This window comes from Kribbella sp. DT2 (genome assembly GCF_049844575.1).
Classification (GTDB): domain Bacteria; phylum Actinomycetota; class Actinomycetes; order Propionibacteriales; family Kribbellaceae; genus Kribbella.
In genome coordinates this window covers 121230-178900 of the sequence record NZ_JBNCLH010000003.1, presented here as the reverse complement: position 1 = coordinate 178900, position 57671 = coordinate 121230, and the positions used below count along the sequence as shown (strand labels likewise).

Sequence of the window (57671 nt, the reverse complement as noted above, 5' to 3'; positions counted from 1 at the left end):
GTCTGGAACATCTTCGCGCCCGAGCACCTGCGCTGGGACCAGTACCCGTTCATCTTCCTCACCCTCGCGCTCAGTCTCCAGGCGTCGTACGCCGCGCCGCTGATCCTGCTCGCCCAGAACCGCCAGGAGGCCCGCGACCGCGTCCAGTACGAACGCGACCGCGACGTCGACGCCCGCACCCGCGCCGACATGGAGTTCCTGGCCCGCGAGATGGCGTCCCTGCGCATGTCCGTCGGCGAGGTCGCCACCCGGGACTTCCTCCGCTCCGAACTACGCTCCCTGCTCGCCGAACTCGACAAGGACCGCGAGGACGACCGGGTCTGAGCTATCGGCCTTGTGCACGGTGATAGTTCAAGCTGTGGTTAGGGTTGCCTTGCCGGACTTAGGTCACAATGGACCGTGGTGGGGCGGTTGTGGGTGAGCACGTAGCCTGTGTGCATGGCTCCCTCTGCTGACCAGGTGACCGTTGCGCTCGGGTCTGTCATCGATCCCGAGATCAAGAAACCGATCACCGAGCTGGGCATGGTCGAGTCCGTCGTGGTGAAGACCGACGGTGTGGTCGTGGTGAAGATCTTGCTGACCGTGTCCGGCTGCCCGATGAAGGACACGCTGCGGCGCGACACGATCGCCGCGGTGAGCGCGCTGGACGGCGTGACCGGGGTCGAGGTCGAGCTGGGTGTGATGTCGACCGAGCAGCGCGCGGCGCTGCAGACGCAACTGCGTGGCGGGGTGGCGGAGAAGGAGATCCCGTTCTCGCGCGCGGACTCGCTGACCAAGGTGTTCGCGATCGCGTCCGGCAAGGGTGGCGTCGGCAAGTCCTCGGTGACGGTGAACCTGGCGGTCGCGATGGCCGCCAAGGGGCTTTCGGTCGGCGTACTGGACGCTGACATCTACGGCCACTCGATCCCCGCGATGTTCGGTGTCGCCGACGAGCGGCCGACCGCGGTCGACGACATGATCATGCCGGTGCCCGCGCACGGCGTGAAGGTGATCTCGATCGGCATGCTGAAGCCCAAGCGCGACCAGGTGGTCGCGTGGCGCGGGCCGATCCTGGACCGCGCGCTGGTGCAGATGCTCGCGGACGTCTACTGGGGCGACCTCGACGTCCTGCTGCTCGACCTGCCGCCGGGGACCGGTGACATCGCGATCTCGGTCGGCCAGCGGCTGACCACCGCCGAGGTCATCGTCGTGACGACCCCGCAGGAGGCTGCCGCGGAGGTCGCCGAGCGGGCCGGGACGATGGCACAGATGGTGCACCAGCGGGTCGCGGGCGTGATCGAGAACATGTCGTTCCTGCCCTGCCCGCACTGCGGCCCCGAGCACCGGATCGAGATCTTCGGCACCGGCGGCGGCCTGCGCGTCTCCGAGACCCTGTCGGCGCGGCTGGGGTACCCGATCCCCCTGCTCGGCGAGATCCCGCTCGACGAGCGCCTCCGCAGCGGCGGCGACCTCGGCCAGCCGCTGGCGCTGTCCGACCCGGACACCCCGGCCTCCAAGGTGATCGTCGACATCGCCGAACGCCTCGGCGGAAAACCCCGAGGCCTCCTCGGCCGCCAGCTCGGCCTCTCCCCCGTCGGCCGCTGAGCCGTACTACGTGATGCCGCCCCGGCTAGGCCGGAGCGGTTGGGTGGGAAGGGCAAGCAGGCGCCCCGGCCCGCCACCGGCTTCGCCGGGGCGACGAGCCGGGTGGAGCGACTTCCGGCCACCGGCGTACCAGCGCGAAGGCCGCCCGAGCCTGCGGCCCACACGTCCACCGGCTCTCCCAGCGGGGATCCCCGTCCCAACACGGCACCGTCCGAGCCCGGTCCACCGTCCGTCGGCTCGCCCTGAGCGGGCTCTCTGGACTGGACCTGGCACAGTGTTGACTTGGGACTGTGCCGATTCCCGAGGTGACGCCGGTTCTGACCGACGGTGTTGTCGTACTCCGTGCGCCGCGCTCGTCCGACCTCCCGGGCGCGATCGAGCGGGCGACCGAGGAGCCCAGCAGCTACGGGCCTGAGGACATCACCCGGTGGATCACCTTCGGCATCGCCGATGCGTGGGCTGATCGGTCCCGTCTGGTCTTCGTCATCGAGTACGACGGCCGGTACGCCGGCTCGGTCGGCCTCAGTCCGGACCAGCGCGGCAGCGCGTCGATCCACTTCGGTCTGTCCCGCTGGGCCCGTGGTACCGGGCTGGCCTCGCGTGCGGCGCGGCTGGCCCTCGACTTTGCCTTCGACGCCTGCGGATTCCACGTCGTCCACTGGTGGGCGACGGTCGCCAACTGGCCGTCGCGGCGAATTGCCTGGGCGACCGGCTTCCGCGAAGGACCGACGATCCCCTCCGCCGACGGCGGCAACGAGTGGACAGCCTGGATCGCCCCCGGCGACGACCGGCACCCGCGGCATCCCTGGTTCGACAACCCGGTCCTCGAGACCGAGCGGCTTCGCCTCCGCACCTGGCGCGACGACGAGCTCGACCGCGTCGCCACCGCCCGGACGAACGCCGAGACCGCCCACTTCCTCCCGTTCCTCCCCCAGCCGTTCACGGCCGAGCACGCCCGCTTCTGGCTGCACGACATGTCCGAGCAGGCCGCCGCCGGGCGCCGCATCAACTGGTGCGTCGCCGACCGCGAGTCCGACCTGGCGCTCGGCAACCTGACGCTCTACGGCCTCGACAAGCTCGCCGGCCGGTACGGCGAACTCGGCTACTGGGCCCACCCTGACGCCCAAGGCCGTGGCGTGATGGCCGAAGCAATCCAGCGAGCGGCGACCTGGTTCCTCACCGAGCACCACGGCCACAAGCTGGTCATCCGCACCGCCGCCACCAACACCGCCGCCCGCCGGGTCGCCGAACGCAGCGGCTTCCAGCACGTGGGCACCGAACGCGAAGCCTTCGCCCTGGGCACCGGCGTCGCCGACGCCCAGGTCACTTACGACCTGCTCCGAACGGACCTGCCGGCCACCCCCTGACAGCCTCTCCCAGGCTGCTGGGAGGGGGAGAGGAGGGGCCCGCCGCCCCGCCACCGGCTTCGCCGGGGCGGCAGGGGTAGCCGAGGTGGCAGGAGGCGGTCGAGGCGGGCCAGAGAGCTGGTCTCCGTCCTCGCCAGTAGTTCGACGACTGCCGGACGGTCCCGGACCTCGCTCCCGCGCGGCACGAGGGGGCTTGTGAGTTGCGGAACGCGGTTGCCTGGTTGCGGAACGTGCGGAAAACCTTGACGGGACCTGTGACAGTCGGGTATCTCTTGCTGACAACGATGTCACACCGCCCGTGACAGTACCGCCCCCGAATGCCGCAGCGTCTCGCCTGGTGCACGTCGTCCGCCGCCCTGGACGGCGTTCCCAGGGCGGGCGGTGCGGACGTGCCGCGGTGCCGTCCCGACGTCGAAGGACTGCCCGTGATGAAGCACCGTCGTACTGCTGCCGTCTTGGCCGGCTCCCTGATCACCGCACTGGTCTCGACAGCGCTGGCCACCGCAGCGCCGAGCCCGTCTCCCCAGTACGACGGACAGCCGACCACTGCCCCACCCAGCACCACACCGCCGGGCCTCAGAGCGCAGGAAGCACACGGGCAGAGCCGGATCACCAGCAGCTCGCTGGACCCGACCGAGCACGTCGACCCGCTGATCGGCACGTCCAACCTCGGCGACGTCTTCCCCGGCGCGGTCATGCCGTACGGCATGTTCTCGTTCAGCCCGGAGACCAGCCGCGGCAACCAGTTCCGCACCGCCGCGCCCGGCGGCTACCTGTACGACGCCACCCGCATCCGCGGCTTCAGCCTGACCCACATGTCCGGCACAGGCTGTGCCGGCGGCTCCGGCGACATCCCCATCTTCCCGTACGCCGGTGCGGTGACCACCTCCCCGCAGACCGACGCCAAGGACGAGGTGTACGCCAGCACGTTCTCCCACGCCAACGAGGTCGCCAAGCCCGGCTACTACAAGGTCGGCCTCGACTCCGGCGCCACCGCCGAGCTCGCGGCGACCACCAGGACAGGCGCCGCGACCTTCACCTTCCCGGCCGACAAGGCCAAGTCCCTCCTCTTCCGTACGGCGAACTCAGAGGTCGGCTCCAGCGACGCCGGGGTCACCATCGACCCAGCCAAGCGCACTGTCACCGGCTCCGTGACCAGCGGCAACTTCTGCGGCTACCTGGCGTCCGTAGGCCAGCGCAGCTACTACACGCTGCACTTCGTCGCGCAGTTCGACCAGCCGTTCGCCAACCACGGCACCTGGAAGGACGCGGCCGTCAGCCCGGGCAGCACCTCGGCCACAGGCGGTACGACGTACGGGCCGGACGGCTGGATGCCGGCGGGCAAGGGCTCCGGCGCCTACCTCGGCTTCGACAGCAGCACGGTGACCATGCGGATCGGCATCTCCTACGTCAGCAAGGCCAACGCGGCCGAGAACCTGGCCAAGGAGAACCCACGCGGCCAGTCGCTCGCCAAGACGGCGGCGAAGGCCAAGCAGGCCTGGCGCGACCAGCTGAACCGGATCGAGATCACCGGCGGCGCCACGGCCGACCGGACCACCTTCTACACCGCGCTCTACCACGCCCTGCTGCACCCGAACGTGTTCAACGACGTCAACGGCCAGTACTGGGGCTTCGACCAGAAGGCGCACAAGCTCAGCCGCGGCCAGAAGAACCAGTACGCGACCTTCTCCGGCTGGGACGTCTACCGCTCTCAGGTGCAGCTCCTGACTCTCCTCGAACCGCAGCGTGCCGGAGACGTCGCGCAGTCCCTGCTCAACCAGGCCCAGCAGAACGACGGCATCTGGGACCGCTGGACGCACGCCTCCGGCAGTACGGCGGTGATGACCGGCGACCCGTCGGCGCCCGCGCTGGCCGGGATCCACGCGTTCGGCGGCACCAACTTCGACGTACGGACCGCGCTGAAGTCGCTGGTCAAGGCGGCGACCGTGCCGACCGCGAAGGACCTCAGCTCGGCCGGCAAGCCGGTGATGTCGATCGGGCAGCGGCCGTCGCTCGACAAGTACCTGGCGCTCGGCTACGTCCCGACCAAGTCGAACGCCTGGGGCGGCGCGGTCGAGACGCTCGAGGACACCACCGCGGACTTCGCGCTGGCCGAGCTGGCCACCGCGATCGGCGACCGCAAGACCGCCGACAAGTTCGTGAAGCGCTCGCAGTACTGGCAGAACGTCTTCAACCCCGAGAACGGCGGCTACATCCAAAACCGCGACGAGAATGGTGCGTGGCCCGCATTTGTGCCAAGCACGCAGGACGGGTTCGCCGAGGGCAGCAGCGCGCAGTACACGTGGATGATCCCGCACAACCGCGCCGGGCTGTTCGAGGCGATGGGCGGGAAGGACGTGGTGAACCAGCGGCTGGACGCGTTCTTCAAGGATGCCGACGGCAACTGGGCGCTGACCAGGTCCGGTGAGCTGCACGCGGAGATGGACAACGAGCCGTCGATCAACACGCCCTGGATCTACAACTACACCGGCCAGCCGTACAAGGCGCAGGAAACGTTGCGGCAGGCAATGAGTCAGCTGTGGAACACGACCACCGGCGGGATCCCCGGCAACGACGACCTGGGCGCGATGTCGTCCTGGTACGTGTGGACCGCGCTCGGGCTCTACCCGGACGTGCCGAGCCGGGCCGAGCTGCAGGTCGCGGCGCCGCTGTTCCCGCGCGCGGTGATCCACCGCGACAAGGGCCGGACGATCAAGATCAACGCACCGGGCGCGACGACTGCGACGAAGTACGTGCAGAGCCTGAAGGTCAACGGCCGTACGTCGTCCAAGCCGTGGCTCGGCGCAAGTTTCGTCCAGCGCGGCGGCACCCTGGACTTCAAGCTCGGTACGACGCCCAACACCGCGTGGGGATCCGCGGCGAAGGACGCACCGCCGTCGTGGCGGACCGGTGAGATCCCGTTCCAGACGTCGACCGACATCAGCCGGGTAGTGGTCGCTCCGGGGACCACCAGCGACCCGGTGACGGTCAAGGCGCACCGACTGAGCGGTACGGCGACCAGCGTCTCGTACACGGTGACCACCCCCACCGGCCTCACGGCATCACCTGCGAGCGGCTCCTTCACGGTCGACCAGTCCGGCGGTGCTCCTGTGCGGGTGACAGCAGCAGCCGGTACGCCGGACGGGCGCTACCCGGTCACCGTGGCGTTGAAGGCGGCCGACGGGACGGTGCTGCCGCGGCTCGGGTTCACCGTGGTCGTCGGGCAGCCCAACTCGTTCTCCGTGCTCCGCGAGGGTGTGGCCGCGTCGGACGACGCCAGTGACCACACCGAGGCGGACTTCGACGGTGGTGGCGTCAGCTACTCGCGGCAGGCGCTGGCCGCGGCCGGGCTCGCGCCCGGCGGGACGGTGACGAAGGAGGGGCTGACGTTCGTCTGGCCCGGCGTACCGGTTGGTGAGCCGGACAACGTGCCGGCTGACGGACAGGTGCTCAACCTGGACCTGCCGGCGGGGACGACGAAGCTGTCGTTCGTCGGGAGCGCGGTGAACGGAAACCAGGAGGGCAAGGCGACGCTGAAGTACGCGGACGGTACGACGAGCGAGGCCGACCTGTCGTTCAGCGACTGGACGCTCGGCGGTGGCGGCGACACCGTGCACTTCGGGAACCTGGTCGTCGGCTCCACGCCGTACCGGAACGAGTCCGGAGGTGGACGCGACAACGTGGCCACACATATTTTCGCCACCGCGCCGGAAGCTGTTGCCGCGGGCCGGATTCCGGTTAGCGTGACGCTGCCGAAGAACCGCGACCTGCGGATCTTCACGCTGGCCACCGGTTGATCCCGAACCGCCCTGAAGGAGAACCACGATGAGAGCCACCAGCCTTGTCGCCTGCGCCGCCCTGAGCGCCGCGGGCCTGCTTGCCACCACCAGTACGGCGCTCGCCGCACCGGCCCCCGCCGCTGCGCCGGGTGACGCCACCGCGTCCCAGCTGGTCCCCGCGGTCGGCCCGCTCACCCAGTCCGGACCGCTCGCGACGGCCGAGGCCGCATCGTCGCAGGCAGCCGCGGGCAAGCCCAGCACCCCGACCGGGACCACCACCGGCCCCTGCAAGTACACCGCCACGCCCGACGACCCGTCGCCGCGCCCGGTCTCCCTGCCGCCGGACCCGACGCCCACTCCGTCGAAGGGCGTCGTCCGGCTCCTCCTGGCGACCAACCAGGGCCCGGTGCTGCTCACGCTCGACCGCGCCAAGGCGCCGTGCACGGTGCAGAGCTTCCTGCACCTGGCGAAGAGCAAGTTCTACAACTTCACCACCTGTCACCGCCTCACGCTGTACCCGACCCTCAAGGTCCTCCAGTGCGGCGACCCGACCGGCTCCGGTGAGCGCGGCCCCGGCTACAGCTACAAGGACGAGCTCCCGACCGACCTGCCCCTGTGGCCGAACGACCCGCCGACCAGCCCCGCCCGCCTGTACGCGCGCGGCACCCTGGCGATGGCCAACGCCGGCCCGAACACCAACGGCAGCCAGTTCTTCCTCACCTTCGGCGACTCCCGCCTGCGCCCCGACTACACCGTCTTCGGCACCATCGACCGCCTCGGCCTCAAGGTCCTCGACCGCGTAGCCGCCGCCGGCATCGTCCCCACCGCCGACGACCCGGCCCCCGTCGACGGCACCCCCGTCCGCAAGACCGACATCCTGCTCGCCCAGAAGCTCTTCTGACCACTCAGCCCCCAGCCCCACAGCCCGCGGACTGTGGGGCTGTTCTCTGCCCTACGCAACCTTCACCATTGCCTCGGTTAACCCTGCAAGTTGTGGGTCCTCCCCCTGCATGAGGGGGTAGAACCCACAACCGCCGGGGTTAACCGGAGAACGCGCGAGGCGCCCGTGGGGCACGGTCGGGCGTGGGCGGGACACCGACGTGGGTCGAGCACGGGCCGGGCGGGCTGGACGGGCGCGGGCCGAGCACTGGCCGGGCGGGCGTGAGCCGAGCACGAGCCGGGCGAGCATGAACCGAGCACGAGCCGGGCGGGCATGGGTGGGACACCGGCGTGGGCCGAGCACCGGCCAGGCGGGCGGCGGCCGAGCACGGGCCGGGCGAGCGTGGGCCGACGTCGAGCACGGGCTGGGCGGGCATGGGCCGAGCACGGGCCGAGCACGGGCCGGCGGGCATGGGCCGAGCCCGGGCCGGGCGGGCATGGGTGGGACACCGGCGTGGGCCGAGCACCGGCCAGGCGGGCGTCGGCCGAGGACGGGACCAGGGACGGGCGTGGGCTGGGGTACGGAGTGACGGCGCCGCGGCGGGACGCGCTGCCGGGCGTGGTGAGTGCACGGGCGAGCGAGCCCGTGGGTGGCTAGCGGCGCTTGGGGACGTGCGGCCGGTACGGCGAGACCGTCGGATCGTCCGGGATCCAGAAGCGCCATGGGTTGTCGGCTGCTTCTCGGAGGCCTACTCGGGGGCCGGTGGACGGGGTGCCTGTGTAAGGGGTGCCGGGGAGGAGCTCGACCGGGGAGGAGTTGGAGAGGAGGTCCGTGCCGTTGGTGGTTCGGTCGGTGATGCCCAGGGCCTTGCAGAGGCGGGCCGGGCCGCGGGCCAGATCCCAGTCGGGGTTCCGAACTCGCCGTTTGGTGGGCAGCGCGGAGTTGAACTTCTCGACCACCGGCACAACAGCACCCCGCCGGGTGCGCGCCAGCTCGACGCCCTCGATCACCTCACCGGCGCGGAACAGCACAGCCGACGGCTGCCCGTCCGGGCCGACGCTCACGTTCATGCAGTAGTGCATGCCGTACGTGAAGTAGACGTACAAGAAGCCGGCGGGCCCGAACATCACAGCGTTGCGCGCTGTTTCGCCCCGAAACGCGTGCGACCCAGGATCGTTCGGGCCGTCGTACGCCTCGACCTCGGTGATGCGGACGGCGACCGTGCCATCGTCGGTGGTCCGGCGGAGGACCATGCCGAGGAGCTGCGGGGCGACTTCCAGCACCGGGCCGGCCAGTTGAGTACGACGAACGGGCATGTCTGGACCCTACTGGCCGGGCGGTGAGAGCTCAGGCGAGGCGTTCGGCGAAACGCAGCGCCTGGGCGCGGAGCTCCACCAGCTGCTCGGCCACGCGGTCCTTGGCCGTGCCGCCGCGGGCGTTGCGGGAAGAGATCGAGCCTTCCACGGTGAGGACCGTGCGAACCTCCGGCGTCAGGTGCGGCGAGATCGCCGCGAGCTCGGCGTCCGTGAGGTCCCACAGCTCGATCCCGCGCTTCTCGCACGCCTGCACGCACGCACCGGCCAGCTCGTGCGCGACCCGGAACGGCACCTTCTCCCGCACCAGCCACTCAGCAATATCCGTGGCGAGCGAGAACCCCTGCGGCGCCAGGTCCTCCAGCCGCGCGGTGTCGAACACCAGCGTCCGGATCATCCCGCTGAACGCCGGCAGCAGCACCTCGAGGGTGTCGACGGAGTCGAAGACCGGCTCCTTGTCCTCCTGCAGGTCCCGGTTGTACGCCAACGGCTGCGCCTTGAGCGTGGCGAGCAGGCCGGTCAGGTTGCCGATCAACCGGCCCGACTTGCCCCGGGCCAGCTCCGCGATGTCGGGATTCTTCTTCTGCGGCATGATCGAGGACCCGGTCGAGAACGCGTCGTCCAGCCGGACGAACCCGAACTCCTTGGTCGCCCACAGGATGATCTCCTCGGCCTGCCGGGACAGGTCGACGCCGATCTGCGCGGTGACGAACGCGAACTCGGCGACGAAGTCCCGCGCCGAGGTCCCGTCGATCGAGTTCGGCGAGGAGTTGGTGAAGCCGAGCTCGGTCGCCACGAACAGCGGGTCCAGCCCGAGCGAGGATCCGGCCAGCGCGCCCGCGCCGTACGGCGAGTCGGCCGCGACGCGCGTGTCCCACTCGGCCAGCCGCTCGAGGTCGCGGATCAGCGGCCAGGCGTGCGCCAGCAGGTGGTGCGAGAGCAGCACCGGCTGCGCGTGCTGCAGATGGGTCCGCCCCGGCATCGCCACGCCGAGGTGCTGCTCCGCCTGGTCGGCGAGCGTGGTGATCTGGTCGAGCACGAGCTTCGCGATGATCCGGCCGTGCTCACGCAGGTAGCTGCGGAACAGCGTCGCGACCTGGTCGTTCCGCGACCGCCCCGCACGGAGCCGGCCGCCGAGCTCGGCCCCCACCCGCTCCAGCAGTCCCCGCTCGAGCGCCGTGTGCACGTCCTCGTCGCCCTCAGCAGGCAGGAAAGCACCGGACAGTACGTCGGCCAGCAGCTCGTCCAGCCCGCGCAGCATGCCCTCGAGGTCGTCGTCGGTCAGCAGCCCGGCGCGGTGCAGCACCTTCGCGTGCGCCTTCGAGCCGGCGATGTCGTACGGCGCCAGCCGCCAGTCGAAGTCGGTCGACTTGCTCAGCGCCGCCAACGCGTCCGCCGGTCCACCGGTGAACCGGCTGCCCCACAGGGTCTCTCCCGTACTCATCCAGCAATCCTCTCAAGACACCACGAAACACAGCAGATGGGGGTCCGGCTCAATCAGTTGCTAACAGCAACTAGTCGGCGTCCTTGTCGCTCCGCGCGGCCAGGCTCAGGAAACGAGCCGCCAGCGCTTCGCCGCCGACAGGGTTGCGCGACACGACCATCACGGTGTCGTCACCGGCGATCGTGCCCAGCACGTCGTCGAGCCCGACATGGTCGATCGCGGACGCGAAGTACTGCGCGGCTCCCGGCGGCGTGCGCAGGATGACCAGGTTCGCACTACCCTCCGCCGAGACCAGCAGCTCCGACGCAACCCGCGCCAACCGGGCCTCGAAAGCGGCCGCCTCACCGGCGCGCGGGCTGCGATCCCCGCCCTCCCCCGGTACGGCGTACACGAGCTGCCCGATCGCGTCGCGGACCTTGACCGCGCCGATCTCCACCAGATCCCGCGACAACGTCGCCTGGCCGACGCCGAGTCCCGCACCGGCGAGCAACTCGGCCAGCTCGGTCTGCGACCGCACAGGCTGCCGCCCGAGCAGCTCCACGATCCGTTGCTGGCGCGCGGTCTTCGTGGTCGGTGCGATGCGCTGCTCGGCGCCGGTGGCGTCGATCGCCCGGTCGGTTGCGTCGGTCGCGGACATCGCCTGGCGGTCCGTGTCGTTCGGAGTCATGAGGAGAAGCTTCGGGCCAGGAGCCAGGAAAGCAAGGCCTTCTGGGCGTGCAGGCGGTTTTCTGCCTCGTCCCAGACGACGGACTGTGGCCCGTCGAGCACCGAGGCGTCGATCTCCTTGCCCCGGTACGCCGGCAGGCAGTGCAGCACGATCGCGTCGGCATCAGCCTTCGCCATCAGCTGCTCGGTGACCGAGTACGGCACGAACGGTGCCTCACGCAGCGCGGCCTCGGCCTCCTGCCCCATCGAGACCCAGGTGTCGGTGGCAACAACATCCGCACCGGCGATGGCCTCGGACGCGTCGTCGGTCCAGCTGACCGAGCCGCCGGTCACAGCGGCGATCTCCACCGCCTTGGCGAGGATCGCCGGGTCCGGCTGGTACTCGGCGGGCGAACCGATCGCCACGTGCATGCCGGCGGTCGCGCCACCGAGCAGGTACGAGTGGGACATGTTGTTCGCGCCGTCGCCGAGGTAGGTCAGCTTCAGCCCGGCGGTCTTGCCCTTGTGCTGCCGGACCGTCATCAGGTCGGCGAGGATCTGGCACGGGTGGAACTCGTCGGTCAGGGCGTTCACCACCGGCACCTGCGACGCACCGGCCATCTCGTCGATCCGGGTCTGCGCGCCCGTCCGCCAGACGATCGCGGCGACCTGCCGGGCGAGCACCCGCGCGGTGTCGGCGATCGGCTCACCCCGCCCGAGCTGCGAGGTCTGCGCGTCGATGATCAGCGGCACCCCGCCGAGATCGGCGATCCCGACCGCGAACGAGATCCGCGTCCGGGTCGACGTCTTGTCGAAGATCACCGCGACCGTCTGCGGCCCGGCCAACGGCTGGTGCCCGAACCGGTCCCCCGCCAGCTGCGCGGCCAGCGTCAGCACCTCGTCCTGCTCGACAGGACTCAAATCGTCGTCCCGCAGAAAATGCCTGATCACGACTCCTCCCACTGCGCGTCCAGGAGTCCCGCAAGGTTTTGGGGCCGCCCGTTCTGGACTGAGGAGGGAGGGAGCCTGGTCGTGGGGCCTCCCGTCCTGGACTGAGGAGTGGAGGGAGCGAAGCGACCGGAGCGACGAGGGAAGGACGGGAGTTTCAGCCCCGCGGCCCGTCGTGCCGGAGGCACGACCAAATGCACAGCGACCGACCGACGAGGGAAGAACGGGCGACAAAGCCCCAAAACCCGCGGCGACGAAGTCGACGCCAAAAATACAGTCATGAACGCACCTCCACTCGGTCCAACAAACCCGGAAGAGCCGCAACAAAAGCGTCCGCGTCGGCCTTGGTCAGAATGTACGGCGGCAGCAACCGCAGCGCGTCGGGAGTCGGATTGTTGATGATGAATCCCGCCTCCAGCGCAAGCGCCGCGATCTGGTCGGAGACCGGCTGGGTCAGTTCGATCGCCAGCAGCAGCCCGCGGCCGCGGACACCGCCGATCAACGGGTGGTCCAAAGCTTCGATCGCCGTCGCCAAGTGGTTGCCGACGGCACTGACATTCGCCAGCAGCCCGTCCCGCTCGATCACCGTCAGCACCGCCAGACCGGCGATCGACGCCACCGGGTTCCCGCCGAACGTCGTCCCGTGGTTCCCAGGCTGCAGCAGCTCGGACGCCGCGCCGAAGCCCAGGCACGCGCCGATCGGAATCCCCGCGCCGAGGCCCTTCGCGACCGTCACCAGGTCGGGCACGATTCCCTCGGCCTGGAAGGCGAACCAGTCGCCCGTCCGGCCGACGCCGGTCTGGATCTCGTCGATCCACAGCAGCGCGCCGTGCTCCGAGGTGATCCGCCGCGCCGCCTGGAGATAGCCGTCCGGCGGTACGACGATGCCGTTCTCGCCCTGGATCGGTTCGAGCACGACCGCGGCCGTCTCGTCGTCGACGGCGGCCTCGAGCGCGGCGGCGTCGCCGTACGGGACGAAGGTGACGTCACCGGGCAGCGGCGCGAACTGCTCGCGGTACGCCGGCTTCCAGGTGATCGCGAGCGCGCCCATCGTCCGGCCGTGGAAGGCGCCGACGGTGGAGACGATCTTGGTCCGGCCGGTCTTGCGGGTGATCTTGAACGCCGCTTCGTTCGCCTCGGTGCCGGAGTTGGTGAAGAACACCTTGCCGTCGGGGGCGTCGATCAGCGAGAGCAGCTTCTCGGCCAGCGCGATCTGCGGCGCGGAGGCGAAGAAGTTCGACACGTGGCCGAGCGTGGTGAGCTGGCTGGTCACCGCGGAGACGATGAACGGGTGCGCGTGGCCGAGCGAGTTCACCGCGAGGCCGCCGAGCAGGTCCAGGTACTTCTTGCCGTCGGCGTCCCACAGGTAGGCGCCCTCACCGCGGACCAGGACCTTCTTCGGCGGGCCGAAGGTGTTCATCAGCGAGTGCGTGTAGCGCTCGGTCAGCGCAGCGCCCGTGCCCGTGGAGGTCGACAGTTCGCTCAGTTCAGGCGGCATCAGTTCGGTCATGAGGGGATCACCTGGGTTCCACTTCCGGCGTCGGTGAAGATCTCCAGCAGCAACGAGTGCGGCACCCGGCCGTCGATGACAGTCGCCCGGGAGACACCGGACTGGACCGCCCGCAGGCAGGCCTCCATCTTCGGCACCATGCCCGAGGCCAGCGACGGCAGCAGCTCGGCCAGCTCGGCGGCGTCGATCTGGGTGATGATGTCGTCGCTCTCCGGCCAGTTGCGGTAGAGCCCGGCGACATCGGTCAGTACGACGAGCTTCGACGCGCCCAGCGCGACCGCCAGTGCGGACGCGGCGGTGTCGGCATTCACGTTGTGCGCCTGGCCGTCCTCGTCCGGCGCGATCGTCGACACGACCGGGATCCGGCCGGCGTCGATCAGGTCGATCACGGCCTCGGGCCGGACGTCGACCACGTCACCGACCAGGCCGATGTCGACCGCCTCGCCGTCGATCATCAGCCCGCGCCGCTCGGCGGTGAACAGCCCGGCGTCCTCACCGGACATCCCGACCGCGAACGGACCGTGCGCGTTCAGCAGGCCGACCAGCTCGCGACCGACCTTGCCGACCAGGACCATGCCGACGACGTCCATCGCCTCGGGCGTGGTCACCCGCAGCCCGCCGCGGAACTCGCTGTCGATGCCGAGCCGGCCGAGCATCTCGCTGATCTGCGGACCACCGCCGTGCACGACGACAACCCGTACGCCGCAGTGCCGCAGGAACACGATGTCGGAGGCGAACGCCTGCTTCAGCTCGTCGTCGACCATCGCGTTGCCGCCGTACTTCACGACGATCGTCTTGCCGTGGAACTCCTTCAGCCACGGCAGCGCCTCGGTCAGCACCGCGGCCTTCTCGACCGCATTTGCCTGAGCGGCCGCCGCGCTGATCGTCACCGTCTTGGAGCCCTTCGCCGTGGCCGCCACCAGGTCGGCCGATTCTGTTGTGCTCATGAGGAGTAGGCCGAATTCTCTTCTACATATGCGTGGGACAGATCCGTCGTGAGCACCGTCGCCGACGCGTCGCCCGCGTGCAGGTCGATCACCACGTCGATCTCCAGCCCGGACAGATCAGCCTCGGAGCGGTCGACACCCTTGCCTCCGGCAACGCAGATCGCGGCGCCGTTCAGCGTGATGTCGAGCAGCTGCGGGTCGAACGCGGTCGGCGCGTTGCCGACCGCCATCGCGATCCGGCCCCAGTTCGGGTCGGCGGCGAAGAACGCTGTCTTGCAGAGGTTGTCCTCGGCCACGACCTTCGCGGCGGCGACCGCTTCTGCCTCGGTGGCCGCGTTGCGAACGGTGATGCTGACGTGCTTGGTGACGCCCTCGGCGTCGGCCTGCAGCTGCTTGACCAGGTCGCCGGCCAGCGCGGTCAGCGCGAGCTCGAACTCCTCCGGCGTGACCGTGACGCCGGACGCGCCCGAGCTGAGCAGCAGCACGGTGTCGTTGGTCGACGTACCGCCGTCGACGTCGAGCCGGTTGAAGGTCTTGCCGACCGCGTTGCGCAGGACGTGGTCGAGGTGCGGCTGGTCCAGTACGGCGTCGGTGGTGATCACGCTGAGCATGGTCGCCATGTTCGGCGCGCACATCCCGGCGCCCTTGGCGAAGCCGCCGATGCTCCAGCCGCCCTCGTGCTTCAGCACCGCCTGTTTCGGCACGTTGTCCGTCGTCATCACCGCGGTCGCCGCGGCCAGGCCGTGCTCCGGGCCGTTGCCCAGGGCATCGACCACGGCCTTCAGCCCGGGCACCAGCTTGTCCATCGGCAGCCGTTCGCCGATCAGGCCGGTCGAGCAGACGCCGATCTCGACCGCGCCGACGCCGAGGATCGAGGCCAGCTCCTCGGCCGTCTTGTGGGTGTCCTGGAAACCTTCGGGACCGGTGCACGCGTTCGCGCCGCCGGAGTTCAGGACGGCGGCCTTCAGCTTCCCGGCGGTCAGCACCTGCTGGGACCACAGCACGGGCGCGGCCTTGACCTTGTTGGTGGTGAAGACGCCGGCCGCGGCGTACTCCGGGCCGTCGTTGACCACCAGGGTCAGGTCCGGCTTGCCCGCGGGCTTGATCCCGGCGATCACCCCGGCCGCGCGGAAGCCGGCCGGCGCGGTGACTCCGGCGCTCCGATCGACCGAGGCGGACGGGGTGACGGTTGCGGTCACGGTGCGACTCCTACCAGGGGAAGGGCCAGGGTCTCGTCGAGACCGGCGGCCAGGTTCATGCACTGCACAGCGGCACCGGCGGTGCCTTTGGTGAGGTTGTCGAGAGCGGCCACGACGACGACGCGGCCGGTGCGCTGGTCCAGAGCGAGCTGCAGGTGCACGGTGTTGGCGCCCAGGGTGGCCTGGGTCTGCGGCCACTGGCCCTCGGGCAGCACGTAGATGAACGGCTCGTCGGCGTACGCCTGCTCGTAGACGGCGCGGAGCTGCTCGATCGTGGTGCCCTCGGTGACCGGCGCACTGGCGGTCGCGAGAATGCCGCGGGCCATCGGCGCGAGCACCGGGGTGAACGAGACGCTGACCGGGCCGTCGGTGTGCGGCGCCAGGTTCTGCTCGATCTCCGGGGTGTGCCGGTGCACGCCGCCGACGCCGTACGCGGTGGCCGAGCCCATCACCTCGGCGCCGTGCAGGTTCGGCTTGGGACCCTTGCCCGCTCCCGACGTACCGCTGACAGCGACCACCACCAGTTGGGCGCTGTCGACGAGACCTGCCTGTACGGCGGGGAGCAGGGCAAGGGTGGACACGGTGGGATAGCACCCCGGTACGGCGACCCGGTTGGCGCCGCGGAGCTTCTCGCGCTGACCGGGGAGCTCGGGCAGGCCGTAGGGCCAGTGCCCGGCGTGCTTGCCGCCGTAGAACTCGATCCAGGCCTCGGAGTCGACCAGCCGGAAGTCCGCGCCGCAGTCGATCACGGTGACGTCGTCGCCGAGCTGCTCGGCGATTTCGGCGGACTGTCCGTGCGGCAGGGCCAGGAACACGACGTCGTGCCCGGCCAGCGTCGCCGCAGAGGTCTCCTCGAGCACCCGGCCGGCCAGCGGCGTCAGGTGCGGATGGTGCTGCCCCAGGGTGGACCCGGCGTTACCGCCCGCGGTCAGCGCCCCGATCTCCACCTCCGGGTGCGTCGAGAGCAGCCGGAGCAGCTCTCCCCCGGCGTACCCACTGGCCCCTGCAACCGCGACCCTCAGCGTCATGTGAATGAGTATGTCAGACAACGCATGAATATCCAACCCTGTTTTCGTGGGTCCGCCCTTCGAGACTAGGTGACGCAGGTCATGTCACAACGGCCTGGGCGTGGCGTGTCCGGGAGGTGGACTGAAGGAGGCTGATCATGGCGCGGATCGACTTGGAGCACCGGCGGACGGTGTTCGTGCGGGCGATGGAGTGGTACAGCAAGCGCAAGTACGGCGAGGTGCTGGACCCGGGGAAGGTGGCGTTGCACCACAAGGGGGTGCTGACGACCATGCTGGCGATGGAGGGGTCGGCCGCGCGGTGGAAGGGGCTGGACCCGACACTGAAGGCGCTGGCCACGATGGTGGCGAGTGCGGAGATCGGGTGCAGCTGGTGCATGGATTTCGGGTACTGGGAGTACCACCACCAGAACATCGACCGGGCCAAGCTGCGGGATGTGCCAAAGTGGCGGGACAGTGACGTCTACTCGGACCTGGAGCGCGCGGTGATGAGCTACGCGGTGGCGGCGACGGCGACCCCGCCGGCGGTGACCGACGAGCAGGTCGAGCGGTTGCGGCAGGACCTGTCCGAGGCTGACCTGGTCGAGCTGACGGCGCAGATCTCCCTGGAGAACTACCGGTCGCGGATCAACGCGGCGCTGGGGCTGACCAGCCAGGGGTTCAAGGAGACCTGCGAGCTGAGGCCGGCGTGAACGACGAGCCGACGCGGGCTGTGGGCGACGTGGACGACTCGGACGAGCTCGCCGCGGAGTTCGCCGAGCACCGGGCGGTGCTGGTCGGGGCGGCGTACCGGGTGGTCGGGAGCGTGACCGACGCGGAGGACGTCGTCCAGGAGACCTGGTTGCGCTGGTCGGACGCGGACCGGTCCGAGGTGCGCGAGGTGCGCGCGTACCTGATCCGCATCACCACGCGGCTCGCGCTGAACCGGCTCCGGCAGCAGAAGTCCCGGCGGGAGAACTACGTCGGGCCGTGGCTGCCCGAGCCGATCGTGGCGACTCCCGACGAGCAGGACCCGGCCGCGATCGCCGAGGTGGCCGACTCGGTGTCGATGGCGATGCTCGTCGTACTGGAGACGCTGTCGCCGCTGGAGCGTGCGGCGTTCGTGCTGCGCGAGGTGTTCGACCTGCCGTTCTCGGAGATCGGGGACACGCTCGGGCGGTCGGAGTCCGCCGTACGGCAGCTCGCGCACCGGGCGCGGGAGCACGTGCACGCCCGGCAGCCGCGGCACCGCGTCGACAAGGCGCGGCACCAGGAGCTCACCAACCGGTTCATGGCGGCGTCCTCGGACGGCGACTACGAGCAGGTGGTCGCCATGCTCGCGCCCGACGTCGAGCTGGTCAGCGACGGCGGCGGCAAGCGCCGGGCCGCGCTCCGGCCGATGTACGGCGCCGACAAGGTCGCGCGCTGGCTGATCGCGGTGATCAGCTCGCCGGAGACACTCGGGATGGAGTTCGCGACCGCCGAGCTCAACGGCGAGGTCGCCTACCTGGCCTACGACGGCGAGACGGTCGACACCGCCGGCTTCCTCCAGCTCGACGAGCACGGCCTGATCGACCACATCTACGTCGTCCGCAACCCCGACAAGCTCACCGGCGTACCGACGAAGAACCGGCTCTGCTGAGCTCGCCTAGACTCTTCGTGCAACTCAGTCGCATCTAGGAGGTTCTGATGGAGTACGTCGTGATCGAGGCGGACGCGGTGTCGGATCCTGGGCTGCGGGCGGATCTGCTCGACACCTGGATCGCGGCGACGGACGCCGGCGGGAGCGTCGGGTTCACCGCGCCGGCGCCGGTGCACCTGGTCGCCGAGACGCTCGACCTCGCGCTGGAGCGGGTGGCGGCCGGGCGTGATCTGCTCGGCGTGCTGCACAACGGGGAGCGGTACGTCGGGATGGGGCTGCTGGTCTCCACCGGCGGCCAGCTGACCAGGCACTGGCGGACCGTACTGCGGGTGATGGTCCACCCGAAGTACCAGGGCAGTGGCGCCGGCCGCTTGCTGATGAACGGGCTGCGCTCGTCGGCCGAGGGGCTCGGGCTGGAGCAGCTGATGCTGACCGTCCGCGACGGCGGCGGCCTCGACGGCTTCTACGGCAAGCTCGGCTACCGCGTCGTCGGCACCCACCCCCGCGCGGTGCGCGTCGCGCCGGACGACTACCGCGACGAGATCATGCTCGTCACCGAGCTGGGTACCTCCTAGCCCAGATGTCGAGCGACGCCGGCCCGCGCCGACGTCCCCGGTGTCCGACCACTCAGGAGGAACAGCGATGCGCGATCTGATCGTCACCGAGAACATCACACTCGACGGCGTCGCCGAGGCAACCGAGGACTGGTTCCAGGTGCACGACGCCGGGGCCGGCACCAGCGACCTGCTCGCGGTCACCCAGCAGCACAGCGCGGCGGCCGACGCGTTTCTCGTCGGCCGCGACACCTTCGAGGCGATGCGCGGTTTCTGGCCGCAGCAGGCCGATGACGAGACCGGCATCACGAAGTACCTGAACGAGGTGCAGAAGTACGTCGTGTCCAGCACGCTCCAGGACCCCGGGTGGGAGCCGACGACGGTTCTGCGTGGGTGCGACGAGATCGCCGCTGTCAAGGAGCAGCCGGGCAAGGACATCGTCAGCACCGGAAGCATCCGGCTCGTGCAGGAACTGGCCGAGCGGAAGCTGGTCGACGAGTACCGGCTGTTCGTCTACCCGGTGACCGCCGGGCACGGGCGGCGGCTGTTCACGGAGGCGTCGGAGCTACGGCGGTTCACGCTGGCGGAGACGCGGCAGTTCACGTCGGGCGTGGTTCTGCTGCGCTACAGGGCGAAGTGAAGCGAGGCCGGGTCCTGCTCCTCAGCAGGACCCGGCCTTGCTGCTCTGGGGTCAGCGGCGCCGGCGCAGCAGGGTGACGCCGAGGGCGGCGAGCAGCCCGCCCATGGTCAGCAGGAACGCTGACGCGCCACCGGTGTCCGGCAGAGCCGCGACCGGCGCAGCACCACCCGGCAGCACAGGAGCCGGGGCGGAGCCACCGGCCTGAGCAGCGCCCGGCGCCGAGCCGCTCGGCAGAGACCCAGCCGGAGCCGATCCACCCGGCAGCCCAGCACCCGGCCCGGAGCCACCCGGCAGCTCAGGTGGCGGCTGACCGCCGACGGCGATCTTCAACTGGGACTCGACCCGGCGGCCGTCGGTGTCCATGACGCGGTAGGCGGTCTTGGCCATCCCGTTGAACGTGCGCTCCGGCACGAGCCGGATCGTTCCGTCCGGCAGCACCGTCCACACCCCGACCCCCGGTACGACGAGCCGCGCCCCACACGTCGCCGTCCCGGTCGCCAGGCAGACGCTCGAAGGGATCCACGTCGCCGCCTCGGTCGCGGTGTCGTTCAGCAGCGGGTTGACGACCACCGGGTTCCCGGGCGTCGACGTCCCTCCGTCCGGCAGCGCCGTCGCACCGAGCGGCGCCGCCACCGTGACCTCGAGCCGCGCGGTGTCCGACGTCCCGTTCTTGTCCGTCACGCGATAACCCACCGCGCGCGTCGTACCGCTGAACCCACCAGCAGGGTTGAACGTGACAGTCCCGGCCGCGGCGACGGTGAACGTTCCCTCCCCCGGAATCGTCACGGTCTTCTTGTCCTTGCCGTCCGCCGGATCCCGTACGACGACCGACGCCGGATCCAGCGCCGCCGCCGGGTCTCCGGCGCGATCGTTGTCCAGCACCGGCACCACCACAGCCTGCCCGTACGCCGTCCGCGCGCTGTCGTCCGCCGCCACCGGCCGGACCGGCAGCACCGTCACCGCGACCGTCGAGCGCGCCGCGTTCCGGTTGCTGTCCTTCACCTCGTACTGCGTCGGCCGGCTCGTCCCGGTGAACACCGCCACCGGCGTGAACGTGACCTTGCCCTCGGCAACCACCAGCGTGCCCTGACCGGCGATCGTCACCCGGTTGACCAGGTCCCCGTCGAGCCCCACCAGCAGCAGCGACGCCGGATCGAGCTTCGCGCCCGGCCCCGGCTTGTCGTTGGCCAACGGATCGACGACGATCGCCTGCCCCTGCTTCGTCTTGACCCGATCAGGCACCGCAACCGGCCGCGCCTCGACGGTCACCGTCAGCGTCGCCGTACCGGTGCTGCCGTTCTTGTCGCTCACCTCGTACGTCACCGGTGTCGCCGGGCCGGTCCACCCGCCCTCCGGCACCAGCCGCACTCCCCCGTCAGGCTGCGCTGTCCAAACCCCCTGCCCCGCGACCCGCACCGAAGGCATCGCGTCACCGGTCGCCGGATCGATCACCCGAACCGACCCCGGCACCAGCGGCGCGCTCTCGTCCTCCGGCTTGTCGTTCCCGAGCACCGGCACCGTGACCGGGGTGTCGAACGCCGTCGTCGCCGTGTCGTCGGCCGCCACCGGCTGGATGCGGTCCACCGTCACGGTCGCCGTCGAGGCCGACTTGTTCCCGCTCGTGTCGGTCACCTGGTACCCGACCGCGCTCTGCCCGCTGAACGTCGGCACCGGTTCGAAGGTGATCGAGCCGGTGACGGCGTCGACCTCGAACGTGCCCTGTCCCGCGATCGTCACCTTCCGGTCCCAGGCCCGGATCGCCGAGGTCCCGTAGATCTGGACCGACGTCTTCTCCAGCTCTGCCGCCGTACCCGGCACGTCGTTGGCCAGCGGGTCGAAGGTCACCGCGCCGTTCTGCTTGGTCGTGACGCTGTCCGGCTTCGCCTCCGGGCCCTTCCCGACGGTGAGGAACAGCAGCCCTTCGGCCGTCGTCCCGTTGTCGTCGGTGATCCGGTACGTCGCCGGCGTCGTCACGCCCTGGTAGTCCTTGACCGGCGTGAACGTGACCCGCCCGGTCTTGTCCGCGACGTACGTCCCTTCGCGCGGCTGCGTCACCTTCGTCCGGTAGACGCCGTCCGCGGGATCCTTCAGCAGCAGGCTCCCGGCAACCAGCGGCGCGCTTGGGTCACCCGGCTTGTCGTTGACCAGGACGTCGACGGTGATCGCCTTGTTGTACGGCGTGATCCCGGAGTCGTCGACCGTGAACGGGTCGATCGGTGTCGTACTCAGCAGCAGCGTCGCGGTCGCCGTCGTCTTGTTGCTGTCGGCAACGCGATAGGTGATCGGCTTGCCCTTGCCGCGGAACGCCGGCAGCGGATCGAAGAGCACCGTCCCGCCGTCCTGCACGGTGTAGGTCCCCTGCCCGGCGATCGTGACGGACCGCGCGAAGTCCGACCGCGCCGAGGCCTCCCGCAGGACGACGGACGCCGGGTCCAGCTTCGCGTCCGTCCCCGGGCTGTCGTTGCTCAGCACGTTCACCGTGACGGTCACGTCCTGCAGCGTCGACGCCGTGTCCGTCCGCGCGATCGGCGGCGCCCCGACGGTGATTCGCAGCACCGCGGTCGCGAACGTCCCGTTGTCGTCGGCCACCTGGTAGGTGAGCTCCGTCGCCGAGCCGCTGAACCCCGCGGCCGGGTCGAAGACCACCACCCCGCTGCGCGCGGTGAAGACCCCTTGCCCCTTCACGGTCACCGACGGCTTGAACACTCCGTCGGCCGGGTCCTCGAGCCGGATGCTGCCCGGCACCAGCGGCGCCGTCGCGTCCCCGGCCTTGTCGTTGCCCAGCACACGCACCGTCACAGCAGCGTCGTACGGCGTGGTCGCGCTGTCGTCGGCCGCGGTCGGCGTCACCGGCGTGACCGTGGCGACGATCGTCGACCGGGTCGCCTGGTCGAACCAGTCCGAGATCCGGTACGTCAGCGTCGTCGCCGTCCCCGTGTACGACGGGATCGGGTCGAACACCACGGTCCCGTCCGCGTCGACGTTCCACCGGCCCTGCCCCGGCACCGTCACCACCTTGCGCAGCGACCCGTCGGCGGGGTCGATCAGGGCCAGGCTGAGCGGGTCGAGCCCGGTCCCCTGCCCGGCGAGGTCGTTGGCCAGGGCATCGATCCGCAGCGTCACGTCCTGCGCGGTCTGCGCCTTGTCCGGCTTCGCCTCCGGCGGCGACGGCTTGGCGATCGTGACGGTCAGCGCCGCGCCCGCCGGCGTACCGTTCACGTCGGCGACCGTGTAGGCGAGCGAGGTCGCGACACCCGTGAACGACGGCAGCGGATCGACGTCGACCGTTCCGTCCGGCTTGGCCGTGAAGGTCGCCTCGCCGTCGACCACGACCACCTGTCGCGGTACCTCGCCGATCGGGTCGATCAGTCGCAGGCTGGTCGGCACCAGCGGCAGCGCCGGATCCCCCGCGGTGTCGTTGGTCAGCACCTTGACCGTCACGTTCGTGTCGTACGCCGTGCTCGCGGTGTCGTCGGTCGCGTCGGGCTGGACGCGCATGACCTCGACGCTCAGCGTGGCCGAGCCGACCGCCTTGTTGCCGTCGGCCACCTGGTACTTGATCGGGGTCGCCTTGCCGTGGAACGTCGGCAGCGGCTGGAACAGGATCCGACCGTCCGGGCGGGTCGAGTACTTGCCCTGGCCCGGGATCTCCAGCGAGGTCCCCGACTCGCTCCGCCCGGCGGTCGGGAACAGCCGCAGACTCTCGGAGTCCAGCTCGGACCCGGTCGGGCCGGGCTTGTCGTTGGCCAGCACCGACGCGTACGCCGGGGTGCCCTGCAGCGTCGTCAGCGTGTCCGGGTTCGCGACCGGCGGGCCCGGGGCATCGACGCTGACCACGAGCTGGGCGCGGGCCGCGGTCCCGTTCTTGTCGAGCACCTGGTAGCCCAGCGCGGTCGTGCTGCCCTGGAACCCGGTGGCCGGCGCGAACACGATCTTGCCCTCGGCCACCTGGAACTCGCCCTGCCGCGCGACGACGACCTTGCTCACCAGCTTGCCCGACCCCGGCTCGACGAGCGTCAGGGACGCCGGGTCGAGCGGCGCGTCCGGCGATCCGGACAGGTCGTTGTCGAGCACCGGTACGACGGCGTTGGTGTCGAACGGCGTGCTCACCGAATCGCCCAGCGCCTTGGGCGTCACCGGCGTGACGGTGACGACCAGCGTCGACTCGGTCAGCTGGCCGGTGCTGTCGGCAACCCGGTACCCGATCGTGGTCGTGACGCCGGTGAACTGCGGCAGCGGGACGAAGTCGACGCCGCCGTCCGGCTTGACCGTGTAGCTGCCTTCGCCCGGGACGACGACCTTCTTCTTGAACGCCGGGTCCTCCTTGGCCATGCTGGCGGCCGGGTCACGCAGCTCGACCGTCCTCGGGTCGAGCGTGACGCCCGGCGCGGTCTTGTCGTTGGCCAGCGGGGTGATCCCGAGGCTGACGTTCTGCGCGGTGGTCGCGGTGTCGGGGGCGGCGACCGGCTTGGCCGGCAGCTCGACCGTCACGGTCAGCGTCGCCTCGGCCTTCGCGCCGTTGCTGTCGGCAACCCGGTACGTGACCGGCTCGGCGACACCGACGAAGCCCGGCACCGGGTCGAAGTCGATCCGGCCGTCCGGCTTGGCGACGTACTTGCCGCGGCCGACGACGTTGACCATCTGGCGACAGGCGGCGCCGTCGACCAGGCACAGCGAGCTCGGCTGCAGCGGCGTGCTCGGGTCGCCGGCCTTGTCGTTGCCGAGGACATCGGTCGTGACGCCGGTGTCGTACGGCGTACTGGCGGTGTCGTTGACGGCGACCGGCGGAGGCGGCGGCGCGATCGTCAAGGTGTAGTCCTCGACCTCGCCGGAGTCGGTGGCGCCGGTCGGCTTCTCGACCTGGGCCGCCGTGTACCCGGCGCGGATCCGCGCGGTGGTCAGCCCCGCCTCGCCGGGCTTGACGAACTTGGCCCAGCTCAGCGTCGTCTCCCCCTGACCGGCCGCGAAGTTCGAGCAGGCGCGCTCGACCGCCTCGAAGGTGCCGTTGCGGTCCAGGTCGATCCAGCCGCAGACCTGGCCCGGCTTCGACGCGCCGGTCAGCACCACCGGTACGGCGTACGACGTGGCGCTGGTCAGCAGCGGCCCGAAGGTGACTCCGTCGTCGGCCCGGTCGGTGGCCGTCGGGCCGGTCTTCGCGTTGGCGACGGCCGCGTTGTCCTCGGTCGCGTCGGCGCCGATCCGCAGGTCGCTGAGCACCGACCAGGCGGCGCCGTACGACGGGACGGCGTCGCCGAAGTCCTCGCCGACCGAGGCCACGAGCGAGAACGCGTCGGCCGAGGTCTTGGTGTTGAACGCGGCCAGGTTCGGGTGCTTGGTGAAGAGCGCGGTCAGGTCGAAGCTGATCGCCTTGGCGACGCCGTACACCTGGACCGAGCCGCAGGCGGCCGTCGCGGTGGAGTCCAGGCCGTCGCCGGTGTCGGTGTTCCCGCAGCTCGGGCCGGCGTCGTGGTTGGCGGCGGTGATCGTGTCGCTGGTGACGGCGAGGTTGTTGCCCAGGCCGACCTTCCGGAGGCTGAGGCCGGCCGTGCCGAGCTTGAGGACGGTGTGCAGCTCAGACTGGCCGCGCGGCTGCCCGTTGACGCTCTGGGTGGACGCGCCGCCGAGGCCGGCGAGGTGCAGGACCGGGTTGCGGACCGGCTGGGAGAAGGTGATCGTCAAGGTGCCGCGGTTGCCGCAACTGCCGGTGGCCGCGCAGTCGCCGGTGTTGACCAGGAGGTCCTGCGCCGGAGTGGTCCGCGCGACGGCCGGCTGGTAGGTCTCCGCGGTGGGGCCGTGGTCGCCCGCGGTCGTTGCGTCGAGCAACTCGGTCTTCCCGGTGACCGCGATCGTCTGGGTCAGGCCGGAGCCGGGCATCGTGGCGGTCGCCGTACCGGCTTGGGCGAAGGGGGCCGAGGGCACCTGGTACCCCGACGCCGGCGTCACGGCCAGCAGCACGGTGAACGTCAGCAGGATCGCCACTACCGGCCGGGAACGTCCCGAGATCCTGCCCACAGCTTCGCCCTCCCCAAACGCACGTCCTGCATCGCGTCGGCACCGGGGCGAAACGGGCCAGCGCAGAGACAACGCTCCACGCGGAGTAGATGTTACGCGGGAATCACCGGGTCAGTTCGTAAATGTGGACGTGCTGCTCGCGGTGTCTCAGGTGGGCGAGCCGGGCCAGCCGCGGCGAGACCGGGCCGTCGTACAGATCGGCGTACAGCCAGCGCACGGAGTACTGCTCGCGCAGGCGGCGCAGGACGGCGGGCGTCGGTGCGTCGAGTGCCTGATTCGTCAGCGCGACACGGTCCGGCCAGGGCGACGGCTGGTTGGTGTAGCGCTTGCCGTTGGCGCCCTGCCTGCTCATCGCCTGCTGGGTGTAGGCCCAGCCCTCGATCAGCGTACGGCGGCCGGCGATCCCGCTGACGAGGTACCCGCGGGCGTCGCAGCCCGGGCGTTGCGGTCCGGCCGGGCGGCACCAGGTGTTGCTCGCGACGACATCACGCGGTCGGGAGTTGCGCGCCAGCCAGAGCGCCGCTGCGGCTTCGTCGGGATGCACTCGCCACTGCGGCGACGTGAACGACTTGGCCTGGTGGCTGGCAGTCGCGCGCACGCCGAGCGCGAACGTGCTCGCGGCCGGCACCGCGAGGATCGTTGCCAGAGCAACGGCTCCCCCGAGCCCGGCCAGCTTCAGTCGCTTGGCCGCCAGCGGCCACAGCAGCACCAGCACGACGGTCACGGCCAGTACGGCGACCAGCGGACGCGCTACCAGGACGACGCGGTCGAGCTGGTCGCCCCTCACCTTCATCCGCGACGCCAGCATCGCCGCCGTGTAGACGAGGCCGAGCCCAGCGGCCAGCACTCCGACGACAACAGCCGCCCGCCGCCGGTCCGCGACCTGCTTGAACCAGAGCGCGGCCAGCCAGCCGGTCGCGGCCAGGCTGATCGGTACGACGCTGCGCACGAAGTACGACTCGCTGGCGGACGGGTGGTCGACCAGGAGGTAGCCAGCCCAACCGGCAATGAGTCCACCGAGCAGGAACCAGCCGAGCGGGTCCCGTCTGAGCTCCCGCCGTCCGAGCAGGCTGTACCCGGCCAGGGCGACCGACTGGGCGACCAGCATCAGCGCAAGCACGACCAGGGCGCCGACGACCGACAGGAAGCGACCGGAGGTCAGCGCCGGGAGGATCAGCCCACCACCAGCGGCTGGGGTCGCGTCTCCGGTCGCAGCCCGGTACCCGCCTTGGAGCTTGACGATGGCCAGCAGTTGCAGACCGGAGCCGCTGGTGCTCCCGGCAACGGTCACCAGCGTGCCGACCGCCGCAGCGGCCAGCAGCGCACCGGCCGCGATGAAGCGGGCAGGCAGCTTGCGGTCCCGGATCAGCACGAACAGCGCGGACAGGCCGACCGCACCGACCAGGATCGGCAGGATCGTCGGCTTGGACCCGCCACCGACGACGGCGACGCTCAGGGCGAGCACCCACAGCCCCTTCGGCTGCCGGCCGCGGAACAGCAGCTCCACCACGAACGCGGCGGCCGCCGTACCGGCCAGCATGCCGAACGTCTGCGACGGGCTGATCAGGCTGAACGGCGGCGCCAGGTCGACGCCGTTGTCGACGAGCAGCGCGAGCTGCGGCGCGGCAATGACGACCGCGACCAGGACGCCGGTCCACCACGCGCGGCTGACCGTCCGGGCGAAGGTCGCGAAGACCAGCAGCCCGACCACGAGCAGCGGGAGCAGCCAGAGCCGGTAGAGCACGAGGATCGGTGACAACCGAGTGATGTCGACCGCGCCGGCCATGTCGGCGTTGGCGAACCAGTGGTAGTCCAGCTGGTGCCCGGCGACCTGCGGCAGCTGCGGCGGCACGGACCGGGTCAGCTCGTTCACCATCGACAGGTGGAAGAGCAGGTCCGGGTAGTACGCCGTACCGGCGGGTGGCATCGGGTGGTAGGCGAACACACCGAAGGTCGCACCGCCGAGCATGACCGCCGCAGCGGCTGCGAGCCCCCACGTCCAGGTCGGCGGCAACGGCTTCGGGTCAGCGATCCGCCAGTGCCTGCGCAGCCCCGGTACGGCGGCGAACAGCGCGAGCACGAGCACCGGCCAGACAACGAGAGCTTGCTGCCAACCGACCAGGGTGAACAGGGCCCAGCCGAGCAGCTGGTAGGTGATGCCGACGACAGAGCCCAGGCCGAGGTCCTCGGCCCAGTTGCCGGTGCTGCGCCAGAGTGCTCGCAGCACGAGCACCCCGGGCAGCGCGACACCTGCGGCGAAGTAGACGGCGTACCGGAGGATCGCTGTGACCGGTACGTCGACGGTGAGCAGGCCGATCAGTGCGACGGCGAGCGGGAGCAACCACGGCAGCAGCCGGGTCATCGGCCGGGCGGAGGGCGCCGTCAGACCGGTGGGCGGAAGGTCATCGACGAGGGTCAAGTTCGTACGGGTTCCCGCTCCAGGACCTGGTGGCCGCCGTCCTCGAGACTGTCGTAGCCGACCAGGAACTGCGGCCGTTTCTGACTCGACTGGAACAGGCGGGCGACGTACTCCCCCAGGAGGCCCAGGCACAGCAGCTGGATCGCACCGATGACCGCCACCGCCAGGACGGTCGACGTCCAGCCAGGGATGCTCTGGCCGGTCAGCTTGATCACCAGCGCGCCGATCACGAACGCGAACGACAGCAGACCGCCGAACAGGCCGAGCCAGGTCGCCAGCCGCAGCGGTGCCGCCGAGAACGCGGTCACGCTGTCGAAGGCGAGCCGGAGCATCTTGCGCAGGTTGTACTTCGTGACGCCCGCGGCCCGCTCGGCCCGCACGTACTTGACCTCGGCGCTCGGGAAGCCCAGCCACGGAATCACCAGCCGGAACACCCGGCCGTCCTCGGGCAACCCGTTCACCGCCTCGACCACCCGGCGGGAGACCAGCCGGAAATCCGCGGCGTCGAACGGAATGTCGCGGCCGACCAGACGACACATCAAACGGTAATACATTCTTGCGGTGGTGCGTTTCGCCCAGCTGTCGCTGGAACGGTCCGAGCGCACGCCGTACACGACGTCGACGTCGGCGGCCCGGGCGGTCGCGAGCAGCTCGGCGATCACCTCGGGCGGGTCCTGCAGGTCGGCGTCGATGGTGACCAGGTAGTTGCCGCGGGCCCGGCGGAAACCCGCCGAGATCGCGGCCTGGTGCCCGGAGTTGCGCAGCAGGCGGATCAGGCGCAGCTGGGGCCAGTCGGTCGCCGCGGCGAGCAGCATCGACGCGGTCGCGTCCCGGCTGCCGTCGTCGACGACGAGCAGCTCGTAGCTGACCCCGAGACCGTCCAGCAGCGGCCGCATCCGGTCGAAGAAGATCGGCAGCACCTCCTGCTCGTCGTACATCGGTACGACGACCGACAGGTCAGGAACCTGCTCGCCCATCGACCCCACCCCCAGCTGTTTTTCTGTCCACACCAGATAAGAACGCCCGAAAATGAGAAAAAGATGCTTTCGTCACTGAATTGGCAGCTACTTGCCCGTGATTCGCAACACTGCCACCGTGCGGTTCGCGAACGCCAACTCGAGACCAGCGCCGGCCGCGACGGTCGCTTTTCTCGCGTTGGCCCGGTCGACGAACAGCCAGTTCACCCCGTACTGGGCGTGGGCGCGCCGTACGGTCGCCGGATCCGGAGCCGAGAACAACAGGTTCGTCAGCTGCCACCGGTCCTGCCAGGGCGCCGGCTGGACCATGTAGGGCCGGCCGCGGAGGCCGTGCTGCGCCATCGCCTGCTGGGTGTAGGCCCAGCCCTCCAGGAGCGTCCGACGGCCCGCGAGACCACTGACGAGGTAGCCCAGCGCGAGGCAGTCCGTGCGGTGCGGCATGCAGGCCGTGTTGGTCGCGACCACGTCCTCCGGGGCCGAGTGCTGCTGCAGCCAACGGGCTGCCTCCTGTTCGTCGGTGGTGAACTGGGTCTTCGGAGAGGTGTAGACGAGTGGGGCCGTGGACTCGCGGGACGTGTCGGCCTGGACGATCGTGCTGCTGAGCGAGATGCCGACTGCCATCAGGACCGGCACGAGCAGACCGGTGCCGATCAGGCCGGGCCAGGTTCTGCGCACTCGGCGCCAGCACCACCAGGCCAGCAGGCAGACAGCCAGGAAGACGACCACGCCTCGACTCAGGGACAGCACCGGCGACCAGCCCGTACCGAGCAGCGGCACTTTGACCTGTTCCTGACCGACAACGATCAGTACGCCGAGCAGCAGACTCACCACGACGGGCCCAAGCACCTGGCGGAACGTGCGGCCGCGGACCGCGATCGAGACCATCCAGGCGGCGGCCACGGCCGCGAACGGCACCAGGCCGCGGAGGAAGTAGTACTCGCTGGACGACGGGTGGTCCACCACCAGGAAGGCGGCCCAGCCGGCAGCCAGCGTCCCGAGCAGGAACCACGCGACCGGATCGGTTCGGGCTCGCTTGGACGTGAGGAGCCCTGCGCCGACCAGCATGCCGACCTGGCCGATCAGCAGCACCGCCAACAGGACCACGATCGCGGTGATCCGGCCGTCGGCGATCGGCTGCAGGAGGAAGTCTCCTGTCGCCACCAGCGACTCGTCCCCGGTCGTTGCCTTGTACGGCGTACCGAGTGTGCGCAGCACGGCCAGCGGTCTGAAGCCGGACCCGCCGGTGCTGCCGGTGACGGTCAGCATCGCGAGCACACCGGCGCCCAGCAGGAAGGCGCAGGCGAGCAGGGAACGGCCGGGAAGGGCTCGCTTGCGCACGGCCAGGTAGAGGCCGGCCAGAGCGACACCGCCCAGCAGGATCGGCAGCACGGTCGGCTTGGAACCGCCGCCGAGCAAAGCCAGAGCCATCGCCAGTCCCCACACGCCTGGCCGGCCGCACCGGTACAAGGCCTCGACCAGGAAGACCGCGGCCGCCGTCAGCGTGACCACCGCGAAGGTCTGCGACGGGCTCGGGAACCAGACCAGCGTGCCGACGACCGACAGCCGCCCCTGGCCGATCAGCGATCCCGAGGCCGGGATCGCCAGGATCGCGACGGCGAACACGGCTGTCGTCCACTGCCTGCTGACCTGGCGAGCGAGCACGGCCGTGAGCAGTACGGCGACGGCGGTGAGCGGGACGACCCAGAGCCGGAAGAGCACGAGCTCCGGCGACAGGCCGGTGATGTGGACGGCCGCGGTCATGTCCGCGTTCGCGAACCAGTGGTAGTCCAGCGGCTGCCCGGCGGCCTGCGGCAGCTCCGGCGGCACGGAGCGCATCAGCTCGTGCACCATCGACAGGTGGTACAGCAGGTCCTGGTGGTAGGCCACCGCGGTCTGCTGGTCGAGCTGGTTGGCCGCGGCCTCCGGGGCGAGGTGGTAGAGCATCGGGCCGGCCACGACGCCGTAGAGCATCACGGCCAGCGCGACGGCGACGCCCCATGACCACGCCCGCGGCAGTGCGACGGGTTCGGCGATGCGCCAGTGGCGCCGGAGTCTCGGGACCGCGGCGAAGACGACGAGCAGGGCGGCCGGCCAGACCGCCAGCCAGGACTGGTACCCGAGCGCGGTGAACAGGGCCCAGCCGACGAACTGGTACGCGAGGCCGGTCGCCGCGCCGAGCGCGCAGTCCTCGGCCCAGTTGCCGGTCGAGCGCCACAGCGCGCGCAGCAACAAGATGCCGGGGGCAACAATCCCGAGCGCGACATAGGCGTCGTACCGGAGGACGGTGAGCAGGGGAACACCGGCCTGGACCAGCCCGAGCACGGCGACCAGGACCGGGAGTGCCCAGGGCAACCACCTCGGGAGGCTTCGGGCACCGCGCGACAGGGCTCGTGCCGGGCGGTCCTCGATCAGCTGCATACTTGTAAAGACGGGGTGAGCGGCCGTTCTGGTTGTGCCGCCGGGGCGAAGGTGACGCCTTTCGTACCAGGCTGTGACAGGCAGTGGCGCCGAGCTGCGGGTGCGGGTCTTCGCCGTGCGGCAGTGGTGGTCATACCCAGTTCATGTCCTGCACCCCGCAGGACATCACAGGGCTGGGCTCAGGTCTTGGAGACTGCGACCGCTCCGGTACGGCGAGGGTCCCCGACCGCCTGCAGGCCGGTCTCCGGGTCCCAGAACGCGGCGGCGACGCCGCCGAAGTACATCGAGTGCGGCGGCATCGGGCGGATCGGCAGGTTGGTCGTCGCGGCGCTGAGCTCGAGGTCGTCCTCGTAGTCGACGACGACGTCCGCGCGGACGCGGACGTGCAGCCGGGGATACTCGACGGCTTCCTCGAGGGACAGGCCGCCGTGGGTGTAGAGCGCGTAGGTCTGGGCGATCGCGGTCGGGATCCGGTCCGAGCCCGGCGAGCTGATCGCGAGCACCGCGCCGTCGCTGTCGCGGCGGGCGACGCTGGGCGCCATGTTCGAGGTCAGGCGCGTGCCGGGCGCCAGGCTGTGCGGGCCGCCGGCCAGCAGCTCCTGCTCGCCGAGCGCGTTGTTCAGCCAGATGCCGGTGCCGGGCGTCATCACGCCGGAGCCGTAGCCGGACGAGACCGTGATCGCGCAGGCGTCCCCCTCGTCGTCGACGACCGAGACCGTCGCCGTACTGGGTGAGGTCAGTGCGCGCAGGTCGCCGGCCGAGGCGAGGTCGAGCAGCTTCTGCCCTTCGAGGCGGCGGACGTCCTCCTCGTCGAGCTCGGCCAGGCGCCGGCCGAAGACGGCGTGCTGGACCTCGACCAGGCGCTCCAGCTCGGACGGGTTCCAGCCGCCCTGCACCGGTACGCCGTCGAGCAGCGCGAGGATCGCGGCGACGGCGACCCCGCCGACGGCCGGTGGTGGGTTGGTCGCCAGGCTCCACCCGTTCTGCTTGACGACCAGCGCCGGACGGACAACAGCCTCGTACGCCGCCAGGTCCTCGGCGGTGAGCAGGCCGTCGTTGTCCTTCATGTCGTGGACGAGGAGCTTCGCCAGCTCGCCCGTGTACATGGTCTCGGCGCCGGCCTCGGCGATCAGCTCCAGGGCCTCGGCCAGCTCGGGGATGACGACGGTGGTGCCGGCCTTGATCACCTGACCCTCGTCGTCGTGCACGACGCCGTGGCTCGGCTGGTGCCAGCCGAAGATGATGTCGTGGGTGTAGCCGAGGTAGTACCCGGACGTGCGGCTCAGCGTGAACCCCTGCCGGGCGACCTCGATCGCGGGCTTCACGACCTCGCTCCACGGCGCTTTGCCGGAACGGCGGTGGGCGAGGTCGAGCGCCTTCATGCCGCCCGGAGTCGCCACCGAGCCGTGGCCGACGGTGGTCGTCGTACCGCCGCCGTAGTCGGTGGTCACGTCCCAGATCCCCCGGCCGAACCGGTCGTCGGGCAGGCCGCGGCCCGGCATCTCCACCCAGCCGTCGATGGCGACCGGCTCACCACCGGCCACCTGCAACGTGACGAACCCACCGGAAGCGGGCGAGACGACGCCGATCTCGTTCACCATCGTGACGAGCGTCGCGGCGATCGCGGCGTCCACCGCGTTGCCACCCTCCGCCGCCAACCGCACGCCCGCATCAGCCGCAGCCTTGTTGGGCGCGGCCACCGCCACCCTCGGATGCGACGCCATCAGACCGCCCACCCGACGCGACGAGCAACTGCGCGCACCGGTCGCTCACCGGCCCGGAACGGGGACCTTGAACACCAAATCGGGGCTGTGGACAGGCTATTTCCTGTCCCAGGTCCCGCGTTGGTGTTCAAGGTCCCGGCGGCGGTCGTGTTCATCGGTCAGCCGACGCGCTGGACCGCGTTGAAGCGGTCTACGGCAACCTGGACCGCTGCTTGCCGGGTGTCGGCGACCTCGTTCTCCTTCAGGGTCCGGTCCGGCGCGCGGAAGCGGAGCGCGAAGGCGAGCGACTTCTTGCCTTCGCCGATCTGCTCGCCGGTGTACACGTCGAACAACCGGATCGACTCCAGCAGCTCGCCGGCACCCTCGGACAGCGCGGCCTCGACGTCGGCAGCCGGTACGTCGGCCGCGACGATCAGCGCCACGTCCTCCTTGGCCACCGGGTACGACGAGAACGGCTGCGCGGTGACCGTCGCCGGACCGGCGGCGATCAGGGCGTTGAGGTTCAGCTCGACCGCACTCGACCGCGCGGGCAGCCCGAACGCCTGACACACCTTGGGGTGCAGCTCACCGGCGTACCCGATCAGCTTTCCTTCAACAGAAAGTTCCGCACAGCGGCCCGGGTGCCAGGGGGCGCGCTCGACGTTGCGGACCGTCGGCTCGACGCCGACGGACGTGGCGATCGCGCGGGCGACCTGGACGGCGTCCGCCCAGCTGACCTGCTGGCCCTTGCCCCACCAGCCGGTGGGAGTGCGCGAGCCGGTGAGCACGACGCCGATGTGCAGCGGCTGCTCGGGGAGCGCGTCGTACAGGGCCTTGAGCTCGTCGTCGGTCGGGCGCTGGGCGACGGTCGGCAGCGGCGCCGGCTTGGCGCCGGGGCGCGGCGTGAAGACCAGGCTGGTCTGGAAGATCGCCAGGTCGGTCGACCCGCGGCCGACGTTGCGCTCGGCAGTCCGGAGCAGGGTCGGCAGGAGCGTCGTCTGCATCGACGGCTCCTCGTCGGACAACGGGTTGACCAGCTTCACCGTCGTCCGGCGGAGGTCGTCGGCCGGCAGCCCCATCGCGTCGAAGTCGGCGTCGCCGACGAACGGGTACGAGACGACCTCGGTCAGCCCGGCACCCACCAGCGCGGTCGCCACCCGGCGGCGCCGGCGCTGCGACACCGTCAGCCCCTGCCCACCCGGAGCCGACGGCAGCACCGACGGCACGTTGTCGAACCCGAACAACCGAATGACTTCTTCGGCGAAGTCGTTAGGGTCCCGCAGATCCGGCCGCCACGACGGCGGCGTCGCCAGCACCAGGTCGGTGCCGTTGATGGATGAGGTGGGGAGAGAGGTGCCGTCGCCCCGATCCGCGACGGCTTCGCCGCGCGTGTGCCCGGCCGAGCCGATGGCGAAGGCCGACGGCGTCGCGCCGGCCGGCGCCTGCGCGATCGTGCAGCCCACCGACTGCAGGTGGCGCAGCGTCTCCTCGACACTGATCGACGCGCCGGCGACCCGCGCCGCGTGGTCTGCCCGGAACGTCACCGCGGGCGCCGCCGGGTGCGTGTCGATCAGTGTCTCGTCAGCGACGATCGTCCCGCCGGCAAGCTCTGCCAGCAGGTCCGCGACCCGCTGCGCCGCGTACCGCGGGAGTGCCGGGTCGACCTCGCGCTCGAAGCGGCGGGACGCCTCCGAGGACAGCTTGTGCCGCCGGGAGGCCCGGGCGATCACGATCGGGTCGAAGTGCGCGGCCTCGATCACGACGTCCGTGGTCGACGCGGAGATCTCGGTCGACGCGCCACCCATCACGCCGGCGATGCCGATCGGGCCGGAGTCGTCGGTGATCAGCAGGTCCTCGGCGTCCAGTGCGCGGGTCTGGTCGTCGAGCGTCATCAGCTTCTCGCCGGCCGTCGCGCGCCGGACGACGATGTCGCCGCTCAGCCGGTCCTTGTCGTACCCGTGGATCGGCTGGCCCAGCTCGAGCATCACGTAGTTGGTGACGTCGACGCCGATCGAGATCGGCCGCATGCCCGACGCGACCAGCCGCTGCTGCAGCCAGCGCGGCGACGGCGCCTTCGGGTCGATGCCGGTCACCGTGCGCGTCACGAACACGCTGCATGCCTCGGCGTCCTCGACGCGCACCGGGTAACCACCTTCACCCGAGCCGTTCACCGCCAGCCCTGCCGGGTCCTTCAGCGCGACCCCGTACGCCGTCGCCGCCTCGCGGGCGACCCCGCGGATCGACAGGCAGTACCCACGGTCGGGCGTGACGGCGATGTCCAGGACGTCGTCGCGCAGCGACAGCAGCTCGATCGCGTCGTCGCCCGGCGTCGCCTCGCCCGGCTTCAGCACGACGATGCCGTGCGTGCCGTCGTCGCCCAGGCCGAGCTCGGCGCTGGAGCAGATCATCCCGGCCGAGACGTGGCCGTAGGTCTTGCGGGCCGCGATCGCGAAGCCGCCCGGCAGCACCGCGCCGGGCAGCACGACCACGACCAGGTCGCCGACCTCGAAGTTGCTCGCACCGCAGACGACCCACTGCGGCTCGTCCTTGCCGATGTCGAGCGAGCACCAGCGGATGGTCTTGCCGTTCTTCTGCGGCTCCGGCTCGAAGGTCAGCACCTTGCCGACCACCAGCGGACCGGTCAGGTCGGACTCGACGACGGTCTCCACCTCGAGCCCGGCGCGGATCAGCTTCTCGGCGACCTCACGGCCGGTCACGCCGTCCGGCAGCTCGACGTACTCACGAAGCCACGACAGTGGGACCCGCATCAGATCTCCATCCCGAACTGGCGGCTGAACCGCACGTCACCCTCGACCATGTCCCGCATGTCCTCCACCCCGTTGCGGAACATCAGCGTCCGCTCCAGGCCCATCCCGAACGCGAACCCCGAGTACCGCTCGGGGTCGATGCCGCAGGCCTGCAGGACCCGCGGGTTGACCACGCCGCAGCCGCCCCACTCGATCCAGCCCTCGCTGCCGCAGGTGCGGCACGGGCGGTCCGGGTTGCCGACGGAGGCGCCGCGGCAGACGAAGCACTTGAGGTCGACCTCGGCGGACGGCTCGGTGAACGGGAAGAAGTTCGGCCGCAGGCGCGCCTCCAGACCCTCGCCGAACATCGACACGACGAAGTGGTCGAGCGTGCCCTTGAGGTGCGCGAGCGTGATGCCCTCGTCCACGACCAGGCCCTCGACCTGGTAGAAGACCGGGGTGTGCGTCGCGTCGAGCTCGTCGGTGCGGAACACACGGCCCGGGCAGATCACGTAGATCGGGGGCTTGCGGGTCAGCATCGAGCGGGCCTGCACCGGCGACGTGTGGGTGCGCAGGACCGTCCCGGAGCCGGCCGGCTCGACGAAGAAGGTGTCCTGCATCTGCCGCGCCGGGTGGTCGGGCTGGAAGTTCAGGGCGTCGAAGTTCAGCCACTCGGCCTCGACCTCCGGGCCCTCGGCGACGTCCCAGCCGAGCGCGGTGAAGACGTCGGCGATCTGCTCGGAGATCAGCGACAGCGGGTGCCGCGCGCCGGGCTGCGGGCTGGTCCACGGCAGCGTCACGTCGACCTGCTCGGTGGCGAGCATGCGCTCCTCGTGCTCGGCCTCGAGCACGGCCAGGCGGCCGGCGTACGCGTCGTTGATCGCCTTGCGGGCCGAGCCGATCCGCTGGCCGGCCTCCTTGCGGCCCTGCGGCGGCAGTGCGCCGATCTCGCGGTTGGCCAGCGCGATCGGGGACCGCTCGCCGAGGTGGGCCAGCTTGGCCTCCTGCAACGCGGACAGGTCGGCCGCGGTCCGGAAGGCGTCGAGGGCCTCGTCCCGCGTCCGTTCGACCTCGTCGGCGTGCAACGGAGTCACCTCGACGGGGTCGTAGTTCTTGTTGGGACCGGACATGGCTCACTCTCGGGTCGCTGATACCTAACCTGCTGCCCGCAGTCTAGGAACCCACGGCACCGGAGCGTGAATCGGTTGTCCACAGGCGACCCCGCTGCGCGTTGCTGCGTGCTCGCGAACACCTCCGCGCAAGTTCACGCGCCCGATCTGTTGACTCCCCGGGCCGCCGATCGTAGGGTCCCGGTTAATTTCAGCGTGTCCGTAACTTGCTTTCAGCGATGTCCGTAACCCGTGCCCGTCCGTCCCGGGAGGCGTTGTGCACCAGCGACCCGCACCATCGGCACTCATCGTCGCCGTCATCGGCGCCCTGTTCCTGACCCTCACCGCCGGCCCGAGCGCGGCCGCCGCGCCGCCCACACCACAAGCCGCGCCGCCCGCACCACAAGTGGAGAATCTCGGCCCCGCGTCCGCGGTCACCTCGACCAGCGTCGCCGAGCAGGTCGGTGACCGGATCTGGACCGCGACCTCCGGCGTCTCCCCGGTCCAGGTCGGCGCGTTCGACCCGGCCACCCAGAAGATCGAGCAGAAGGTCGCGCTGCCCACCGGCGCGGGCGCCTGGGCAATGGCCCACATCGGGACCGACCTCTACATCGGTCTCTACACGCCGGGGGACGTCTACAAGATCGACACCACCACGGGCGCACTGACCAAGGTGGCCCAGTTCGGCTCGTTCATCTGGTCGATCGCGGCCACTCCCGACGGCCGGATCGTCGCCGGCACCTACCCGGACGGCGGCGTGCACGAGTACGACCCGGCGACCGGCGCGACGCGCTCGTACGGCGCCGCCTTCCCTGGTGAGCAGTACGTGCGCAGCATCGCGGCCGACGAGACCACCATCTACGCGGGCGTCGGCACCAAGGCCCACCTGATCGCGATCGACCGCGCCAGCGGCGAGCGTCGCGACGTACTGCCGGCCCAGTACGCCGACCGGACCTTCGTCGCCACCCTCACGCTGACCGGCGGCAAGCTGGCCGCGGGCCTGTCGCCGACCGGCACGATGCTGGTGTTCGACACCGCGAACCTGGCCGCGCCGGTCGAGGTGCAGACGCCGGGCGGCGACCAGTACGTCACCGCGATCACCATCGACGAACCGACCGGGGACGTGTACCTGGGCACCCGCCCGTCCGGAACGCTGTACCGCAGTCGCGGCGGCGAGCTGCAACGGCTCGGTTCGCCGTACGACGGCGCGTACTTCAACCGCATCTTCGTCGACGGCTCCACGATCCGCGCCGAGCTGACCAGCGAGGTCGTCACCTTCGACGAGGCGGCCGGCACCTTCAGCGGCGTCGACCTCGGCGCCGCGGGCCTTCCGCCCGCGCCGGAGCAGCCGATGGGCATCGCGGCGACGCGGGACACCGTACTGGTCAGCGGCAAGGCCGGGATCCAGGTGCACGACCTGAAGGCGGGCACGAACCGCCGCGTCTTCCTGCCCGGCGAGGCGAAGACCCTCACGCCGATCGGCCGCGACGTCTACCTCGGCGTCTACACGCTGGCCCGGCTGTGGTCGATGAAGCCCGACGGCTCCGGGCTGCACGAGTTCGGCCGGATCGAGAACGAGCAGACCCGCCCGACCGACGACGCCTACGACGAGCGGACGCGGACGCTGCTGATCTCGACCGAGCCCGACTACGGCAAGTACGACGGAACGCTGACCGAGCAGCAGATCGGCACCGGGCGGCGCGAGGTGCACCGCGGCGTCGTACCGCACCAGTCGGTCCGCTCGGTCGGAGCCGAGGACGGCATCGCCTACCTCGGTGGCGCGACCCGCAACAGCCTCGGCACCACTCCGGTGTTGCCGGAGGCAACAGTCGTCGCCTTCGACCTGCGCCGCAACCGGACACTGTGGGAGGTCGCGGCGGTCCCCGGCGCGCAGGCGTTCAGCGACGTGGTCCCGTTCCGCGGCCGGCTCTACGCGACCACCGACGACGGCCGGCTCGCCGTACTGGACCAGCGCACCGGCAAGGTGCTCAGCACGCAGACGATCGGCACCAGCCAGAGCCGGTTGGCGATCGCGCGCGGTCGTCTGTTCGGCACGGACAACAAGCGCGTCTTCGAATTCATTCCGGGACGCGTACCGGCCGTGACCACGGTCGTCGACGGTCTGGACGCCCAGATCTACGGCTTCCCGGTGATCACGGCCTCGCCCACCGGCGACGCCCTCTACACGCTCAAGGGCCGCGACCTGGTCCGAATCACCGTCCCGAAGGGATCCCACCGATGACGCGACCCGAAGCAGCAGACCAGGACCGGACGGTGTCGCGGCGCACCGTGCTGGCCGGCAGCATCCTCGCCGGTACGGCGGCCGCCCTGACCACGACGCCGGCGCTCGCGGGCGCGGCCAGCACGACGCCGGCACTCGCGGGCCCCTCCGCCGCACCGATCGACGGCTCCACCCTTCCCCGGTTCGGACCGGCCTGCTCGACGGCGGCCCTGGTCGCGATGGCCGTGCACGAAGGCCGCGCGTACCTGATCACCCGCGGCATCGTCCCGCCGAAGCTGGTCGAGATCGACCTCACCACCCGCCTCGTCGTCCGCACGACCGACCTCCCGGTCGGCGAAGGCGGCTGGGCCATCACGGTGGCCGCCGGCAAGATCTACGTCGGGCTGTACCCGGTCGCCGACGTCTACTGCTTCGACCCGGCGACCGGCGCCCTGACCCGGGTCGGCAGCCTGGCCGGCGCGGGCGGTTTCGTCTGGGACCTGGTGACGGCGCCCGACGGCCAGGTCTTCGCGGTCAGCTACCCCAACGGCACGGTCTGGCAGATCGATCCGGCCACGCAGACTCTGACCCGGCTCGGAGCCCCGGTGACTGGAGCACAGTACGGCCGGTACGTCGGTGCGGCGGGGTCGTCGGTGTACGCGGGCATCTACACGCCACCCCAGCTGGTGGCCTACGACCGGGCCGGCGGCAGCTTCCGCGACCTCACGCCGGAGGCTGTCCGCGGGCAGACCTTCGGCCCGTTCGCGGCCACGGCCGACCGGCTGTACGTGGGCAGCAGCGGAGCCTTCCTGAGCATGGATCTCGACGGCGGCAACGTCCGCGTGGTCCCGCTGCCGACCGGCCAGACCGGCATCGACGCGATCACGGTCGGCGCGGACGGTACGGCGTACGTGACAACCCGCGGCGCGGGGACGGTCTGGTCCTGCGGCCCGGACGACGTGACGCTCACCGCGGTGGCGACACCGGCGCCGGCCGACGAGCACCGCCGGCTGGTGCTGCTCGACGAATCCACGCTGCTCGGCGCGACCGGCTCGGGCGTGCTGTGGTGGCTCGATCTCGGCACCGGACAGTTCGAGCTGCTCGACATCGTCGATGCCGGGTTCGAGCCGGCCGCCGACAAACCGCAGTCCATCGAGCTCGGGAGTCCCCACCTGTACGTCGGCGGGCACTGGGTCGTCACCGAGCACTCGCTCACCCAGCGCACCAGCCGACGGATCCGTGTGGCGGGTGAGGCCAAGACGCTGACCTGGCAGGGCAGTCACCTGTACTCCGCGCTCTACCCGAGCACCGAGGTGGTCCGGATCGACCCGCGGACCGCGGACGTGCACAGCTACGGGATCATCGGGCACGAACAGCTCCGCCCCTGGCAGGCGGCGTACGACGAACGGACCGGGCTGCTCGCGATCGCCTCCGCGCCGGGGACCGGCAAGCTGGTCGGCGCGCTCACCCTGCTGGACGTCCGGACCGGCCGCATGGACGTCTACCCGAACCTGCTGCCGGACCAGAGCATCATGTCGGTCTCGATCTGCGACGGCATCGCCTACCTCGGCGGTGACGTGGTCGGCGGAGGCGGCATCACGCCGACCCGGACCGCGGCCGCGATCGGCGCGTTCGATCTCCGTCGGCGCCGCCTGCTCTGGACCGCCGAGCCACTGGCCGGCGAGCGTTCCATCCAGAGCGTCGCGATCCACCGCGGCCTCCTGTACGGCGTACTGAAGCGCACCAGCGGCGGTTGGTTCACCTACAACCTGCGCACCGGCGAGGTGGTCCGCGCGGCGACGAACCTGTCCGGCTACGGCGAGATCTTCGTCCACGAGGACCGGGTGTACGTCGAGACGAACTTCGGCGGCAACCTCTACCAGCTGGGCCCAGGACTCCGCGAGGCACGCCTGCTGGTGAACAAGCTCGGCGACGGCTGGTACACGGTCCCGCAGCTCAGTCCCGTGCGCGGCCGGCCGGCCCATCACGCCTGGGGTCTGGCCGACCGCGACCTGGTTCAGCTACCGCTGCGGTGATCAACGGGTGACGGTGCGGCACAATCGAGGCATCGTCCGACGACCCGAAGGCAGCACGTGATGACGAACGCGGACCTCACCGCTTCAGCGACCGAGGCCGGTCGGGAGACCGGCGACCCCGCCAACGGCCTCAGATGGCTGCTGGCCGTCGGCGGGGCGCTCGGGTTCCTGGCCGCGTTCGTGCTGACCGTGGAGAAGTTCCACCTGCTCACCGACCCGAACTACACGCCGAGCTGCAGCATCAACTCGGTGCTGTCGTGCGGGTCGGTGATGGTGACGCCGCAGGCCTCGCTGTTCGGCTTCCCCAACTCGCTGCTCGGCATCGGCGGCTTCGCGATCGTCACCACCCTCGGTGTCCTGCTGCTCAGCGGCGTCCGGTTCCCGCGCTGGATCTGGCTCGGCCTGCAGGTCGGGGTCACGGCGGCCGCCGTACTGATCCACTGGCTGATGTACCAGAGCATCTACTCGATCGGCGCGCTCTGCCCGTACTGCATGGTCGTGTGGGCGGTGACGATCCCGACCTTCTGGTACGTCACCCTCCACAACTTCCGCGACACCCGCTGGGTCCGCTCACTCAGCGGCTACCACGCGGTCGTGATCGGGGCCTGGGCCCTGTTCGTCGCCGGCATTGTCCTGACCCGCTTCTGGCTGGGCAACGGCTGACCTGCGCGGCAGCACGAACAGCGCGACCAGCGCACCGGCGGCCGCGCCGATCAGGCCGGCCGTCATCGCGATCGACATCGCGTCGGTGAACGCCTGCCGGGCCACCGCCACGAACTCGGGCCCCAGCGCCAGGGTGTCGGCGATGGACTCGCGAGCAGGCACCGAGTCGGGCAGCGCGGCCGAGTAGGCAGCAGCCAGCACACTCCCCAGTACGGCGACCGACAGCGCGGCCCCCGTCTGCTGGACGGTGTCGTTCATCGCCGAGCCGACGCCGCGGTGCTCAGCAGGCACTGCCTGCATCAGCAGCGTGTACGCGGCCGGTCCGGCCAGGCCGCCGCCGATGCCCATCACCATCAGCCCGACGATCAGCAGCCCGTACCCGGTGTCCGTGGTGACCTGGGTCAGGATCCCGAAGGCCGCCGCGATCACCGCCAGGCCGGTCGCGATCAGCGTGCGGTCGGCGAACTTCTTGCCCAGCGTCGCGCCGACCCCGTTGAAGAGCATCGCGGACACGGCGTACGGGATGAGGGCGAGCCCGGCCTTGAGCGGGCTGTAGGCCAGCACGAACTGCAGGTACTGGGTCAGCGCGAGCAGGAGTCCGCCCGCGGTGAACGACAGCAGCACGATCGACAGGCTGGTCCCGCTGAAGTTGCGGTCCTTGAAGAGGTACAGCGGAACCATCGGGTGCGGCGCCCGCCGCTCCCACAGCGCGAAGCCCACCAGCGCGAGCACGCCGACCGCCAGCCCGCCGAGCACCCGGCCCGAGCCGAGACCGTCGGCCGGGATCGAGATGATCGACCAGACCACGGCTGACATGCCCACGATCGACAGCAGCGCGCCGACCGGGTCGACAGCCCGTTCCGGCCCACGGGACTCGGGGATCAGCACGACCGTGCCGATGATCGCCAGGATCGCGATCGGCACGTTGATCAGGAAGATCGAGCCCCACCAGAAGTGCTCGAGCAGCACGCCGCCGATGGTCGGACCGCCGACCACGCCGACCATCGCGACGGTCGACCAGGCGGCCATCGCCTTGCGCTGCTCGTTGGGCGGGAACACGGTGAACAGCAACGACAGTGTGCTCGGCATCAGCAGCGAACCACCGACGCCCATCAGGCCGCGGCACGCGATCAGCTGCCACGGGTTCGTCGCCAGCGTGGCCAGCAAGGAGGCCAGGCCGAACACGACCAGCCCGATGACGAGCAGCTTGCGGCGGCCGTACCGGTCGGAGAGGCTTCCGGCGGTCAGCAGCAGGCCGGCGAACGCCAGGATGTAGGCGTCGATGATCCACTGCACGTCGGCCGGGGTGGCGGACAGGTCGCGCATCAGCGACGGGATGGCCAGGTTCAGGACGGTGTTGTCGACCACCAGCACCATCACGCTCAGGCAGAGGATCAGCAGGATCCACCAGCGCCGTGGGTGGCCGATGTCGGTCGACTCGAACGATGTACTAGTCACTCGCACACCGTACGACAAACTGGAACAGTGTGCGAGTCGGATTAGACTGAGCCCATGGAATCGATCTGGACGAGGCAACGGACCGCCGCTCCGGCCCGCGAGACGCTCAGCCGCGACCAGATCGTCAAGGCGACCATGGAGCTGCTGGACACCGAGGGCCTGGCCGGCCTGAGCATGCGCAAGCTCGCCGCCCGCCTCGACTCCGGCGCGACCAGCCTGTACTGGCACGTGCAGACCAAGGACGACCTGATCGACCTGGTGATCGACGAGGTGTACGGCGAGATCGACGTCCCGGACGCCGAGCTGGCCGGCTGGCGGCCCGGGGTGCTGCTGTTCGCGCACAGCCTGCGCGCCGCCGTACTGCGGCATGGCTGGCTGCCCGAGGTGATCTACACCCGGCCGAGCATCGGGCCGAAGGCCATCACGTTGGGGACGCGGGGCCTGGCCCTGTTCGCCGCCGCCGGCTTCAGCGGCCGCGACACCGACTACGCGATGGGCAGCGTGATGTCACTGGTCCTCGGCCTCACCAGCTCCGAGGCGGTCGCGCAGCGGACCCTGCGTAAGGCCGGTCAGACGGCCGAAGAGTGGACCGGTGAGATTCTGGCGGAGGCCAAGCAGGTCACCGCCGAGCACCCGGAGATGCACGAGTCCCTGCGACGCCGCAGCGCGGTCGACTTCGCCCAGCTGCAGAACGAGCAGTTCGCCTACGGTCTCGACAGCCTGCTCGACGGGCTGGAGAAGCGGCTGACGCCCTAGAGGTGGACCGGGTTGGTCCAGGCCCGTCCGCCGGCGGCGTCCTGGACGGTGATCCGGCAGTGGGTGCCGCGGAACATCTTCACGGGGAGTGCGCCCTCGGTCAGGTCGGGGCCTTCGATGACCTCCGCGCCGGGGCGACCACCACTCAGCAGGATCTTCGTCGCGGGCGAGCAGCGCACGACAACTCTGTCGTTCTCGAGGTGGACGTCGTACAGCTCGGGGCCGGTGCTGGAGTAGTAGTCGCCGGCCATCAGCGCGGTCACCAGGCTGGCCGGGTCGAGGGACTCGGCACGGACGTGGACCCACGCCTGGCACGGCGGTGGATCCTGCGGTTGCAGGTGGGCGTCGTCGGCGGCGTACGTCGTCAGCCGGTGACCGCGATTGAGCAGTACGTCGGTGAGGTGCCAGCTGTCGCCGCGGTTCTCACGGTCGGCCAGGGCGTTGTACACCTCGACCGCATGGGCCGCGTCGAGGCTTTCCGCGTCGACGGTGGTCAGCAGCGACGCCGACGGGTGGGCCATGCCGACGAAGGCTCCTGCTGCCCGCGCTCGCCGGGCCAACTCGGGGCCGGTCTCGGCCTGGGACGGCGGCGGGAAGTCGAGCGGGAGGCCCGCGGCCACGATGTGCCACTGCTGTCCCGCCTCGGTGACCGGTGCGTGGAGCTCGGCGCCGATCAAGGTGGTGAAGCCGTCCGACCGCAGGTCCCGCGTGTCCGTCATCGGGTAGCCGTACTCGGGCCGGAAGTGGTCGGTGATCGCGACGAAGTCGTAGCCGGCCTCGCGGTAGACCCGCGCGGTCTCGTACGGCGACAGCGCGCCGTCGGAGCGGTCGGAGTGTGTGTGCAGGTTCCCGCGCCAGAAACGGCCGGGCCGGTCGAACGGGAGGCCCGAGGCGGTTGCCGTGGCTTCACCGGGCCGGTCCGAGGCGGCCTCGCCGGCCGAGGAGCTCACCGGCGCTGGGCGCGGGCCGAGGCGTACAGGCAGACAGCCGCGGCGGTCGCGAGGTTGAGGCTTTCGGCGCGGCCGTAGATCGGGACCTTCACCGAGCGGTCGACGATCGCGTCGTACCCGTCGGGCAGGCCGTGCGCCTCGTTGCCGAACAGCCAGACGGTCGGCTTGGCGAGCGTGCCGTCGTCGATGCACTCGTCCAGGTCGACGCTGCCGTAGCCGTCGGCGGCGAGCACCTGGATGCCCTGGTCCCGCCACGCCTTCGCGGCCGCGGGAATCTCCACGTCGAGCGAGATCGGCAGGTGGAACAGGCTGCCGACGCTGGCCCGGACAGCCTTCGGGTTGTGCGGGTCGACGGACTCCGCGGACAGGACGACGGCGTCCGCGCCGGCCGCGTCGGCGGTCCGGATCAGGGTGCCGACGTTGCCCGGGTCGCGGACCTGGACGCCGACGGCCACGAGGGACGCCGTACGGCGTACCGCCTCGTCGAGCGGGACGTCGACGAGCGAGCAGACGGCGACCACGCCCTGGGAGGTGACGGTCTCGCTGAGCGCTTCGACGGCGGCCCGGTTCACCTCGAGCCAGGGCACGCCGGCCACCGTCGCCAGGTCCCGCAGGTCGCGGTGCCGGGTGGCGACGTCGGGTTCGGCGTACACCTCGATGACGCGTTCGCGGTGCTCGAGCGCTTCCCGGACGGCCTGGGGGCCTTCGACCAGGAAGCGGCCGGACTTGCGCCGGAACGCACGAGTGGCGAGCCTGCGGGCCTGCTTGATCCGCACGGATTGCGCGGTCAACAGACCGGGGCTCGCCACTCGACTGCTACTACTGGGTGCGGTGATGCTCAGGCCGCGGTCGACGGCGCGTTGACGTCCGCCGGCAGCGCGGCCTTGGCGACGACGACCAGCGCGCTGAACGCGGCCGGGTCGTTCACGGCCAGGTCGGCCAGGATCTTGCGGTCGACCTCGACCTCGGCCAGCCGCAGGCCCTGGATGAACCGGTTGTAGGTCAGGCCTTCGGCGCGGGCGCCCGCGTTGATCCGCTGGATCCACAGCTTGCGGAAGTCGCCCTTGCGCGCCTTGCGGTCACGGTAGGCGTAGACGAGCGAGTGGGTGACCTGCTCCTTGGCCTTGCGGTACAGGCGCGAGCGCTGCCCGCGGTAGCCGCTGGCCTGCTCGAGTACGACCCGGCGCTTCTTGTGGGCGTTGACTGCCCGCTTCACGCGTGCCATGAGGTGTTACTCCTTGTATTTCTGCGCCGGAGAAGTCGATCCACTCGGCGGGGCTGTTCGGGGGGTGGAAAAGGCGGAGCTCAGATACCGAGGAGCTTCTTGGCCTTCTTGACGTACGACGGCGCGACCTCGACGGTGCCGGACAGGCGACGCTTGCGCTTGGACGACTTCGCCTCGGCGAGGTGCCGGACACCGGTCTGCTCGCGGCGGAGCTTGCCCGAGCCCGTGACGCGGACGCGCTTCTTCATCCCCGAGTGGGTCTTCATCTTCGGCATGGCTGTGTTCTCTCGTTTCTTCGTTGACTCGAACCGGTGGTCCGGCTCCGGCGGCAGGTCACCCGACGGCCGGAGCGACGGATCACTCCGGGTCGAGGTTGTCGGCCGGACCCTTCGGCTTCTTGGTGGCGCCGGCGGCTTTCTCGGCCTCGAACTGCTGGAGCTGCGCGGCCCGCTCGAGGCGCTCGGCCTCTTGCTCGGCCTCGTGCTCGGCAAGCTTCTTGGCCTTCTCGGCTTCCACGTCCACGCGCGCCTCGGACTTCTTCTTGTGCGGTCCGAGCACCATGATCATGTTGCGGCCGTCCTGACGGGGCGAGGACTCGACGAAGCCGAGCTCGGTGACGTCTTCGGCCAGCCGCTGCAGCAGCCGGAACCCCAGCTCGGGGCGGGACTGCTCGCGACCACGGAACATGATCGTGATCTTGACCTTGTCACCGGCACGCAGGAACCGGACGACGTGACCTTTTTTGGTCTCGTAGTCGTGCGGATCGATCTTCGGCCGCAGCTTCATCTCTTTGATGACCGTGTTGGTCTGGTTCCGGCGGGACTCGCGCGCCTTCTGCGCGGTCTCGTACTTGTACTTGCCGAAATCCATCAGCTTGCACACCGGCGGGCGGGCCGTCGCGGCGACCTCGACCAGGTCGAGATCGGATTCCTGTGCCAACCGAAGAGCGTCTTCGATCCGGACGATGCCTACCTGCTCACCGTTCGGTCCGACCAGACGCACCTCGGGAACGCGGATGCGCTCGTTGACGCGCAGTTCAATGGTGATGGGTCCTCCTGGGTTGTTCGATACTGGTGCCACCTGCTGATCGCACCGGAGATCTCTGCCGGGAACGACAAAGGCCTCCGTGCGCGATCCACACGAAGGCCCAATTCCCAGATCGACGACCCACCAACCCCAACCGCGGGGTGGTTCGCCGTACGATCGCCGCGGTAACTCCGGCGGTGAAGCCGGGAACCTCGGCGTGACCGGGACCCGCCGACTCTTCGTCGACTGGGTGGGAGGTGGCCCTCCGCTTAGACTCGAACCGTTGGCAGCCCTGAACTATTCCACTCAGGGGCCACCCTCGGACCGAGTCGGTCGCCATGTAAGAGTAACAGCATGACCGACCCGATCTCCACTTCGCCCGATGCCGCCGCCGACTCCCCCGTTGCCGAGGAGTCGCGGGTGGATCCGATGTCGACTGTCTCCCGCGACATCGCCGAGGTGCCGAGCGTGGAGATCATCTCGACCGCGGCCCTGCACCTGATGAGCGCCGCCGCCGTCAACCTCGGCCTGGCCGAGGACCTGCCCGAGCACCAGGACCTGGACGAGGCCCGTTCGCTGATCGACGCCCTGGCCGGCCTGCTCGACGCCGCCGCCCCGAGCCTCGGTCACCACCACGCCGCTCCCCTGCGCGACGGGCTGCGTTCGCTGCAGCTCGCCTTCAAGGAAGCCTCGACCATCCCGGACGAGCCGGGCACCGGGCCGGGCGAGAAGTACACGGGCGAGGTCCACCCGAAGGCTTCCCGCCGCCGCTGAGCCTGTACGGCGTACTTAGCCCAGAGCCTCTGTCCACAGGTGCTCCACGGCGACGACCACCTCCGCCGGCGTGCGACCGCTCGGCGGATCGAGCATCGCGCCGTGAATCTGCGCCTCGATCCCTTGGACCACCAGCAACGCCGTCAGCTCCGGTGACGATCCACCGACTCCCAGCCGCCGGAGCTGGTCGGCCAACCGGTCAGCGATCTCCCGCTCCGTACGCCGGAAGGCCGCAACCAGCTCTGGTGTCCGCGGCGCCTGGTCGAACAACAACCGGTGCAGCTCCGGCCGATCGGTGTGCAGCTCGGCGACCCGCGCGACCAGCACCCGAAGGACTGCCGGCAGGTCCTCGTCGGTGAACTCCGCGAAGGTCGCGGCGAAGATCCGCGCCGCGGCGTCCAGGTGCTGCTCGGCCAGCGCGAGCAGCAGCGCGTCCTTGTTCGGGAAGTACTGGTAGAGCGACCCGACCGACACCCCGGCCCGCTCGGCGATCTTGTTGGTGGTCGCCGACGCGTACCCGTGCCGCTGGAAAAGCTGAGCAGCCGCCTCCAGGATCACCTCCACGGTCTCCCGGGACCGCTGCTGACGTGGGTGTTTGCGGGGTCCGACCACAGCGCTCCAATGCGAGTACCAAAACCTGACGATTACTCGCATTATGGATCAGATGGATCCCACGCTGAATGACCTGCCCGCGTACGTCGTCCGGATCCTGCCCGGCCTGCTCCTGATCACCGGCTGTCTCGCGCTCGCCCGCCGCGATCCGCTGCTACGGATCCTGCTGCTCGTGCTCGGTTTCGTGCTGATCCGGGACGCGATGACGCCGCTCGGTTTCTGGCGGCTCGGCGCCGCCGGCGAGGTCGTGCCGTGGCTGCGCTTCGTCGACAGCACCGCGATCCTGCTGGCGTTCGGTACGACGATCCTGCTGCTCACCGCCACGGTTCTCCGGCTCGACCGCGGCCTGCGTGAGCTGGTCCGCTGGGGTCGCGTCACGCCGCAGAACGTTGCCCTGGGCATCGGCGGCGGCCTGCTCGCGGCGGCGCCGGTACTGCTGATCTCGCAGCTCTGGCCGCTCGACGAGCGGGGTGGCGCCGTCAGCACCGGCGTACTGCCTGCGTTGCTGTTCTTCGCGCTCGCGGGGAATCTCGCCGAGGAGGTGCTGTTCCGGGGCTTCCTGCAAGGTCAGCTGCACCAGCGTCTCACTCCGAACCGCGCTGCCTTGCTCTCCGGGCTCTTCTTCGCGGCCTGTCACGCATTTCTCGCGGCGACGGTGACCTCGGTCGGCTGGCCGTTGCTGGTGTTCACATTGGTCGAGGGCCTGATCTGCGCCTTCCTCTGCCGCTATCGAGGGCTGGTCCCCGCCGTACTCGCGCACGGCACGGCCATCTTCGCTCTCGGCAGCGGCCTCGCCTAGTCGGCCAGGTGCTGGAAGAAGTCCACGGCGCCGGCGGGCGCGTCCGCGGCGAAGAGCAGGTCCATGTTGGCGGCGGAGCCGGCTGCCGATTCCTCGCTGCGGGGGAACAGGAGCTGCTCGTACTGCGTGAGCGCGGCCTCGGTGTCGTCGCGGTGCGCGAGCAGGGCCGCGGCAAGGTCGGCGGCGTCGAGGAGAGCCAGGTTCGCGCCCTCGCCGGCGAAGGGGGACATCAGGTGGGCAGCGTCGCCGAGCAGCGTGATGCCGGGGACGCGGGGCCACTGGTGACCGATCGGGAGGGCGTGGATCGGGCGCGGGGTCAGCGCCCCGTCGGCGGAGCGGATCAGGTCGAGCAGGCGGTCGTCCCAGCCGGCGAACTCGGCCAGCAGTTCGTCCTTGCCGGTCGGCGCCGCACCCTCGGCGACCCGCAGCGCGACGTACACGTGCAGGCGGTCGGGCTCGCGGTGCGCGAGGAGGCCCCGACTGTTGCCCAGAGCAAACATCATGCCGTCGCCGATCAGGTCCGCGGCGTCGCGGTGCTCACCGAGCAGGTCGAGCTCGACGAACGACAGACCCTCGTACTTCGGCATCGCCGGCGACACGAGCGGGCGGACCTTCGACCAGGCCCCGTCCGCACCGACCACGAGGTCCGCGGTCACGACCGAGCCGTCGGCCACAGTCAGCCGGCCGCCGGCCCCTTCCGCGTCCGCCGCACCTTCCGCACGTGCCGCATCTTCCGCGCCCGCCGGGCCTGTCGCGTCTGCCGACTGACCGGCGGCGATCTCGGTCACCTTCGAGCCCCAGCGGATCGTCTCCGGCGGCAGACTGTCGATCAGCAGGTTCCTGAGGTCCCGCCGGTGCACCTCCGGGCGTCCGCTCTCGCCTTTGTCCTCGTACCGCAGCACGGCGTACCGGTCGTAGATCCGCATCGCCTCACCGCCGGGATGCACGAGCCGCTCGAACGCGTCGTACAGGCCGGCCGCGCGCAGGGCGACCTGGCCGGAGTCGTCGTGGATGTCGAGCATGCCGCCCTGCGTGCGGGCGTCCGCCGAGGCGTCGCTCTCGTAGATCGTCGCCTCGACGCCGTTCACGTGCAGGATCCGCGCCAGCATCAGACCACTGAGGCCTGCGCCGACGATCGCGATGTCAGTCATGGTGTGCGCCTTCCAGCCGAGGAGTGCCGAGCACCCCGTTGATCAGGACGCGGAATCCCCACGCCAGTCGTGCTTCCCTAGGCCCGGACAGCAGGTCTTCGCCGTGCGCCGCGAGCTGCGGATGCTCCTCAGCGCGCACGGCCTGCAACTTCTTCAGCAACGGGTCCCAGGAGCCCTCCTGCCCCGCATGCTCAGCAGCCGACGCCGTCGCGTACTGCAGCAGCAGGTCCACACCCCACGCCGCCTGACTCATCGGCACGCCCCCCTCGTCCAGCAGAGCCAGCACCGTCTCCAGCAGCGCCAGGTACTTCGGCCCCGACGGTCGAGCGACCAGCGCTGCCTGCGCCAACTCCGGGTACTCCAGCAGGACCTCCGCGTACGACGTCAGCACCGCCTCCAGCCGCTCCCGCCAGTCCCCCACCTCCGGCGTGAGCTCGACGGACCCGAGCAGCTCGTCCAGCACCGCCGCATGCAGCTCCGCCGTGTTCCGCACGTACACGTAGAGCGAGGCCGCCCCCGTGTCGAGCTCGTCGGCCAGCCGCCGCATCGTCACCCGCCGCAGCCCCTCGACCCGCACCAGCCCGACCGCCGTCCGCACGATCCCGTCCCGCGTCAACGCAGCCTTCGCCGGCCGCTCCCGCCGACTCCGCGGCGCCTTGTCCTCAGTCACCCCTCCACCATAACGAACATGTTCGCTCCGAACAAGTTCGCCACGAACATGTTCGGCAGCGGGAAGAGGACAGCCCCGGCCGCGCACGGCGACCGGGGCCGGACGGCGTACTAGCCCTTGACCGCGCCTTCCTCGACGCCCTTGAAGAAGAAGCGCTGGAGGGTGGCGAAGACGATCACGATCGGGATGAACGCGATCATCGTGCCGGCCGCGATCAGGCGGGGGTTGTTGCTGAAGGTGCCGGACAGGTACTGCAGGCCGACGGTCAGCGTGTACTTGTCGGGGTCGGTGAGCACGATCAGCGGCCAGAGGAAGTCGTCCCAGGCGCCGATGAAGGCGAAGATCGCGACCACGCTGATCGTGCCGCGCACGCTCGGCAGCGCGATGTAGCGGAAGCGCTGCCAGACGTTCGCGCCGTCGACGATCGCGGCCTGGTCGACCTCGAGCGGGAGCGAGCGGAACGCGTTGTACATCAGCAGCACGTTCAGCGCGCCGATCATGCCGGGCAGCGCGACACCGAACAGCGTGTTCGCCAGACCGAACTCCCGCACCGTCACGTACTGGGAGATGATCGTGACCTCGCCGGGCAGCACCAGCGTCGCCAGGAACAGCCCGAGCACGATCTTGCGGCCCTTGAACTGCAGCCGCGACAGTGCGAAGCCGGCCAGCGACGACCCGACGATGTTGCCTCCGACAACCAGTACGGCGACCTGCAGCGAGTTGCGCATGTAGTCCCACACCGGGATGGTGTCGGCGACCGCGCCGTAGTGGTCGAGCGTCGGCTGGGCCGGCAGCAGCCGCGGGATCCGGGTGTAGATGTCCTCGCCCGATCCCTTCAGCGACGTGGACAGCTGCCACAGGAACGGCCCGATCGTGATCAGCAGCACGAACACGAGCAGGACGTAGCGGACCACCTTCTCGGTCGGCGACATCGCGTTGAAGCTGAACGTGCCGCGCCGGCGCTTGCGCACCGGCGTACCGGGTTCGTCCGGTACGGCGACCGGGCGGGCCGGGTCCGTCACCACACTCATGCGTCCGCCGCCTTCCGGTTGAGCCGGGCCAGGGCCAGCATCGGCACGACGGTGACGAAGAACAGCACGATCGACAGCGCGGACGCGTAGCCGAGGTTGCCCTCGAAGCCCTGGCTGTACTGCTGGATCAGCATCACCACCGACGAGTCGCGGCCACCCGGACCGCCGTTCCCGCCGCTGAGGATGAACAGCTCGGAGAAGACCCGCAGGGCCGACACCGAGATCAGGATCGCGATCAGGATCATCGTGCCCCGAACGCCGGGAATCGTGATGTTCGTGAACCGCCGGAACGCGCTGGCCCCGTCGACCGCGGCCGCCTCGTGCAACTCACGGCCGACGTTCCCGAGCGCGGCCAGGTAGATGATCATGTAGTAGCCGAGCCCCTTCCAGATCGTCAGGCTGATCGCACTGAACAGCAGCAGCCACTGGTCGGACAGGAACGGCAGCGGCCCGGAGATCACGCCGAGCTTCTCGGCCATCCCGTTCACCAGGCCGCGGTCGTCCAGGATCCACTGCCAGATCAGCGCGACGACGACCGCGGACGCCACCACCGGGGTGTAGAAGGCGGTCCGGAAGAACGTGATCCCGGGCAGCTTCTTCTCGACCAGGACCGCCAGCGCCAACGGAACGATCGTCAGGAACGGCAGGCAGACGATCATGTAGATGACGCTGTTCAGCAACGCGTAGCGCAGCTGCTCGTCGTGCAGCAGGGCCTCGAAGTTCTTCAGCCCGACGTAGGTCCCGCCGCCGATCGGCCTGGCATTGGTGAACGACAGGATGACGGTGTTGATCGACGGCCACAGGTTGAACACCAGCAACCAGGCGAGGGCCGGAACGACCAGCACCCACGGGGAGAACCACCGGTGGTAGCGCATCGCGTTACTGCGCCACCAGCTGGTCCGCCTTGGCCACCGCGGCGTCCAGGGCCTTCTGCGAGGTCACCTTGCCGGCGATCGCCAGCGAGATCTGCTGCTTGATGAAGTCGTCGGTCGCGCCGCTGATCACGGCCGGCTTCAGCGACTTGGCCTTGGCCAGCGACTCGAACGCGAGCACCTTGGCGTCGCTTTCCGGCGTACCGTCGGACTTGGAGAAGTACGGGTCGTTCGCGGACGCCTTGGTGGACGGGAAGATGTTCACGATCTTGGCGAACGCGGCCTGGTTCTCGACGTTGGTGACGAACTTGGCCAGCGCGATCGCCGCGGCCTGGTTCTTGGACTTGGCCGAGACCGACAGGCCCTGCACGTACAGCGGCGGGGTGTCCAGCGCCGGCGACGGGACGACCTTGCCCTTCAGCGACGGGTTGTCCTTCTGGAAGTCGACGATCGCGTTGCCGCCACCGGTGGTCCAGGCGACCTTGCCCTGGGTGAAGAGCTTGGAGTTGCCCAGGTACTCCTGGGTCAGGATGTCGCGCGGCAGGTAGCCGTTCTTGTACGCGTCGCGGTACTTGTCCAGCAGGGCGACGGCTTCAGGGCTGTTGAAGGTGAACTTCTTGCCGTCGTCGCTGAGGATCTTGACGCCGGCGTTGGTGAAGTCCTCGATACCGGGCAGCCGGCTCATCAGGTACTCCTTGCCGCCGGACTTGTCGTGCACGACCTTCGCGGCCGCGAGCAGCTCGTCGAAGGTCTTCGGCGGGTTCTTCGCGTCCAGGCCGACCGCGGCGAACTTGGTGGAGTTCCAGTAGTCGATGTCGGTGTTCAGGTACCAGGGGTAGCCGAAGGTGCCCTCGAGACCCTGGTACTGGTACGCCGTGACGCCACCCTCGACGTAGTCGGTCTTCACGGCCGGGTCGGCCGCGGCGACGTCGAGCAGCAGGCTCTGCTTGGCCAGCGGCAGCGCGAACTCCGGCGGCAGGTTGGTCACGTCGGGCAGCTGACCGGCCGAGGCCTGGCTGAGCACCTTCTTGTCGTACCCGTCGCCCGGCTGGTCGAGCCAGGTCACCTTGGTGCCGGGGTACTTGGCCTCGAAGGCCTTGATCACGCCTTCGACGTACGTCGTGAACTTCGGCTTCAGCGCCCAGGTCTGGAAGCTGACCTCACCGGTCACCTTCGCGTTCGCGTCGACCGTGGGCTGGGCGCCGGACGAGGACTCCTCGGACGACCCGAGGCCACAGCCGGCCAGGGTGAGTGCCGCGACGGCGAGAGCTGCCACCGGGGCGAGACGACGACTACGCATGGAATTCTCCTGAAGTGATAAACCGGTATAGCTCCTGCACTATCCACATCGTAGAATCCGCTGTCAAGGGTGGGGACCGACCAGGAGGTGGCCGATGGCCAGACCGACGATCGCCGACATCGCGGACCGCGCGGGGGTGTCCAAGGGCGCCGTCTCGTTCGCGCTGAACGGGCGACCCGGAGTGAGCGAGGCGACCCGGGCGCGGATCCTGGCGATCGCCGAGCAGATGGCCTGGCGGCCGCACAGCGCCGCCCGCGCGCTGGGTGCTTCACGGGTCGACTCGGTCGGGCTGGTGATCGCCCGGCCGGCGCGGACGCTCGGGGTCGAGCCGTTCTTCGCGCACCTGGTGTCCGGGCTGCAGTCCGGGCTGTCGGCGCACTCGATCTCGCTGCAGCTGCTGATCGTCGAGGACACCGAGGCGGAGATCGAGGTCTACCGCCGGTGGAACTCCGAGCACCGCGTGGACGGGGTGATCCTCGTCGACCTGACCGTGCGGGACCCGCGGATCGACGAGCTGAAGGCTTTGGAGCTGCCGGCCGTGGTGATCGGCGGGCGCGGCGGCAAGGGCGCGCTGCCGTCGGTGTGGGCCTCCGACCGGGACGCGATGCTCGCGGTCGTCGAGTACCTGGCCGCGCTCGGTCACCGGCGGATCGCGCACGTCGCCGGTACGCCGAACTTCCAGCACACCCAGCGCCGCATACGCGCACTCCGCGACGCCGCCCCCAGGCTCGGCCTGCTGGAGGCGCCGTCCCTCCCCACGGACTTCAGCGACGCCGAAGGCGCGGCAACCACCCGCAAACTGCTCTCCCAGGCCGTCCGCCCGACCGCGATCGTCTACGACAGCGACGTGATGGCCGTAGCCGGTCTCGGCGTCGCGATGGAGATGGGCGTCGCCGTCCCCGGCGAGCTCTCCATCGCCGCCTTCGACGACTCGATCCTCACCCAACTGATGCACCCCGCTCTCACGGCGCTCTCCCGAGACACCTTCGAGTTCGGCCGCCAGGCGGCAGAGGTCCTGCTCGAGGTCATCGCCCACCCCACCGCCACCATCAACAAGCGCACCGCCGACCCGGTGCTGACAGTCCGAGAGTCCACCGCTCCCCCGGCGTGAACCCCGCACCCGCCTCCGAACGTCCGAACGTCCGAACGTCCGAAGAAGCGCAATGCGTCCGAAGAAGGGGGCGCTATAGCCTCGAGTTCTTCGGACGCACGCGGATTCTTCGGACGCTCGGGGACAAGGGAAGCGGGGGCGGGGGTGAGCCCGCACCGGAGGACGACCGGCCCTCGGAAGCTTCTCGCCGCCGGCAGCGGCGGGACGTTTCAGCGACGTCATCCGGCGGGACGGCGGCGGCCCACCACCAGACGCTGTTTGCCCGATCCTCTAAACCGTTTTAGCATCATCCCCATGCTCTCGGATCCCGCCACACCCCGGTTCGGCGCGAACTACGTTCCTTCGGCCGGCTGGTTCTACAGCTGGCTGGACTACGACCCGGCGGCCGTCCGCCGGGACTTCGCCGACCTGGCCGGGATCGGGCTCGACCACGTGCGGGTGTTCCCGATCTGGCCGTGGATCCAGCCCAACCGGGCGATCATCCGCGAAGCGGCGATCGACGACCTGCTGGACACGATCGACGCGGCCGCCGAGCACGGGCTGACCGTCGCGGTCGACCTCATCCAGGGGCACCTGTCGAGCTTCGACTTCCTGCCGTCCTGGGCGCTCACCTGGCACAAGGCCAGCCTGTTCGAGGACCCGACAGTGCGCGACGGCCTCACGGCGTACTGCGAGAAGGTCGCCGCCGCGGTCGCCACGCGCGAGAACGTCTTCGCGATCACCCTCGGCAACGAGGTCAACAACCTCTGGCCCGACAGCACGACCACGCCCGAGGCCTCGACGGCCTGGGCGCAGGAGCTGCTGACCACGGTGAAGAAGGCCGCGCCGGACGTGCTCGCGCTGCACTCGGTCTTCGACGACGCCTGGTACAAGCCGGGCCACCCGTTCAGCCCGGTCGACGTGGTCGACCTGGGTGAGCTGAGCACCGTCCACTCGTGGGTGTTCAACGGGGTCTCTCGAGTGGACGGGCCGCTCGGCCCGGCGACCCTCACGCACGCCGACTACCTGGTGGAGCTCGCCGCGGCGACCTCACTGGACCCGGCCAGGCCGGTCTGGCTGCAGGAGATCGGCGTACCGGGCCCTGACATCCCGGTGGACCTGCAAGCAGAGTTCGTACGCCGTACTGTCGCGCAGGTCGTGCACAACCCGGCCCTGTGGGGCATCACCTGGTGGTCGTCGCACGACGTCGACCGCAGGCTGCTGGACTTCCCGGACCGCGAGTACGACCTCGGGCTGTTCACCGTCGACCACCAGCCCAAGCCCGCCGCGACCGCCCTCGCCGAAGCGATCGCGGAGATCCGCACCGGCGGAGTCCACCCGGCCGAGCCGACCACACTCACCGCGCCGTACAACCTGCGCACCGACCTCCACCGACGCGCGGAAATCGCCCCGGGCAGCGCCTTCCACCTCCAGTGGGTCGCCGCCCGCGCCGAAGGCCCGGTCCGGATCCTTCTGCCCTAACCGCCTTGCCGGATCCCCGCGCCCTAGCCGCCCCCGTACGGCGGGTGCCTGTCCGGGGCGCGAGGCCTGTCGCCCCTTGCCCCCTTCCTCCTCCCACCCCCTGCACCCCTCGCCGCCTCCCCTTCCCGCCGCCCTCCTGCACCCCTCGCCGCCGCGCCGCCTGCACCCCTCGCCGCCTGCCCGCCGCGCCGCGGCGCCGCCTGCCCGCCGCGCCGCCTGTCCGTCTCCCGGCCTCCTGCCTCCTGCCTCCTGCCTCCTGCCTCCTGCCTCCTGCCTCCTGCCTCCTGCCTCCTGCCTCCTGTCCTACCCGACCTCCCGCCCTTGCCCCATTTCGCGGGTTAACCCCTGGGCTTGTGGGTTCTCCCCCTGCATGCAGCCAGAGAACCCACCATTTGCAGGGTCAACCTGCAAAATGCGGTGGCGCCGAGCGGCCGCGGCTGGGTGGGCGGCTTGGCCAGCCGGCGAATGTCCACCGGGCACGGCGCCGAGCGACGGCGGGCGGGTGGCTGGCCGGTCAGTGGGGTACCGCCAGGCGCGGGGCATGCCAGGCGCTAGCCGGCGGGCGTCCGGCGCGAAGCGTCCCGTGTCCGGCGGGCGTCCGGCGCGGACGGCGGGTATCCGGCGCGACGCGTCCCGTGTCCGGCGCGGACGGCGGGTATCCGGCGCGACGCGTCCCGTGTCCGGCGCGGACGGCGGGTATCCGGCGCGACGCGT

44 protein-coding genes (1 of these 44 only partly in view) are annotated in these 57671 nt (G+C 70.4%); 17 read left to right on the top strand and 27 right to left on the bottom strand.

Translation table 11 applies throughout. The annotated features are described in order from the left end of the window. The 5 genes from ACLQ2O_RS14300 to ACLQ2O_RS14280 form a co-directional block, all read left to right on the top strand. Window positions 1–324, top strand: the 3' portion of a protein-coding gene (locus ACLQ2O_RS14300; protein ID WP_425831273.1) for a DUF1003 domain-containing protein. 255 nt of this gene lie to the left of the window's left edge; only the last 324 of its 579 coding nucleotides appear in the window; its start codon lies beyond the left edge, outside the window; its stop codon occupies window positions 322–324. Between the two features lie 114 nt (window positions 325–438). Beyond that, window positions 439–1584, top strand: a complete 1146-nt coding sequence (locus ACLQ2O_RS14295) for an Mrp/NBP35 family ATP-binding protein (RefSeq protein WP_425831271.1) — start codon at window positions 439–441, stop codon at window positions 1582–1584. Window positions 1585–1874: 290 nt separating this feature from the next. Further along, window positions 1875–2951 (top strand): GNAT family N-acetyltransferase, encoded by a 1077-nt coding sequence (locus ACLQ2O_RS14290; protein ID WP_425831269.1) that lies wholly within the window; start codon window positions 1875–1877, stop codon window positions 2949–2951. 317 nt (window positions 2952–3268) lie between these two features. Continuing rightward, on the top strand, window positions 3269–6748 hold the full coding sequence (locus ACLQ2O_RS14285; protein ID WP_425831267.1) for a GH92 family glycosyl hydrolase: 3480 nt from the start codon (window positions 3269–3271) through the stop codon (window positions 6746–6748). A gap of 28 nt (window positions 6749–6776) precedes the next feature. After that, window positions 6777–7631 (top strand): peptidylprolyl isomerase, encoded by an 855-nt coding sequence (locus ACLQ2O_RS14280; protein ID WP_425831265.1) that lies wholly within the window; start codon window positions 6777–6779, stop codon window positions 7629–7631. A gap of 632 nt (window positions 7632–8263) precedes the next feature. Here the strand turns inward: ACLQ2O_RS14280 and ACLQ2O_RS14275 are convergent. From ACLQ2O_RS14275 to argC, 8 genes are all read right to left on the bottom strand, one after another. Continuing rightward, on the bottom strand, window positions 8264–8926 hold the full coding sequence (locus tag ACLQ2O_RS14275; protein ID WP_425831263.1) for a DNA-3-methyladenine glycosylase: 663 nt from the start codon (window positions 8924–8926) through the stop codon (window positions 8264–8266). Between the two features lie 31 nt (window positions 8927–8957). Next, a complete protein-coding gene (argH, locus tag ACLQ2O_RS14270; protein WP_425831261.1) occupies window positions 8958–10367 on the bottom strand; it encodes an argininosuccinate lyase in 1410 nt (469 codons plus the stop codon). 70 nt (window positions 10368–10437) lie between these two features. Continuing rightward, window positions 10438–11034 carry an arginine repressor gene (locus tag ACLQ2O_RS14265; protein WP_425831259.1) on the bottom strand — a complete coding sequence of 199 codons (597 nt, stop codon included), beginning with the start codon at window positions 11032–11034 and terminating at the stop codon, window positions 10438–10440. After that, complete coding sequence (argF, locus tag ACLQ2O_RS14260) at window positions 11031–11963, bottom strand: ornithine carbamoyltransferase (RefSeq protein WP_425831257.1); 933 nt, start codon at window positions 11961–11963, stop codon at window positions 11031–11033. Before argF ends, ACLQ2O_RS14265 begins: the two co-directional genes overlap by 4 nt. A 274-nt stretch (window positions 11964–12237) precedes the next feature. Then, a complete protein-coding gene (locus ACLQ2O_RS14255) occupies window positions 12238–13470 on the bottom strand; it encodes an acetylornithine transaminase (protein WP_425831255.1) in 1233 nt (410 codons plus the stop codon). Continuing rightward, window positions 13467–14417 carry an acetylglutamate kinase gene (argB, locus tag ACLQ2O_RS14250; protein WP_425831253.1) on the bottom strand — a complete coding sequence of 317 codons (951 nt, stop codon included), beginning with the start codon at window positions 14415–14417 and terminating at the stop codon, window positions 13467–13469. The genes ACLQ2O_RS14255 and argB overlap by 4 nt, the downstream gene beginning before the upstream one ends. Further along, on the bottom strand, window positions 14414–15616 hold the full coding sequence (gene argJ / locus ACLQ2O_RS14245) for a bifunctional glutamate N-acetyltransferase/amino-acid acetyltransferase ArgJ (RefSeq protein WP_425831251.1): 1203 nt from the start codon (window positions 15614–15616) through the stop codon (window positions 14414–14416). The genes argB and argJ overlap by 4 nt, the downstream gene beginning before the upstream one ends. Next, window positions 15613–16644 (bottom strand): N-acetyl-gamma-glutamyl-phosphate reductase, encoded by a 1032-nt coding sequence (gene argC / locus ACLQ2O_RS14240; protein ID WP_425831249.1) that lies wholly within the window; start codon window positions 16642–16644, stop codon window positions 15613–15615. Before argC ends, argJ begins: the two co-directional genes overlap by 4 nt. A 137-nt stretch (window positions 16645–16781) precedes the next feature. Here argC and ACLQ2O_RS14235 point away from each other — a divergent pair, with 137 nt between their 5' ends. The 4 genes from ACLQ2O_RS14235 (at window position 16782) to ACLQ2O_RS14220 (ending at window position 19456) form a co-directional block, all read left to right on the top strand. After that, complete coding sequence (locus ACLQ2O_RS14235) at window positions 16782–17333, top strand: carboxymuconolactone decarboxylase family protein (protein WP_425831247.1); 552 nt, start codon at window positions 16782–16784, stop codon at window positions 17331–17333. Then, on the top strand, window positions 17330–18262 hold the full coding sequence (locus ACLQ2O_RS14230; RefSeq protein ID WP_425831245.1) for an RNA polymerase sigma-70 factor: 933 nt from the start codon (window positions 17330–17332) through the stop codon (window positions 18260–18262). Before ACLQ2O_RS14235 ends, ACLQ2O_RS14230 begins: the two co-directional genes overlap by 4 nt. A gap of 47 nt (window positions 18263–18309) precedes the next feature. Further along, window positions 18310–18837 carry a GNAT family N-acetyltransferase gene (locus ACLQ2O_RS14225; protein WP_425831243.1) on the top strand — a complete coding sequence of 176 codons (528 nt, stop codon included), beginning with the start codon at window positions 18310–18312 and terminating at the stop codon, window positions 18835–18837. A gap of 67 nt (window positions 18838–18904) precedes the next feature. Continuing rightward, on the top strand, window positions 18905–19456 hold the full coding sequence (locus ACLQ2O_RS14220; RefSeq protein WP_425831241.1) for a dihydrofolate reductase family protein: 552 nt from the start codon (window positions 18905–18907) through the stop codon (window positions 19454–19456). Window positions 19457–19507: 51 nt separating this feature from the next. Here the strand turns inward: ACLQ2O_RS14220 and ACLQ2O_RS14215 are convergent, their stop codons facing one another. From ACLQ2O_RS14215 to pheS, 7 genes are all read right to left on the bottom strand, one after another. Next, on the bottom strand, window positions 19508–25468 hold the full coding sequence (locus ACLQ2O_RS14215) for an Ig-like domain-containing protein (RefSeq protein WP_425831239.1): 5961 nt from the start codon (window positions 25466–25468) through the stop codon (window positions 19508–19510). A gap of 103 nt (window positions 25469–25571) precedes the next feature. Continuing rightward, complete coding sequence (locus ACLQ2O_RS14210) at window positions 25572–27887, bottom strand: hypothetical protein (RefSeq protein WP_425831238.1); 2316 nt, start codon at window positions 27885–27887, stop codon at window positions 25572–25574. Then, a complete protein-coding gene (locus ACLQ2O_RS14205) occupies window positions 27884–28864 on the bottom strand; it encodes a glycosyltransferase family 2 protein (protein WP_425831236.1) in 981 nt (326 codons plus the stop codon). Before ACLQ2O_RS14205 ends, ACLQ2O_RS14210 begins: the two co-directional genes overlap by 4 nt. A gap of 87 nt (window positions 28865–28951) precedes the next feature. Next, on the bottom strand, window positions 28952–31282 hold the full coding sequence (locus ACLQ2O_RS14200) for a hypothetical protein (RefSeq protein ID WP_425831234.1): 2331 nt from the start codon (window positions 31280–31282) through the stop codon (window positions 28952–28954). Window positions 31283–31461: 179 nt separating this feature from the next. Continuing rightward, entirely contained in the window at window positions 31462–33006 is a 1545-nt protein-coding gene (locus tag ACLQ2O_RS14195) for a gamma-glutamyltransferase (RefSeq protein WP_425831232.1), read from the bottom strand. Window positions 33007–33164: 158 nt separating this feature from the next. Next, window positions 33165–35753, bottom strand: a complete 2589-nt coding sequence (gene pheT / locus ACLQ2O_RS14190; RefSeq protein WP_425831230.1) for a phenylalanine--tRNA ligase subunit beta — start codon at window positions 35751–35753, stop codon at window positions 33165–33167. Continuing rightward, the gene (pheS, locus tag ACLQ2O_RS14185) at window positions 35753–36862 is read right to left on the bottom strand and encodes a phenylalanine--tRNA ligase subunit alpha (RefSeq protein ID WP_425831228.1); all 1110 of its coding nucleotides are present in this window, start codon (window positions 36860–36862) and stop codon (window positions 35753–35755) included. The genes pheT and pheS overlap by 1 nt, the downstream gene beginning before the upstream one ends. A 256-nt stretch (window positions 36863–37118) precedes the next feature. Here pheS and ACLQ2O_RS14180 point away from each other — a divergent pair, with 256 nt between their 5' ends. The 3 genes from ACLQ2O_RS14180 to ACLQ2O_RS14170 are packed head-to-tail and all read left to right on the top strand — an operon-like array spanning window position 37119 to window position 41761. After that, on the top strand, window positions 37119–39083 hold the full coding sequence (locus tag ACLQ2O_RS14180; RefSeq protein ID WP_425831226.1) for a PQQ-binding-like beta-propeller repeat protein: 1965 nt from the start codon (window positions 37119–37121) through the stop codon (window positions 39081–39083). Further along, entirely contained in the window at window positions 39080–41098 is a 2019-nt protein-coding gene (locus tag ACLQ2O_RS14175) for a hypothetical protein (protein WP_425831225.1), read from the top strand. The genes ACLQ2O_RS14180 and ACLQ2O_RS14175 overlap by 4 nt, the downstream gene beginning before the upstream one ends. A 60-nt stretch (window positions 41099–41158) precedes the next feature. Next, a complete protein-coding gene (locus ACLQ2O_RS14170) occupies window positions 41159–41761 on the top strand; it encodes a vitamin K epoxide reductase family protein (RefSeq protein ID WP_425831223.1) in 603 nt (200 codons plus the stop codon). Here the strand turns inward: ACLQ2O_RS14170 and ACLQ2O_RS14165 are convergent. After that, window positions 41669–43219: an MFS transporter gene (locus ACLQ2O_RS14165; protein ID WP_425831221.1), complete on the bottom strand. Its 1551-nt coding sequence runs from the start codon at window positions 43217–43219 to the stop codon at window positions 41669–41671. The genes ACLQ2O_RS14170 and ACLQ2O_RS14165 overlap by 93 nt on opposite strands. Before the next feature lie 54 nt (window positions 43220–43273). On the opposite strand from ACLQ2O_RS14165, the gene ACLQ2O_RS14160 reads away from it, so the two are divergent. Next, the gene (locus ACLQ2O_RS14160; RefSeq protein WP_425831219.1) at window positions 43274–43975 is read left to right on the top strand and encodes a TetR/AcrR family transcriptional regulator C-terminal domain-containing protein; all 702 of its coding nucleotides are present in this window, start codon (window positions 43274–43276) and stop codon (window positions 43973–43975) included. Here the strand turns inward: ACLQ2O_RS14160 and ACLQ2O_RS14155 are convergent. The 5 genes from ACLQ2O_RS14155 to infC all read right to left on the bottom strand — a co-directional run bounded on the left by ACLQ2O_RS14155 (window position 43972) and on the right by infC (window position 47230). Next, on the bottom strand, window positions 43972–44925 hold the full coding sequence (locus ACLQ2O_RS14155) for a CehA/McbA family metallohydrolase (protein WP_425831217.1): 954 nt from the start codon (window positions 44923–44925) through the stop codon (window positions 43972–43974). The two genes, ACLQ2O_RS14160 and ACLQ2O_RS14155, sit on opposite strands and share 4 nt — an antisense overlap. Beyond that, on the bottom strand, window positions 44922–45734 hold the full coding sequence (locus tag ACLQ2O_RS14150) for a TrmH family RNA methyltransferase (protein WP_425831215.1): 813 nt from the start codon (window positions 45732–45734) through the stop codon (window positions 44922–44924). Before ACLQ2O_RS14150 ends, ACLQ2O_RS14155 begins: the two co-directional genes overlap by 4 nt. Before the next feature lie 29 nt (window positions 45735–45763). After that, entirely contained in the window at window positions 45764–46150 is a 387-nt protein-coding gene (gene rplT, locus ACLQ2O_RS14145; protein WP_425831213.1) for a 50S ribosomal protein L20, read from the bottom strand. Between the two features lie 80 nt (window positions 46151–46230). Continuing rightward, the gene (rpmI, locus tag ACLQ2O_RS14140) at window positions 46231–46425 is read right to left on the bottom strand and encodes a 50S ribosomal protein L35 (protein WP_184797284.1); all 195 of its coding nucleotides are present in this window, start codon (window positions 46423–46425) and stop codon (window positions 46231–46233) included. A gap of 82 nt (window positions 46426–46507) precedes the next feature. Then, window positions 46508–47230, bottom strand: a complete 723-nt coding sequence (gene infC / locus ACLQ2O_RS14135) for a translation initiation factor IF-3 (protein ID WP_425831211.1) — start codon at window positions 47228–47230, stop codon at window positions 46508–46510. A 300-nt stretch (window positions 47231–47530) separates the two neighbouring features. On the opposite strand from infC, the gene ACLQ2O_RS14130 reads away from it, so the two are divergent. Next, the gene (locus ACLQ2O_RS14130; protein ID WP_425831209.1) at window positions 47531–47950 is read left to right on the top strand and encodes a DUF1844 domain-containing protein; all 420 of its coding nucleotides are present in this window, start codon (window positions 47531–47533) and stop codon (window positions 47948–47950) included. A gap of 15 nt (window positions 47951–47965) precedes the next feature. On the opposite strand, the gene ACLQ2O_RS14125 is transcribed toward ACLQ2O_RS14130, so the two are convergent. Further along, the gene (locus tag ACLQ2O_RS14125; RefSeq protein WP_425831207.1) at window positions 47966–48514 is read right to left on the bottom strand and encodes a TetR/AcrR family transcriptional regulator; all 549 of its coding nucleotides are present in this window, start codon (window positions 48512–48514) and stop codon (window positions 47966–47968) included. A gap of 100 nt (window positions 48515–48614) precedes the next feature. On the opposite strand from ACLQ2O_RS14125, the gene ACLQ2O_RS14120 reads away from it, so the two are divergent. After that, window positions 48615–49361: a CPBP family intramembrane glutamic endopeptidase gene (locus ACLQ2O_RS14120; RefSeq protein WP_425831205.1), complete on the top strand. Its 747-nt coding sequence runs from the start codon at window positions 48615–48617 to the stop codon at window positions 49359–49361. Here ACLQ2O_RS14120 and ACLQ2O_RS14115 read toward each other — a convergent pair. The 5 genes from ACLQ2O_RS14115 to ACLQ2O_RS14095 form a co-directional block, all read right to left on the bottom strand. Continuing rightward, the gene (locus ACLQ2O_RS14115; protein WP_425831203.1) at window positions 49358–50512 is read right to left on the bottom strand and encodes an FAD-dependent oxidoreductase; all 1155 of its coding nucleotides are present in this window, start codon (window positions 50510–50512) and stop codon (window positions 49358–49360) included. The genes ACLQ2O_RS14120 and ACLQ2O_RS14115 overlap by 4 nt on opposite strands. After that, entirely contained in the window at window positions 50505–51182 is a 678-nt protein-coding gene (locus ACLQ2O_RS14110) for a TetR/AcrR family transcriptional regulator (protein ID WP_425831201.1), read from the bottom strand. Before ACLQ2O_RS14110 ends, ACLQ2O_RS14115 begins: the two co-directional genes overlap by 8 nt. Before the next feature lie 110 nt (window positions 51183–51292). After that, window positions 51293–52213: a carbohydrate ABC transporter permease gene (locus tag ACLQ2O_RS14105; protein ID WP_425831199.1), complete on the bottom strand. Its 921-nt coding sequence runs from the start codon at window positions 52211–52213 to the stop codon at window positions 51293–51295. Then, window positions 52210–53088, bottom strand: a complete 879-nt coding sequence (locus ACLQ2O_RS14100; RefSeq protein WP_425831197.1) for a carbohydrate ABC transporter permease — start codon at window positions 53086–53088, stop codon at window positions 52210–52212. Before ACLQ2O_RS14100 ends, ACLQ2O_RS14105 begins: the two co-directional genes overlap by 4 nt. A gap of 4 nt (window positions 53089–53092) precedes the next feature. Next, a complete protein-coding gene (locus ACLQ2O_RS14095; RefSeq protein WP_425831195.1) occupies window positions 53093–54385 on the bottom strand; it encodes an ABC transporter substrate-binding protein in 1293 nt (430 codons plus the stop codon). Window positions 54386–54479: 94 nt separating this feature from the next. On the opposite strand from ACLQ2O_RS14095, the gene ACLQ2O_RS14090 reads away from it, so the two are divergent. Both ACLQ2O_RS14090 and ACLQ2O_RS14085 read left to right on the top strand, forming a co-directional pair. Continuing rightward, complete coding sequence (locus tag ACLQ2O_RS14090) at window positions 54480–55496, top strand: LacI family DNA-binding transcriptional regulator (protein WP_425831193.1); 1017 nt, start codon at window positions 54480–54482, stop codon at window positions 55494–55496. Between the two features lie 294 nt (window positions 55497–55790). Continuing rightward, a complete protein-coding gene (locus tag ACLQ2O_RS14085; protein WP_425831191.1) occupies window positions 55791–56957 on the top strand; it encodes a glycoside hydrolase 5 family protein in 1167 nt (388 codons plus the stop codon). The last annotated feature ends 714 nt before the right edge of the window (window positions 56958–57671 follow it).

Coding starts and splice junctions, on each gene's coding strand:
- ACLQ2O_RS14295 (WP_425831271.1), top strand. CDS start 439: ATGGCTCCCTCTGCTGACCAGGTGACCGTTGCGCTCGGGTCTGTCATC.
- ACLQ2O_RS14285 (WP_425831267.1), top strand. CDS start 3,269: ATGCCGCAGCGTCTCGCCTGGTGCACGTCGTCCGCCGCCCTGGACGGC.
- ACLQ2O_RS14280 (WP_425831265.1), top strand. CDS start 6,777: ATGAGAGCCACCAGCCTTGTCGCCTGCGCCGCCCTGAGCGCCGCGGGC.
- ACLQ2O_RS14275 (WP_425831263.1), bottom strand. CDS start 8,926: ATGCCCGTTCGTCGTACTCAACTGGCCGGCCCGGTGCTGGAAGTCGCC.
- argH (WP_425831261.1), bottom strand. CDS start 10,367: ATGAGTACGGGAGAGACCCTGTGGGGCAGCCGGTTCACCGGTGGACCG.
- ACLQ2O_RS14265 (WP_425831259.1), bottom strand. CDS start 11,034: ATGACTCCGAACGACACGGACCGCCAGGCGATGTCCGCGACCGACGCA.
- ACLQ2O_RS14255 (WP_425831255.1), bottom strand. CDS start 13,470: ATGACCGAACTGATGCCGCCTGAACTGAGCGAACTGTCGACCTCCACG.
- argB (WP_425831253.1), bottom strand. CDS start 14,417: ATGAGCACAACAGAATCGGCCGACCTGGTGGCGGCCACGGCGAAGGGC.
- argC (WP_425831249.1), bottom strand. CDS start 16,644: ATGACGCTGAGGGTCGCGGTTGCAGGGGCCAGTGGGTACGCCGGGGGA.
- ACLQ2O_RS14235 (WP_425831247.1), top strand. CDS start 16,782: ATGGCGCGGATCGACTTGGAGCACCGGCGGACGGTGTTCGTGCGGGCG.
- ACLQ2O_RS14225 (WP_425831243.1), top strand. CDS start 18,310: ATGGAGTACGTCGTGATCGAGGCGGACGCGGTGTCGGATCCTGGGCTG.
- ACLQ2O_RS14220 (WP_425831241.1), top strand. CDS start 18,905: ATGCGCGATCTGATCGTCACCGAGAACATCACACTCGACGGCGTCGCC.
- ACLQ2O_RS14205 (WP_425831236.1), bottom strand. CDS start 28,864: ATGGGCGAGCAGGTTCCTGACCTGTCGGTCGTCGTACCGATGTACGAC.
- ACLQ2O_RS14200 (WP_425831234.1), bottom strand. CDS start 31,282: ATGCAGCTGATCGAGGACCGCCCGGCACGAGCCCTGTCGCGCGGTGCC.
- ACLQ2O_RS14195 (WP_425831232.1), bottom strand. CDS start 33,006: ATGGCGTCGCATCCGAGGGTGGCGGTGGCCGCGCCCAACAAGGCTGCG.
- pheT (WP_425831230.1), bottom strand. CDS start 35,753: ATGCGGGTCCCACTGTCGTGGCTTCGTGAGTACGTCGAGCTGCCGGAC.
- pheS (WP_425831228.1), bottom strand. CDS start 36,862: ATGTCCGGTCCCAACAAGAACTACGACCCCGTCGAGGTGACTCCGTTG.
- ACLQ2O_RS14175 (WP_425831225.1), top strand. CDS start 39,080: ATGACGCGACCCGAAGCAGCAGACCAGGACCGGACGGTGTCGCGGCGC.
- ACLQ2O_RS14170 (WP_425831223.1), top strand. CDS start 41,159: ATGACGAACGCGGACCTCACCGCTTCAGCGACCGAGGCCGGTCGGGAG.
- ACLQ2O_RS14160 (WP_425831219.1), top strand. CDS start 43,274: ATGGAATCGATCTGGACGAGGCAACGGACCGCCGCTCCGGCCCGCGAG.
- rplT (WP_425831213.1), bottom strand. CDS start 46,150: ATGGCACGCGTGAAGCGGGCAGTCAACGCCCACAAGAAGCGCCGGGTC.
- rpmI (WP_184797284.1), bottom strand. CDS start 46,425: ATGCCGAAGATGAAGACCCACTCGGGGATGAAGAAGCGCGTCCGCGTC.
- ACLQ2O_RS14130 (WP_425831209.1), top strand. CDS start 47,531: ATGACCGACCCGATCTCCACTTCGCCCGATGCCGCCGCCGACTCCCCC.
- ACLQ2O_RS14120 (WP_425831205.1), top strand. CDS start 48,615: ATGGATCCCACGCTGAATGACCTGCCCGCGTACGTCGTCCGGATCCTG.
- ACLQ2O_RS14115 (WP_425831203.1), bottom strand. CDS start 50,512: ATGACTGACATCGCGATCGTCGGCGCAGGCCTCAGTGGTCTGATGCTG.
- ACLQ2O_RS14105 (WP_425831199.1), bottom strand. CDS start 52,213: ATGAGTGTGGTGACGGACCCGGCCCGCCCGGTCGCCGTACCGGACGAA.
- ACLQ2O_RS14100 (WP_425831197.1), bottom strand. CDS start 53,088: ATGCGCTACCACCGGTGGTTCTCCCCGTGGGTGCTGGTCGTTCCGGCC.
- ACLQ2O_RS14095 (WP_425831195.1), bottom strand. CDS start 54,385: ATGCGTAGTCGTCGTCTCGCCCCGGTGGCAGCTCTCGCCGTCGCGGCA.
- ACLQ2O_RS14090 (WP_425831193.1), top strand. CDS start 54,480: ATGGCCAGACCGACGATCGCCGACATCGCGGACCGCGCGGGGGTGTCC.
- ACLQ2O_RS14085 (WP_425831191.1), top strand. CDS start 55,791: ATGCTCTCGGATCCCGCCACACCCCGGTTCGGCGCGAACTACGTTCCT.